Below are 57,671 nucleotides of genomic sequence, written 5' to 3'. Positions count from 1 at the left end.
GGATTCTGATGAAGAAGGAAAGACAAAATTAGTATTGCCTACCATTGATGTTATTGTGTACTCGTTGGATAGGAAGTATCATTTTAGTAAAGGGTATAGTGAGTATATGACTGAAAATAAGATAGAAGCATTGTCCTTAGATTTAAATTTAGCATTAACAATAGAATAGTATTTGAATTATGGCAAATGCAGCAGTATTAAAATATACTAAAGTTATTAAAACTACCAACTTGTCTGATATGCAGTTTGATTTGGAAGGTTTTTTAGTGAAATTTAAAATAAATGGGGTTAAATATGCTCATTCTAATAAGGATGATTTTAGAAATGAGGATCAAAATACTATTTATGCAAGTGGAGGATATTATCAGGAAGAATATTTTTTAAAGTATTTAGCGAAAGAAATTTCTGCAGAAACTTTGCAGACTAATTATCAATTGAAAAATAATAGTTTGCCATTGGCTGTTAGTGGTGATACAGTAAAAGTACAAAAACTAAAATTAGTTGAACCTTTTGCTGATTTTTGCAAGGTTGAAACATTTTCATGGACTTACGATATAGGTTCACCGATAATTGACAATGATTTCAATATTATAATTCCGGCACCTAATGCACCAGGGTATTCAGTTGCAACAAATACAGCCACAACAGATAATCACGCCGGTGTTTTTTTTGATCATAAAATAGCCCTTTTTGTTGATAGTAATCAACCTGACAAACAGCAAAGAGCTTTACTTATTGCTAAAATTGCCTTGAATATTGATAGAATCAATAGGGATATATTTAGTTTATTTACTACTTCATTAAATCCTAATTTTGCTACGTATATATCATCACAAAATGCAGAATGGACAACACTCCCTGTTTTTTCGAATCCAACTGTTCAGGATTTTCAAGAATATTTGATAAATATTTCTTCTTTTTATGAGAGTGCTTATTCTAATCAATTATTGATTCAAAGTGCATCAGATGATAAAAAAATATATTGGCTTGCAAGAGCCATGTCTGTTGATGGTTTGGCGGTTATTTCTGCTTATGATAAGTTGAAATTACTTAAACTAATTGTAAAAGATTATGTTTCTGAGTGGAATGATAATGAGCAATTGGTACTTAATATTACTGAATCAGTAACTGTATCTCAAGGAAATGAGTTTTTAGAAGGTTTATTGCAGCCTAATTATGAAGGAAAAGAAGAGATAACTCTTTTTCAGGTATTATTTGAGGCTATAGATGATAATAGATTATCCAGATATACTTTTGGAGTATTTTCATCTGAAAATAATAGAATGAAGTTTATTGTTCTATTGTATAAAATATGGAAATCATCTAAATATAATCCATTTTTTCAAGACTCATCATATACTCAACCAGCTAACAACTTTGGAATTTTTCCTGAATCACCATATATGAAACTTGAACCTGTTTCAGGAAGTTCAATTGAGAAAACGAAATATTATGATGATTTAAGTGTGCCACCGCTATTGAGTTATGACTCAGTAAGTTCTTCTACCGATAGTTATCTTAGAGTTACAGATGTAAGCTATGGTTTCGAGTTTAATGGAAGAAAAATATTAATTTACAGAACAGCTACTACAAGTACAATTAATTATTATTCTACTCAGGAAAATAATCAGTATGTAAATACATTTACTTCTTTATATGGTTCTTATAGTTTATATCAACCTATCAGCATTTTAGGTTTTAAGCCCGATTTAGGATTAGTAGAAACACTAAAAGATCCTGAAACCGGTATAAATTTAGGAGAATGTATACCAGTATTTTTAGTACTGTATATGGAAGATTACAGTAAATTAAAAAAGATTGATTTTGGTGTAATGCTTGCTGCCGAATTAGCATTAAACTTTACTGGAATAGGTGGCTTGTCTAACTTAAGATATATAAGCTATCTTTCTAAAATGAGAGGGGTTGTAATGGGGACGGCAGGTGCATCAGATGCAGTTTTGGCTTGGAGTGCAGTTACCGGAATAAATAGTTTAGTTCAATTTTCAGCAGGAACAGCTTTAGCGATTAGTAATTATACTGCTCAAACTACGACAGACCCAGATATACAAGAATTTTGCAATAGATTGAATGTTTTGTTAGGCATCGTTACCATCGCATCATTATCTGCAAACCCTGCAATGAAAAGGAAAGTATTTGATGCATCTAATGAAGTGATCTCTGAAATTTCTAGATTAAATAATCTGGTGCCACCAAAGCCTCATGGACTTCCACAAGATGTAGTTGATGCAATTTTATCATTAAATAGTAATAGGCAATATTCAATTACATTTATGACTAATAAAATAAATAATATACCTAATTCCAATAATTTACCTAGTTTGTTTAATTCGTTAAACCAGGATAAAAAGTGCCTGTTTTATAGTCATTTCTATAAATCTCCTGAAATAGATTTAAAAGCCTTAGCGTTGAATGAAGGATCATTGTTTAATATTTGGGATAATTTAGATGATTTGAAAAAATTTGGATATGATATTAATTTTTTGAGATGTGTCCGTAGAGTGAATTTATCTCCAAGGATTGAAAACCATCTTATGAAATTAGATATTGTAATCAAACCTACAGGGGGGTACCATATAACTGGTGGGCATCACTTGCCTAGTGTAATGTCAAATCTTCCAAATGGATATAATATTCAGTTGGATAATGTTTCAAATTTGCTTTTAGGATTTAAGAGAGCAAAAGTAACAGTAGTTTTACCAGGAGGAGGTACAAAAGTAAAAGGGGTTTCTACTTTATTTCCAGATTTTTGGACCGCTACGAGAGTGAAAGAAGAAGTTGGTTTTGCTTTGTGGAAAATTGGTAACCCAAATACGCCAGGACATCATGTAGCGTGGTTTTCTAATGGGGTTAGAGTTAAGATAATTTTAAGACAAAATCCAGTTACAAACGGAGTGATGTTAGATAATATATTAGTTTTTGAGTTTTAATAGATAAAAAGATTGTTATGAGTGGAATACATAGAAATTATAATTTGGAATTTTATAATAAAGTGGTAAATGGATGCATTGATAAAGATGTAAGATTAATTGATAGTAATAGTAACAATTATATTGATTTGATGTACTATTTAGTTCAAATACAATATTTAGATAATATTTATGAAGTTTATTTACCAGAAATAAATAGGGCATTGGCAGGAGAAACAGTATTGGATTCAATCTGTTCAGGTACAATAGATGCAAGTTTGGATCAAGTAAATACAACTTTGGAATGGAATGGAGTATTAACAGTTATCCCAACTAATGATTTTAAATCAATATTACTAGAATATGCTGAATTTTTACAGCAACCTCCTCTTAATGGAACAAGAACATAATGAATAATGTCAAGAAGAGAGCAATTCAGATTAAATTTATTGTATGAAAATATTAACAGATTATAAAATACAATTAGTAAACAGAATTAATTTTGGTAAACAAATATTTACAATCAATGATGATCTTACAGCTTGTCTCAATGAATTTTATACTGAGGGAAAAGCGAGTGATTTATTAAGTTTTATTAATGAAGCTATTGATACAAATGGATTAGAAATACAATTTCCAACACCGAGTCTTTATTTAATAATTATCAAAAGTCCAAATGTAAATGTTTACGCAGATATTGGTTCATGGGAATCAAATAATAACATAATATCTGATTATACATTGCCTATAACTCATTTTAAAGTAATTGTTGAAACTTGGAGAGATTATCTGATGCAATAATAAACACATGAATCAATTTATTATTGATAAATATGAAATAAAGTTTGAAATCCTTTTAGTAGATGGTAGAAAAGAAATTCAGATAACATCAGACGTTATCCCATATTTCAGGGGTTATTTTATCAAAAAATATCCAGAGTTCCTTTTAGAAGAGGTTTTACCTGAGATAAATAAGGCAGTAGCTGGACAATCGTTTGATGAGGATGGGGGAGGTGTTTATCATTTTCTCAGAATAGGCGAAACAACTTCTCATTTTTATACTGATGAAGGTGATGAATTTCCAATTCCAACCAGTGATTTAAAGGAGATTTTATTATCATATATTGAGTGGATTACAGAAAATAATTTAGAAAATAACATATAACAATTCTGTAGTTCAAAGTAATATTTTCCGAACCTTTGATTTTGGTCTTAAAATGTTCAAGATAAATAGAAAATGAACGAATAATAATGTTTTTGAAATAGTAAACAAGAATAATATATGCCTAATATAGTTCCCACAGCAAGATATTACCCACGATTATCGGAGGTAATTACTGTAGATGATTTGCCTGAATTTTTGTCGTTTGTACAAAACGGGTTAAATGAAATTTTCGATAAAATACATTATAAAAACCTGCAATACTCTAAAAGCTATAGAGGGGATTCGGCCTTTTATAGCTTGGATATTGTAAGCAGTAGTAAATTGGCCATTCCATTACCATTTGATTTGGCATTGGTGTTAAATCCGGATATAACCGGTGGTGATTCGAACATATCATCGTTCCCGATATCGCTTGAATATCAGTGGGAGATATTAGCGTTTTTGAAGAATTTTAATCTGGATAATTTTTCTTTTGCTGTGGAAGAGTTTTACAGAGTAGGACTGCAGGTTTTCCGTATAAGCGATGACCAGGTATTAGCACATATACTGAATAATTTTGTTGAACCCGCAGATGAAAATACATCCAAATTTCAACAACTTTTTGATGATTTAAATACAGTTCTTGATTTAAATACTCCACTGGAATTACCAACTGATCCCAATGTACAATCAGTAATTTCAACAATTGAAGGACATCCTGATGTTAATGATTCAATTTCGGGTGTTATGTTTGGGGCATACATTCTTGACTCCGATGCGGGAGTAATGAAGACTAAGCTTCAAGGATTCTTCAATATAGTTGTACCTGATGGTATTGAAGATTATATAAAGAAATTAATTACTCCGAAGGCTAAAGCTACTTTGGCTTTGAGTGCCGGAATTGAATTTCCTTATAATGTTTTGAGGCCCATAAACTCAGATGGTTCCGACTATGGTTCCAGTGCTAAATCAACCTTTGTTTTTGCGGAAGCACAACTGTATGTTGATACTGAAGCCGGAATGGGATATCAATTGGAATTGGGAGGAACTTTGTACCCGCAATTCAATGCGATTGGGAATACTGGTATTATGCTAGAGATTGATAGCTTAAAACTTGATTTGAGTAAAAATTCCAACATTATAGAGGCTGATTTGGATGGTAGACCGAATGATTTTATTGGGGTTTATGCCAGAGCAGTATCTGTTACCTTACCAGCAAGATGGTTTCACGATGATACAGAAACATCTGGAAATACACAAGCGACTTTACGGCTTGGAGCATATGACTTACTTGTAGGATCAGGTGGTTTGTCTGGAACCATTTTATTAGAAACTGTACCAGTTGTAACCAGCGGGGGAACATTTGAATATTTTAATGATAAGTTTAGTTTTAACTATCCTATTAAAATGTTCGAAAAGAATGATATAACGGGAATTGTAAGCGAAAAAGGGATAGTGAACTATCAAGAATTGAAAGATTATTTACAGGTGTTAAATGCTTCTAATTCCCCCTATGGATTTAAATTTCCTTTATCGTTAACAACTACATCGAATGTGAGTTCTCCAATAAGTCCTTCGACAGTTTATGTATTTAATACTGCTCAGGATTATCAGTTGTTCCTATCCAACTTGATAGAAAACAAACTTTGGAAGAAAATAGGAGGTGACAATGGATTCAAAATAGGTTTCAGCAAATTTGATATTAGTTTTAAACAGAATAAGGTTCTGTCATCAAACATTAGGGCAGCTTTAGAAATACCTAAGTTTAAATATCCATCGGGGCAATATGCTGGGCAAACAGTTAGAATAGATATCGAAGGACATTTACATGATGATGGCAGTTTTAATTTGGCTGCATCGCCAAGTTCACCATATGATATAAAACTCCCTGATGTTCTTACTTATAGTGTGAAAACAGTCGAATTAGGAAAAGATAATTCTGAGAATGCTTTTTACATAGGAACTTCAGGAACATTAAAATTTGACAGCGTACCCATATTAGAGGATTTGGAGGCTATTGAGATTGACAGACTTCGTATTTACAGTGATGGCTCGATAGAAATTAAAGGAGGATCAATACACCTAATTAAACCTATCGTACTGCCTTTAGGACCAGTTGAAATAACAGTAACGGCAATACATTATGGATCACACCAAAAAGAAGTAAATGGTGTGATGCGTAAGTTTAATTACTTTGGTTTTGACGGTGGCGTGAGCATAGACCCGTTAGGAATTGAAGTAAGAGGTGATGGAGTTAAACTTTATTACTGCTCTGATAACTTAGATGATAAGCCTGACCCTTATTTACACATACAAACTCTCTATATTGATTTAACCATACCAGCGAGTAGCCCAGTTGCTATTATTAATGGATGGTTGTCTATTCCAGAGCCAGGTACTTCTCCTGAATATGCAGGAGGTATAAAAATTAAACTTCCGAAAGCAAAAATATCCGGAAGTGCAGATATGAAGCTTATGCCGAAATATCCGGCATTTATTATAGATGCGGAAGTAGAATTCCCGGCACCTATTCCTTTAGGTTCTTTTGCCATTTATGGTTTTAGAGGATTGCTAGGATATCGTTATGTTGCTGAGAAAGAAGCGATAGGACTAGTGTCGGGCGTAAACAGTTGGTATGAGTATTACAAGGCTCCGCCAAGAGGAATTCACGTACGCAAGTTTAGCGGGCCAAATCAGACAAGACAAAGTGGTACACCATTTTCAATTGGTGCAGGAGCCTCATTGGGGACATCTTATGATAATGGAACTACGCTGAACATTAAGGCGATGGTGTTATTGTCTGTACCATCATTATTTATGATTGATGGAAGGGCATCTATTATTTCTGCCCGATTGGGACTTGAAGAGACTAAAGACCCTCCATTTTTTGCCTTTGTAGCGATGGGTGACAACTCTTTAGAGTTTGGTTTTGGTGCTGACTTTAAAATGCCAACCAGTAATGGTGCTATTCTTAGTTTGTATGCTGATGTGCAAGCAGGTTTCTTCTTTAATGATTCATCCAAATGGTACATTAACATTGGTACACGAACCAATCCTGTTACAGCTCGCATATTGGATTTGATTGACCTTCAAAGCTACTTAATGCTTTCTGCAAAAGGAATAGAAGCCGGAGCACGAGGAGAGTTTATTTTCAATAAAACGTATGGTCCAGTTAGTGTAAACGCTTGGGCTTATGTTGAGGTAGGAGGAAGATTAAGTTTTGAAAGACCTCAAATTGGAGGATATATAGCGGCAGGCGTAGGTGCAGAAATTAATATTAGAATTCTTCATTTATACATAGGCATTGACTTACTGTTTGGTGCCGAATCGCCGACGCCATTCCTTATTTATGGTAAATTCCGCCTATGTGTAAGAGTTAAAATATGCTTTATTAAAATTAAGTTCTGCGGAGAGGTGGAAATTTCATGGGACTTCAATAAAACTGTTGACAGAAGACCAGTTAACCCATTGATAAGTGCTGCAAGTGGAAAACCTATAAAAGACATTGTTTTAGGGGTTAATATGTTAACAAATGAGACCTTCTCGTTAACGTACTTAACAAATGGAATGTTGAATAATAATGGTACGCCAATTTCATTGAACGCTAATGGAATACCGGTTATAGATAATCTGCAAGTTTTGCCAGATAAAATTAGAGAAAGAATAATTCCGCTGGATACTTACATTGATATTAAAACTGAAAAAGGGTTATTGCCAGGTTCTATTGGAGGACTTATTGGAGGAGTAAACAATGCGCCGTCACGTTATACAGATTTAGTACCTCCAGATAAAGTTGTTAGAGGAAAGGAATTACGACAAGTTAAACATCAATATAAAATTGAAGAGTTAAGCGTTAAAGCATGGAATGATGCGGCATGGGTTGACTATAACCCATATAAAGCATTATATCCAAACGATACATCGCCAGTTTTAAATACTATGAAAATTGGTCAATGGCAAAAAACAGACAAACAATATAACACTATCCGTTTGTTAGCTACAACTCCATTTTCGTATACAGAACAAGGAGAGCCAGGCTGGTATATACCGGAACAATATGGTTTAACATCAGGGTCACTTTTTTGTGAGACTCAGGAATTAGAACCAAAATGTGCTGACTTTATTTCAAAGCCTTTAGGTCAACAGTATTATTGTTATGATGTGAATCACCGGTTTTTCTCTAATAACGTCTCATTTTTATTGATGAATAATAGGGATACGGATTATGCCGTTGTTACTGATGAAAGCAATGTTTTTAATATTTCTAAATCGCTTTCTATTCCTAACAGGACAAAATTAGAAATACTATTGCCAGAGTCTTCGGTAGAAGTAACTTTGAGATTGACAAGTTTTGGTGAAGGAGTGGTAATAAGATACTATTCATCGCTAATTAATGATGCGGTTTTTGAAGTAACTTATGGGCATCCTGAAACGGGGGAATTGAATGAAGCTTATGAGGTTTATAAGACTGCCAGTGAATTAAATGTGCCTATTGTATTAAATACTAGTGAATTTTCGAATTGGAGCGCCATAAGTAAAATTGAAATTCTTCCAAAATCCCCTAATCAGGCGCTTGTTTTAGCTTTACAAGAGCAGATAGCTGCAATTGAGGAAAATAACATGCAGATTTTGTTAGGAGCGGTTACGGGTGAATATCAAAGTACTGATAGTCTTGAAGCTCAGTTATCTACTTTGATTGGTATGGGATGTGGAATTGTGAATCAAGTTCCAATTGATCCAGTATGCTCCAAAGATTTGGTTCTTTGCCAGTTATATAATGATATTTCAAGCATTTATAATAATTGTTTTCCTGATCCAGCAGATATTCATTTTTCTGATTTTTCAGGTCAAGTTGATTGCACTGAAAATATTTTGAATCTGATTAAAAGTTTTAATGCTTTACACCCTGAATATGGTGTTCTAAATGCTTTAGAAACTAAAATTGATGTTCTTGAGGATTTTACGACCGGTCCAGCAAACTTGGGAACTTATACTGACACTTGGCTGGCTGTGCAGTCGATTCTTGGGTATTTGGAATTGAATGGTGATTGTAATTGCAAGGAGCCTAATATTCGAAAATGTTATACTCTATTGCATAAAGTGTGTTGGTTATCTTTGGAAGATTATGAGTTTAATATTAATATTCCACCTCTAGGAGCAATAAGGGAAGATTCAATGGCTACTGTAGCCGGAATTACTCAATTTATACAACCAATCTGGAGACCCGATACAAGTTATATTGTTCATTTTAAATTGAAAGACATTGTTGATAATGGAGCTACAGCTGGAGGAGAGTATTCCTATACTTATGGTTTTAGCACGGCCGGGCCTGTTGGATTCTTTCATAAACATGAAAATTCGATATACGGTTTGGTTAAGGTGGATTCATCTACTTATTTGAATGAGACTACCGGAGCAATTATACAAAACGGTGTTCAAACAGGGTTACAGGAAGCGTCACCTGAGAAGTATCCTTTAACATCATTAAGACAGTATATTGATTATAACAGATCTTACCCTAATGCGGATGGTAATTTATTAAGTGCTAAACCATTGTTTTACGACGATGAGAATAACACTAAAATATCTGTTTATTTTTCTAAGGCCTATGCCACACATTTCTTCCATAATTGGGAAGATTATACTGCGGCCGGACTTGAAGAGACTAAAGGTAGAATGAAAATAGTTATTAAGGATCCGAGAGAGGATGTTTCAATAGTAAATCCACCATCGTTAGATTCGGTTGTTGATGAAGTTGCAATACCTCAAACTATAGAAGAATGGACTACAGATAATAATCCGTTAGTACCTTTTGTTTTCAATCAGTGGATTAATTTGTTTTTAGATGATAATTGTATTGGTGAGAAGCCTGAAGTGATTGTTCCGGCATCTAAGTATCTTTCAGTTACACTGAAAAAACTGAAGCCTCAGAAATTGTATACTGCTATTGTGAACAATATGTATGACCTGAATAAAGATGGTGATTTAGGACCTATACCAGACCCTAACAATCCAGGGATTATTTTGCAGCAAAATGAAACAGCTGAGGTACACAGATTTGTATTCCAGACATCAAGATACAGAAGTTTTAAAGAGCAAATTGAAAGTTACATTCTTGATGAAGCTGAAAATAGAAGGGCAATATTTACAATTGATATGTCACTAAGCCAAGAGATGATTGAGGCGGCATACAGGGTTATTAATCAACAGAGTTTAAGCGGCTTATTTAGTGATGATGTTATTACCAGATTAAATGCAAATTATCAGCATGCCTATGACAGGTTATTTGAAGGTGTTTTAGGTTTAAAACCACTTGATGAAGCTAAAACCACGGAGTTTAACATTATCAGAAATGCAGATGATTTTAATAAAGTTATCGCGATAATAGTAAGAAACCCTGAACCGTTTAATAACCCTAAAATGACTTTGTCGGAATTAAACGGAACAATTAAAGTCATGCTGCCAGGTTCAGAAACCATAGATAATTCTTATTCTGTGTTGTTTTCTAAAGATTGCTCTCAAGCAATCATAATGAACCAAAATTTAGTGATAGATGAAGGGACATTAAGAATTGGTTTCGTTTATAAAACCTGGAATGGTATCAATCATATTGTCTCAGGTTCAGAAACTGTTGAAATTTTACTTTAACTTATTTAGAAGATATTAATTATGTCATTTGTACAAGAATATACAGCATCATCTCAGATTATTAATTATAGTGAAGAGTTTTTTGAAGGAGGTACGTCATTTATTTATTCAGTGGGTAAGGATGGGAGCGATTCTCCAACAATTTTGAAAACAGATATTAAAGGTAATACTATCTGGCAAAGAAGATATTATCTTAATATTGGGGGTGGACCCTTTGCCTTTCGGAAAATTATTCAAATTCAAGATCAGGGAGTTATAAGTTACTTGCTTAGTTATAATGATGGAGTAAATGAGTCTTTGGTCTCAATTGATAAAGACGGGAATATTAATTATAGTAAACTATTGTCTACTGATAACCCTAGTGGGGATTGTTTTTTGGTTAATTCTAAAATTAATAGCGATTATTATTATGTTTATCCGGGACGTTATGAAGGCTATAGTTTAGAATTACCACAAATTATTATTTTAAGATTCAGTTATGATGGGAATTTACTTAATCAGACTTATTTCTCAACAGGAAGTGCTGATGATTTTGAGATCCGCAATGTAGTTAGTCACGAGAATGGAGTAACCGTTTTGGCTGACCATAAAGCCGGTAAGGCACACATAATTGAGTTTGATTATTATGGTTCATATGTATATCTACACAAGGAGATCTATTTAGGAGATTTTGAAAATTCGGATTTGATAAGCCATGATATTGTAGCAGTAAGCACTTCTTTAGTTGAGCCTAACAAGAATAAATATGTCATTTCCGGGTATCATACTGTCGATAGTAAAATCTTCGTTTTAGCGATTGATTGTGGAGGAGATTCTTATTATTACAAACTTGAAGATAGTGCTGACAGTAAGTCAAGTTTATGCTACTACAATAATAATCTGTTCGTAAGTATTACTAATCCGTCAAATTCGAGAGTTGATAAGTTTAATACTTTTTTGTTTGATAGTTTTTCTCTCCTATGGTCAAGGCAATATTTTTATTCAGGACCTGAGGGTATAAGAAGAATTGTTTATAACGAGATTAGTGATAATGTAGTTAGTACGTCAATGAACAACAACTTGTTATTCTATGATGATACTGACTTAAAAAATTGTATTTCTCAAGAATTAGTTTATGAATTAGCACCTAGTTCTGTTATGTATTTAACAGATGGTGACCCATATCTGCAAGGTATAAATATAAGTATCAGCGACGTAGAAAATGCGTTTCAAGACGTTTTTTCCTCTGGAGATGTAATCTGTGGTGGGCCGCCAATAATTAATTTGTCTGAAGCAACTTCTTTGCAATCTCCTAATTTTTATGCTCAAGCTGTTGGATCAACCGGCAGTGATAGTACAAAAGGGTTTCAGTTAAGATGGTTACTGAAAGGAGCGTTGGGGAAACACCTTCCAAAGGGAAATTATGCGACGAATACTTTTAATTTTAATAAACCGAATGATTTTGTAAAGATTTATAGGGCACCTTATGTTGATTTGAGTGTTACTTTGGATTTTTCTATCGCTCCTAATTTAGTTATTGATAGTCGAAGAAGATGGATGTATGCTGTAGGTGGGAATACATTTTATGTGTTTTTTAGAGACATACAAATGTATCAAACGGCCAGAGCAAATTATAATCCCAATACACATCCTACAGAATTTATCACAGCGTACGGAGAAGGATTAATTGAGATAGAAAACAAAACGAAACTGAGTTTTTCCGTATCTCCAAAATTTCAAATTTTATCTGAAAACAGTACTGTAAAAGTTGAATTGCTTTCAGTTGAAAAGAATTTAATATCTGCTGATAAATATACATCATTCAGGGGTGGATACTATACCAATGATCTTAACGATAAAAAATTAGTAAGTGAGAATATAAGAAGTATTAGGTTCTCGGGTTATGATGCAGTAATTAGTAAAGTTTATTTTGAGTTTTACTATAATTTCATAGAGGACTCCAACTATAACAAAACTTGGGAAGACCTTGGTAAATATGCTTTAACTAAAAATACAAATATAGCGCATATTAGACTTGAACCAGAAGTAGGGTTGGTTCATAGTAAATGGCTTCGTTATAATGATGAAGCTTATGTGAACACAGATAATTATAAGGATAAATGGAATGGTATTTCTGTTGAAGAACAAGAAAGAATTTCATTCGTTGTTGATAAATATATAGAATTAAGCGACTTAGAAATCAACCCAACTGCAACAGAAAGTTTTCCATTTATTGACCAAACTGTTGGACCAGTTGAAGGTTTTACTCCTGATCCAGATTATGATCCCTCTCAACCCAGTTCAAATCAATTTGAAATTTCAAATTTGCAATTATTGCAAATATCATCATTAGATTACCATGTTGCGCGTATGTTGGGATTGGGAATCCTTGATTATAAAGAAGAGCTATTTGAAGGGAAATATATTTATTTAGCTGAATATATTACCTATGGGGATTTAGAAGATGGTTTAGGTGCCAGAGAAGTGCAACATGTTTATTGTACATTACCTACAACTATTGATGATGAACGGTTGTCGTTACCTCTTGATATTAAAGAAGTTAAACCAGGAGTTTATTACGGACATGGGACAGAAGCGCCACAATTGTTAACAGATCCTGAAGGCTATACCCATGATGGGCGTACCCGTTTTTTAACATTATACCACGAGCCACTACATGATGAAGCTCCAAATGAACCTTTTTTTGCTAATGGTCATGAATTTGATTCATCTGCCTATACTGAGCCAGTATATGCAGGTCTAGAGTATAAGTTGAGTAGTGATTTTATATGGAGAAAACCGGAACTTCCTTATGATAAAAAATATTTTAATATAGATACTACGGTTATACAAGGAGATAATAATGAAACTGTACCGATTCTTATACCAGAAGAAGGTAATCCTTTGTTCATTCACAGAGAAAAGCAAGCTGGAGAACATACATATAGCTCATATGGGATTAATTGGTTTAGCAGAGCTACATCCAGTAGTTTGAATTTTAATATTGAAACTGTTTTTCCAGTTGTAAATACGCTACAACCGCCTACAAACATAAATGCGCTTTTAATAAGAAAAGAGAACCCTCTGTTTTTGACGTCTCTTTATGAACAACAGAGATTAAATTCTATTGTATCTAATGACAAAACATTAATCCGTTTAACTTTTGATTATAATCATACTCAAGAGTTGATAGATTATCATAAAACAATAAATGGCCAAACAATAAGCGGTTATTATGAATTGGATAACAGTGATGAGGTTTTTGCGGATGAAATAGAAGTCTTTTTTAGAAATGAGATGCCTAATGTCATTTCCGGAAAAATTCATTCTGTAATTGAAGATCCGGCAAATGAACTACTAAGTATAGTCACGACAGAACCTTTTGTAATAACAAGCAGTACAACGCTAATCAATGGTAATCCAAACACTGAAACAATTGAGCCGGTCATTCCTAATGGTTTGAACAGCAATTTTGTAGGCAGTGTTATGAGGATTGATGAAAAGGAGTTTATAGTTCATGAAGTGGTGCAAGGAGCTAATCAATATCCAGAGTTTAAGGTTTTTAAAAGAGCCATAAATGGTGCACAATTTGGATTTGCTGATGTTTCAAATGAAGATTTAGAATCACCAGAAAACAATAAGTTATTTATTGTTGTTGAGAACATGTTGTCTGAAGGATCATGGAATTCACCTGCTCCAATTAGTTTGACGATAGGAATTGACCCTCAAATTAATTCAATTCATAGTGAGGAAATATTTGTTCAGACGCCGGACGCTTTAACAGTTGAAGGGCATGTTCAAAAGTTTCGAGGACTTTTTAGAACTGCAACTATTACTAAGCACTTGGAGACGGTTGAGGTTTATGAAGATGAGAATGACACGTCGCCAACTATTTTAGTTAATCAACATCAAGGGATATATAAAATTGAATTTGGAAATTTCACTCTGAATCAGCATTATCAGCATTCAGAGCTAGATCATTCCGTTGAGTGGTACAATGGCGTTATTAGACTACACATGATAGGGCAAGATAGTAAGCGCCGTAAAGAGTTTAAGGTAATAAAAACAGAAAATATTGGTGTATCGGGTCAAAATTTAATTGTTTATATTATTGATCCTGAGTTTTCCGATGAAAATCCTAATAATGGACAAACAGGTTATATTAAGACAGGGAATCAGAGTGTAGCTTATTATCCGGGTTACAAAGCATATTTTCATTATGATGAAAATAATGGTTTGACAGAACAAGCTATTTTACCAACTGAAGGTGAAGGGGAGCGTTATTCTATTTTTGGTTTACGAAGTCATAGAGTTAATAATAACCTGCATTCAAAAATATCTACGCCGGTATTAATGTTTGCTAAAGAAATCGAAGAGCCATTAAGACCTGAGTTGCCTAAAGGAGGCAAGTATGCTACTCGACCAGATTTTTACGGTAAATCTACTTATACTTTTAGAACTGCATTTGCCAATGACCATAAACCATATTCAATACAGTTTAACAGAACGAGTGATATTCAGATTTTAAGTGCTATATACAATCAGCCAACAATTGATACTATAGTTGATACTATTTTTAAAAATGGGGAGGAGACTTTCTATGTTAACAGGTGGGAAGACTTTTTAGGTTTTGAATATGAAGATGGTTTGTTTAAACCATTTGATTTAGACGGGGAGATGGTTAGATTACCATTACCTAACAACACAAGATTTATTGCAAGTATCAATTCATTTATTGACGAGCATAATAGTTTTTATAATAACCTGCCAAATGTAGTATCTCAACTGACTGAAATTTCAAGTCTAAATCAAATAGTTGTACCAGGAGTGCCAGGTAGAAACGGAGAGTTACTGTTGAAGGATTTTATTAAAAATGTTATTCATAATTGCTTTGTGCCATTAACAGAAGTTCCGGTTATATACAGATATGTTAAAAACGAGTCTGACGGTTACGTACCTATTCCTAAAAAACAAGTTATTAGAGACAGAAACGGGAATTTATTGCCGGTGACACACCCTGAATTTGACATGGCACCTATGATGGTTAAGCTTACTCCTAATCAAGGAGCGAGTCCAACAGTTGGAACTGATGAAGTACAATTTACCGATTATGGACTTGATGGTGCCTCGAATGCAAAGTATTTTTATACTGTACGGGAGTTTGATCTGCAAATGAAAACCGGAGAGTATAGCCCTATTTTAGGACCAATAAGCTTAGTGAATACTTTGCCACCAACAGCTCCGGAAATTTTGAAGGTCACTCCAATACTTGCAAATAGAGTACTGGAGATTACACCAAAAATTCAATTCGAAATTAATGCTTATAAAAACATTCAGAATGTTAAAAAGGTTAATATCTACAGGGCATCAAATAGGGTAGATTCATTATCGATACGTACAATGCAATTAGTTAAAGTAATTGATGTTGAAGTAGCATCTTTTGACGAAACCGGTCGTTGGAGTTTTACTGATGATTTTACTGATTTACCTGAAATTCCATATGGTGATCCATTGTTCTACAGTTTAACTGTATCCCGACAAATCAAATATATTGATAAAGATGGAAGTACTATTATTGATTATGCTCCGTCTGAAGCTTCAAAAGTAGTGTTGACAAACATTGTTGAGAATTACAGTCCGGAATCGCCGGTAATGGAATATTATTCCGAACCGTTAGGGACTGAAGATGTTGATTTGAATTGTATAACCTTAAGTTGGAACAAGACCACCTATAAAGGAAAATATCATTTATATAAAATGAATTCAGGAGGGAATTGGGTTAAAATACATGAAATAAATTCAAACGAGAATACAGTTTATGTACAATTAGAGGATACAGAATTGAATAATCCTTCATTGAGGGTTATCTCTGATGATGGTTCAAAGATGTACCACCATTTTAAAGTAATAGCAGAAAACACATCCGGCATGTTAAGTTCTAAAGAAAATATCCTGACAATTTACAATGAAGTAACTTGGAATGATGTAGGAGGAATAGGTACTATGATTGTTGGAAGAACATTTAGAGTAAGATAAGACCAATTGTTAAAGGAAAAAAGATATAATTATGGCTACAACCAGAGAGAATTTAAAAGGATATTTTAATACAGATGATAGACCAACGGAGTCTCAGTTTTTTGAGTTAATAGATAGTTCAGTGCATTTAGATGAGGATAAAGCCACCACTGAACTTACACAAGGAGGAGCTGATAATACGAAATATGTTACACCTCTTACCGCGAAAATTTCGGTGCAAACTTTTGCACCAGTAAAAACTGTTAATGGGATAAATCCTGATTCAAACGGTAATGTTGTTGTTGCAAACGTTAGCGGAACGGCATCTACAATAACCGGAGCTATTGCTAAAACCCAAGTAACAGGATTGGTCACTGATTTGAACAATAAACAAGATTTATTAGTTAGCGGTAGTAACATTAAAACGGTTAATGGTATTTCTATTTTGGGGAGTGGAAATGTTGGATTTACCAATTTTATTGCGGCACCTTCTTCTTCATTTAATTTGCAAGATTCTACAGTTGAACAAAATGCATTTCCCTCCGGATGCGACGAAATTATATTATCATCAAATAAAACATATCTTTTTAAAGGAAAGTATATGATTACTGCTGGTACAGTTTCTCATTTAACATCAATGGGGTGGTTAACTAGTGGAGGACTTAATATTACATCGATGGAGTATGTTGCAAATTCATTTCTTGGGTCAGCAAGTAATGAAACTACTGCCACTCAGTATTCAACTCAGATTAGTAGTACTGCATTTAAAAAAGTAATTGTATCAACAAGTTCCAGTGCTGCATTGACAGTTGAATTTGAGGGGGTGATACGTTGTACAACTGGAGGTAAATTAGTTCCCCAAATTTCTTTTTCTGTAGCTCCCGGAGGCACAAATATTATGAAATTAGGAAGTTATATTCAACTTACTGAGATTGGTGATAATTCTGTTCAAGCAGTAGGGGCCGTTAGTTAATTTAATAGAAGAGTAAATTATGGAGACAAAATTTGGGTTCACAAAAATGTCAATATCAGAATTTGAAAATTATATTTCAAATCTACGTATTGGACGAACAGTGTTGACTATACAACAACATCATACCTACAGCCCTTCTTACATTCACTTTAAAGGGAATAATCATTTTGAATTGCAAAAAGGAATGAAAGAATACCATGTTAATCATAATGGTTGGATGGATATTGGACAACATTTTACCACTTTTCCTGATGGTACAATTATGACAGGAAGAAACATCGAGAATTCGCCTGCCTGTATAGTCGGAAATAATGCAAACTCTGTTTGCATTGAGAACCTTGGTAATTTTGATAAAGGAGCAGATGAGATGAATCAATTGCAAAAAGATGCTATTGTGAAAATGACGGCAGCATTGTGCAAGAAGTTTAATTTGGCAGCCAATACCGATAAAATTGTTTACCATCATTGGTTTGACTTGTCTTCAGGTGCGAGGAATAATGGTACAAAGAATAATAAATCTTGTCCCGGGACTAACTTTTTTGGGGGTAACAAGGTTGAAGATTGTAAAAATATTTTTTTACCACTTGTACATAGTTTACTCAATACGGACTCTCCTAATCCATTAACTGTACCTATAGTTAAGTATGTTAGTGTAACGGCCAATTCACTTAATGTAAGAGAAGGGGCGGGTAATAATTTTTCGATTGTATCTGATAGGAATCCTGTGGAGCAGGGTGGAATTTTAAGGGTTTTTGGGGAGAAGGACGGATGGTTAAAAATATCATCTTCAGCAGAACACTGGGTATATGGTAGGTTTACAAATATTGTAAAACATGTTATAGTAAGCGCAGATGTATTAAATGTGAGAACAGGACCATCAAAAGATTTTCCTAAAACTGCTTCGCTACACAAAGGACAGGAAGTTTTCATTACTGATGAAATAAACGGGTGGTGTAAAATCAGTATGGAAGACAGATGGGTGAAAATGAGTTATTTAGATTTCAAAACAAACTAAGATATTAATTATGGCAAATTTAGAGTGGTTTCCAATAAACCCGCTTTTGAAAGAAAACGGGGCATTTTATTCTTTATCGTTTGAAAAAGAAGCAGATTTATTAAAACCTGTAGCATTGACAGATGCGGATAGTCCTTTTTCACAAGCAGAAGTATTTCAGCGGTCACTTAATTTACAAACAGCAGCAGATCTAGGAGTTGTTGTTGGTAATGCCAACGCTAATTTTAAATCGTTTTGCTTCAGTTATGAAGCTATGATGTTTACTGATAAAATTGTTTCTAACCCAATAGGTGGGAAAATTTACGGTACACGTTGGGGGGCAGGTTTAAGAGTTATCCTTAATGTTACCGACTTAAAAACATCAGCCGATTTTAAATTTGGGGCTTTAGCTGCTTCTGCAGAACTAGGCTTGGCCAAGGTCGAATATAGAATAAATACGATTGGATTTAATAATCCTGCAATTTTTAAACTTTTACCGGGCCCTGGAGAATTTAACTTTGATACCTACACTAAAATTCTGGATGCTGCCGATAAAGTTAAAAAATACATGTCTGAAAATCCCGATAAGTTAACTCCGCAGCCTTTTCAGGTTTACATGTCAACTGAAGTGAATAATGATGCATACGTGACCTCTCGATCAGTAATTTTTGCTGCTCGTTGTGTGAGTAATCGCGATACACTTGCAGAAGCTTTTTCTAAGTCTAACGGCAAATATAATGCAGATTTAATTAGAGGGTTTTATGCCAAAATAGGTATTGTTGATGAAAATTCTAAGCCATCAAGAGAGGACAGAAGAGAGGCAGATGATTATTTAGAGGCTTAGTAGTAATTTAATTTATTTAATTGTTTGTGAGAATAGGTATTTATGTTGGCGGGTTAGGACAGTCTTTTCATGATGACACTGTTGAGAAGTATGCATTGCGTATAAAAAATGAATTGAATTATACTCATACGGGAGAATCTTTTGATATAAAAACTGAAAAAGTTGCTTATACAGATGAGAAGGAAAGTACAGTTGTGAGTATTTTTAAAAAAAATGAGAATGACAATGCGGAAGAAGAAGGTGCAATTGTTTACAAATTATATGATTTTAAATATAATGATATTTTAACAGAAAAATTTAAGGAGAGGAATATCCTAATAAAAAATCTTATTCTTTTTTGGTTAGTTGTAAAAAAGTTTCCCCAAATTGTTTTGCGTCTTTTTAAGTATAATAGTTTCAGCAGGCCTTACCTTACTTTTTATGCTTTTTTTATTTTGTTTATAATATCATTAGCCATTTTATTTTTTATACCGGCTAGTTTAGATATTGCAACAAATTTGAGTGCTTCGAGTGAATTTAAAAATCTAATGTCTGTTTTTAGATTAGATGTTATAATTGATAGCATTAATTCGTTTTTGGTAAAGATTAATTCGCCAACTGTAAAAGATCTATTTAAAGCGGGAGTTCCAATTACCGCTTTGATACTATTAATTGTACCGGAATCTAAAACAATTATAACTTCATTGGCTACTGAATTTGTTTGTGTAGACCAGTATATTGAAAATGGTGATCGTAGTCAAATTATCCTAGGGAATTTAGATTTGCTTGTTGAATATATTGCAGAAAACGAGCCTAATTCAAAAATTCATTTTCATTGCTATAGTTTTGGAAGTATCGTTGTAAAGGATTTATTGTTTCCGGTTGGTACCATACCTTCACCCAATTTAATAAACCTTAGTAAACTACTTGTTACTGTAGGTACTCCGTATGAATTCGTTAATGCATATTATCCGAGTTATTATGCAGATAGATGCAATGTGATGGAAGATAGAATGAAGTGGTTTAATATTTATTCACTGTCAGATGCTTTAGCAACTAATTTTAGAAAAGATTCAAAAAAAGGTGATGCTGAATTTGGAATAGGTGGTTTAAAGATAGTTCCGATTAATTTGAATTATGAAGTTTCGGCCAGTAAAAATATGAACATCTTTAACTTTTTTACACTTTATGGTATCCGTGTACATAAGTACTATTGGGATATTTCTACTCAGGGGCAAAGCTGTGTAAGATTATTAATGAGCAAGATGAAAGAAAATGATTTCATCTAAGTGGTATTTACCAAAATGAATGGTTTTTATTGATTTTAATTTTATTTTATGAATATAAGAGGTCTTCACGATAGGATTAGCACAGGTTTAGGAACATTAAAAAATAAAGTTGAAATTGAAAGTGCAAATAATGAACACAGTTTAAATATTTTACTTGAAACAACTTTTCTAAATGTACTTAACGTATTATTTGACTACAATCTTGTTAATGCAAATTTATTGTCCAGAAATTTCCCTGGGATTGATGGATTAGATGCTGAAAACAGAATCTTTGTTCAGATAACTTCAACATTTTCAAACGAAAAAATAGAATCTACTGTAGATCAGATCATTGATAAAAATCTATATCATGATTTTGATAAACTTTTCTTTGTTTTCCTAAAAGGAAAGAAAAAAATAAGTAAAGCTTTTAAGGATAAAATTGATAGTAAAATACAAGGTAGATTCGTTCTTGATTTTGAATTCAATTTAATTGATACAAACGATGTTTACAGAATATTAGCCAATGAGCAAAATATTGACAAATCTTTAGGGGTAAAGAAAATTCTTGACAGCGTATTGTATAACATACCACAGAGTAAAGTTCCGGGTTTTGATTTTGTAGGAGTTTCTTTTGATGAAGAAGAGTTTGAAAATGTAGCTGAATTAATAGAGACAATAATTAAATCGGGCATAAATGTAGTAGTCAATTCAAAAAAAATCTATGAATATTTTAAAAATGAAAGACCTAGATATTTTGATTATTTAATAATGTTGTTTCCAAATCAAAGTCTTGATTTTTTAACTAAATACATTTTTGTCGTATCAAACCATTATATCAAAAAAAATATTGATTCTGAAAAGCCTGAGTGCAGTATTTTTTTGAATTGTATTGAAAAGAGTGTTAAACCTCAATTGGTTTCGTTTACCACTTTTCCAAACAAAATAAAAAATAAGAATTTTAAAAATCCTAAAACTCTCAATGTTTCTAATTTAAAGAAAATTGAAGAAGTAATCCAGGATTTATTCGCTGAAAAACCTTCTTTGAATTATAGTTTTAGTGAAATTAAAGATGTTTTAGTAAAGCTATTTCCAATGTTTACATTAGAAGTAATTGCAGATGAAAAAAGCTATTGTTTATACAATTTTAAGAAATCTGGATCAAATAGTGACTTAAATTTAAACTACCTCATTTTTGGACACGAATACAGAAGAAACGAAGTTATTGAGGAGTTTAATAAAAAATATAAAAATAAATTCTTAAAGAATTTAACTGTATTACTTCCAAAGGATTACAATCAATCTACAAACTTGAGGATAAAGTTTATTAGAGATAAATTTGTTAATTCTGATGTTTTCTATCTCGATGAATATTTATTTGATTATAGCTTATCAAGGATTGAGCAGACAGAGTTATTGAGTAATGAAGTATTTATAAGTCCGTTTTTTGAAATTAAAGAAAACATTGAAAAATTAGATGATATTTTTGATTGGTTAAAGAATGATTCTCATTCTCCAGTTGCCTTTATTATTGGTTCCGGTGGAGATGGAAAGACAACGGTTTGTCAAAAAATTCACGATGAGATAATTCATGATTTTGAAAAAAGCATTGTTATTTTTCTTGATGCGCAGTCATATATAAATGAAATTAAGCACAGGGAGCGAGTTGACAATTGGAAGTTTGATTTGCATTCCATTTTTGAAATTTGCAATTCTAAGGCAGGGGATATTGATCTTACAACATTTAAATCAAATTTTGCACTGGGGAACATAACTGTAATTATAGATGGTATTGATGAGATTATTTCTACCCTCCCTAATTTTAGTTTGAAAGATTTTGTTGAAGATTTTAATGTTTTGAAGGAGCTTATAGGGAGAGGGAAATTAATAATTAATTGCAGAGATATTTATATAAACGAACTTCTCAATACTGATGTGGATTTTAGTAATAAGCACAAGGTTTTCAAGTTATTAAAATTTAATGTCGAGCTGGCTAAAAAGTTTTTCGAAAAACATTTTACGATTGAAGGAGAAATTAATGTAAAAAAGGTTAATGAATGTATAAAAATTCTAAATGAGTTTTATGAGGATATCAATGGAGATGTTTACGTTTATTCTCCATTTGTACTGGAGATAATTGTATTAATAGTTGAAAATAATTTTGATTATGAAGAAATCGAATATGTTTTCAATTCTGAAATTTTGCTCAGAAATAATAGTAGCGATTATCTTATATATAAAATTTGTCAACGTGAAATTGCAAAAAAGGAAAACCATGGTTTTATAATTCCTGTAGATGATTATATTAAATTACTCAGTCTTGCGGCAGTTGAGAAAAATGGGGTATTCAATGATGACGATTTTATCAGTTTTCTTAGAAAAATTAAAGTCGATTTAAGTTCTGAAAAAGTGAAGAATAGTCTAAGGGACAATCCTTTTTTTTGCTTGGATAAGAATGGTAGTTATGTTTTTAGATTTGATTTTTATAATTCTGCTTTTAAGTATAATGCTATATATTCAAAAATTGTTGATGAAAGCGGTTATTCTCTTTCAGACTCATTAATTAATACTTTATCTAATGAGTTTAAGTTTAATTCTATAATTTTTAGAGGATTAAAAAATAAAATTAAGGATAGCGATAAAGGTTTTGAATTCTATCTTGACAGAATAAAAAAAATAGTATTAGAGATTGAAAATTATAAAGCAAATGAGAATAATTACGGTACAATATTTTTAAAAAAACTTGCTATAAGTAATTTAGTAGTTTTTCTAATTTCAATAAGCGATAATAAATTTTCAAATTCCAAGATACTTAAATATCTATTTGAAGACACCGAACAATCCAGGGATGAATTAGCTGTTATTAATGGTTTTTATTTTATCGATGTTCCGATAATATCTAAAATTACTTTTGATTTTTCTAATATGTATTTTATTAATTGTCACATAGACAATTACCCACAGTTTCTTGATTGTAGTTTTCTTGATACTACCTTTTTTGACAGGAGTTGTGATATTAGTAATATCTATTCAAAGGGACTTGATTTGAAGAAAATTACATTTTCAAAAAATAATTTTGATGATAAAATATTGTCGAGTGATAATTCTTTATATAAAATTATTTCTATCAAAGAAAGCGGTGGAGAGTCGATGCTAAACTATTTCAAAAAGTATTTCAAGTCTTTTACAAAAGGGAATAAACTTAATTATAGCATACCTATAAATTCATTGTTCGTTGATAAAAATTTCAGTTTGGAAATGAATGAAATTAATAATATACTATATGAGAATGGTATTATTTCAAGTTTCACCAAAGAAGAAATTACGATGAATAGTTCATGCAAAAATAAAGTAAGCAAATTTTTAAATCAAAATATCACATTTGCAGAACTTAACAGAAGCATTAAGAAAATTGAAAATTTAATTATTGATGGAGGAAAAGAGAATATATAATTGCCATACGCATACTTTTACTATAGATCATGTACCAAATGAATTTGGTAAAAAGCTATTGCCTTTTTTATATCGTATTTTCACGATGAAATTTATAAAATGGTATTATAAAAATTTTACATCGAGAGGGAGCGAAAGATATAAAAAATGGAGACACCAATTTAAAACTATTCGCTATGGATTTATTGATATTTTAAAATGGACCATTATTTTACAATGGGTTAATGTTATTGTTTTCATTATAATACGTTGGGTATTTAGTATTTTGACTAATTTTTTTAGGGTTGATTTTTTATTCAGCAAGACTACTCAAGAGGCTATAAAAAGATTTAGAACTTTGGGAAGATACTCTTTGTATAAAGAACAAAGTAAAATTTTTGATTTACTTGAAAAGACATATGAACCAGGGACTCGTTTTGTAGTCTTATCAATGGACATGGATTATATGGGTGCAGGAAAGGCTGTTAAGCCATATTTAGAGCAGTTGAATGAATTGAAAATAATGAAAGTAAATAATAAAGATTCAATTCTTCCATTCTTATTTCTGGATCCAAGAAGATTAAAAGCTACTAAAGAATTATCAGGAAATGATAATTATGAAATTCATGCGAAAGAATTGCTTTCCAATATGAAATTTGATGGTATTAAATTATATCCGGCGTTGGGATATTATCCTTTTGATAAAGAGCTCATGTCAATGTATGAATTTGCTCAGGAGAATCAAATCCCGATAATTAGTCACTGCATTGCCGGAACCGTATATTATAGGGGAACAAAGCAAAAGGAATGGGATAATCATCCAATTTTAAAGTATACCAGAAAAAAAGACGAGCCTCAAATTCCAATTCCGTTGCCACAAACCAGTAACTATCGTTTTACAACTAACTTTACTCATCCATTGAATTATCATTGTTTGTTGAATAAGGATTTACTGAAGGAGTATATTGGATATGAACTTGATTTGAGTAATCTTAAAATTTGTATTGCTCATTTTGGAGGAGAAGAAGAATGGGCAAAGTACATGGCTGATAGTTGGAACAATTATAATAAAAATATTAACCATGAATGTAAAGAAGATTATTTAAAGAAAAACAATACTCTTACTCATGGTAACCAAAGAACAATATGGTGGAATGCAAGTTGGCTATCTATTATATACGATTTGATGGTGACCTATGAGAATGTTTATGCTGATGTGAGTTTTATTCTTTTTAATCAAGAACTTTTTCCAATGTTAAAATATTTATTGGAAGATGAAAAAGTTAAAAACAAAATATTATTTGGTACTGATTATTATGTAGTTTCGCAGAAAAATACAGAAAAAGAATTGTATCATAATCTTCGAGGGTATTTAGGAAAAGAACTTTTTGATTTGATTAGTCATGATAATCCGAAGAACTTTTTGAGTACAAAGATGAAGCAATATTAGTTTGATATGAATAGATTTTATTATAAAGGAACTAACGAAAAGTTGATAAGATGTCTTGCGATTGCGGAACGAATTCTTAATGGGGCATTGTTTTATTCAAAAATTGAATCAGTAGAAAGTTTTTCTGGGACTTCGGTGAGTTCATCTAAAATAGCGAGTGACTTGAAATCATTTAGAGAAACGGTAACTGTTGAAGGGTATTGGAATATATTTGGTCTAGCAAATGCTAAAACGGGAAGTTCGGAATTGATAAAAATTAATACAGCAAAACTAAGAAGGAGTGAAGGTAGTATTGTAAATACTATTATTCATGAGTATGTACATGCTGTTGACTACAAGGATGGTATTTTAGACTATACTCACAGTGATAATATTAACAGAGGTGAAGAGAATAAAACAGCACCTTGGCTAATAGGAAAAATAGCTGAAGATATGATGTAAATTTAAGAAGGTTCCAAATTATTATCGATTCTACCCGGTAAAGTGTGTAAGTATAAAAATTAAAGCCCTGTTATTTTCAAACTTACACACTTTTTGGGATAGTGGTATAGCGACATTATAGTGACTTTTTTAATGAATTATTTTTATCTGTATTGTTTTTTTGAATTAGTTTTTCTCTTAATGCAGACATATCGGTACTAATTTTTTGATCCAAAATTTTTGCATAATGTTGTGTTGTTTTCAAATTTTTATGACCAAGCATTTTACTTACACTTTCAATCGGAACACCATTAGTTAAAGTTACACTTGTTGCAAACGTGTGACGGGCCGAATGAGAAGTAAGTTCTTTATTTATTTCGCAAATGGTTGCTATTTCCTTTAAGTATTCATTCATTTTCTGATTACTAGGTACCGGTAACAAAACTTCCTCGCTTATACATTGTGGATGATCAGTGTATTTTTGAACTATTTCTTCAGCTATTGGTAGTAAAGGTATTTTTGATAATGTTTCAGTCTTTTGCCTATGAGTGGAAATCCATTTTGTTCCGTCGATACCCACGATGAGGTTATTATGTGTTAATTGTTTTACATCAATATATGCTAATCCTGTATAGCAACTGAAAAGGAAGATGTCCTTAACCTGATTCAATCGAATTGTATTAAAGGTTTTGTCATAAATACGTTTAATTTCTTCCTCCGTTAAATATACTCTTTCAACTTCTTGAATTTTACATTTGAAGTTCATAAAAGGATCACTTTGTAACCATCCGTTAGCAACACAGATTCGAATTATTTTTCCAAAATTTTTAATGTATTTTATTGTTGAATTATTATTGCAATTGCGAACAGTTCTCAAATAAAATTCGAAATCTGTTATGAAGGACAGATTAATATCTTTGATATTAATGTCTGAAATTGAAAATTTCCATTTCATAAAGTTTATCGTATGCTGTAGTGTAGTTTCATATCTTTTATGAGTACTCAAAGAATATTCTTTTCCTATAAGGGCTTCCATTCGTTTATTATGGTCTTTGAATATTGTTATTAACATGTGGCCTTTTTCTTCAATTCCTAAGATTTTATTCTTCATAGTTGCGGCCGTAACCCTATCATCATTCTGAAGAATTTCTTTTTGAGCGTCATAAACTTTACCTTTTAAAATATCGAGATAACTGTTTATTGAACGGGATTCTTCTGAATTGCCTTTCATTTTACCTGCAGATACGGACCATTTGCTTGATTCTACAAATCGTTTAGTAGCGATCTCGATACGTATTCCGTCAACTGTGACTCTTAGATAAATTGGAACCAGCCCCTTTGCGGTGGTTTTAGCTCTCTTTACATAAAAGAGAATAGAAATTTTTGCATTCATAGTGGTAACCTTTTAGATGAAACAAATTAGTTAATTGCGTTGTTTTTTTCAAGATGTTCATTCTCTGAACTGCTTGTATTTACGGGTGCTCGGAAGAAATTCGGTGACCTTTTTTGAATTAATTTTCGGGTACCCGAATTTGCCCCCTCACGAATGCGATTTAATGAATAATCTGAAAGGTTGTAAAATGCAAAAAGCCTGTAAATCATACGATTTACAGGCTTTTGTTGCTAAATAAAGTTAATCTTGTGGAGTCGGAGAGAATCGAACTCTCGTCCAAACAAGCAATCGAAGAGCTTTCTACACGCTTAGTTTCCGCTTGAATTTTCGACAAAAAGCAAGGCCGGAAACCGCCACTTTTCGCTTAGCTTTATAGGTGTCAGAACGGATTTAAAGCATTACCGTTCCTAGGTTTACTTTTACGGTTCCCCTAATCCGAACGCCATAAACCAAGGCTTTCGAGGAGAATCTAGCTTTCCTACCTGGTAGGAACTAGGCAAATCTTACTATGATTCAGATTAAGCAGCTAAAGCGTAATTATTTTCGCCGTGTAAAGTTGTGAGACCTTTTATTTACGAGAATTGTCCCAGTTCTCGACGTGCTTACCATCCAATTCCACTCGCTGTCAAAACCAGTCGACCCCAGATGCAGTTGCAAATTTAGTTACAAATTTCACAATACAAAGTTAAAGTAATCAAAATTCAATTAAAAATTATTGCACCACTATTCTTTAAATAGTACATTTGGGCGAGAATAAATAAAAACAGACAAAACAAACCTATAAAAATTTAATAATTATCACGTTTTGTGATATTTTATTAGATATTATTCAAAGATTGCAGAATGATGAGATTCGGAATTATTAAAGAAAGAAAAAACCCGCCCGACAGACGTGTGGTTTTTACCCCTTCAGAATTGATTAAGTTAAAAGAACAGTTTCCGTTGGCTGAAATCAAAGTGGAATCGTCAGACATTCGTATTTTTTCGGATGATGAATATCGTAAATTAGGATTTGAAGTTACCGATGATCTTTCTGATTGTGACGTATTGATTGGGGTAAAAGAGGTTCCGATTGATGCTTTGCTTCCCGGTAAAAAGTATTTTTTCTTTTCTCATACGATAAAAAAACAGCCTTATAATAAAAAACTGCTTATTGCCTGCTTGGAAAAAAACATCCGATTAATCGATCATGAAACCATCGTGAATGAAGACAATCACCGTTTAATCGGTTTTGGCCGATATGCCGGAATTGTTGGTGCCTATAACGGTTTCAGGGCTTTCGGAATCAAATATGAGCTGTTCAATTTGCCCAAAGCGGAAACATTGGCTGATAAAACGGCATTGGTGGAGCGCTTGCGACGTCCCATGTTGCCGCCAATCAAAATTGTTTTAACCGGACACGGAAAGGTGGGTATGGGGGCCAAAGAAATTTTGGATGCCATGAAAATCAAACAGGTTTCCGTTGAAGATTATTTAACAAAAACATACGACAAACCGGTCTATACCCAAATCGATGTTTTGGACTATAACAAGCGCAAAGACGGAAAGCCTGCCGAAAGAGAGCATTTTTATGCAAATCCGCAAGAGTATGTGTCCGATTTTGAGCGTTTTACTAAGGTGTCCGACTTGTTCATCGCGGGTCATTTCTACGGGAATGGTGCGCCGGTTATCTTAACAAGAACAATGTTAAACGCTTCAGATAATAAAATTAAGGTGGTAGCTGATATTTCCTGTGATGTTGGCGGGCCTATCGAATGTACATTGCGTTCCTCAACAATTGCAGAGCCGTTTTACGGTTATTACCCAAGTGAAGGGAAGGAAGTGGATGTGAACCATCCCGGCGCTGTTGTGGTAATGGCGGTTGATAATTTACCATGCGAATTGCCAAAAGATGCCAGTGAAGGTTTTGGGGAGATGTTCCTGAAACACGTCATTCCGGCTTTTTACAACAATGATAAAGACGGTATTCTGGAACGCGCCAAAATCACCGAAAACGGAAAACTTACCAAAAGATTCAGTTATCTGCAAGATTATGTGGATGGTGAATAATATAAAATGAATAAAAAAAGTCCCGATCTGATCGGGACTTTTTTTTGTGTCATTTTGCAGTTTAGAATATTCACACACGAAATAATGTAAGTTAGGAGTGCTCTTTTTATTTAAATGACATTCTTTTGAAGCAGCCTCTTAATTGTATCCGTTATTCCAATCAATTTTTCTGGAGAAGTACATCACTAATCCCAAAATGATGAACAATCCGATGCTTCCCACCAACAGCGCGTAGTTTTCCAATTGTATGATCACATAAATGAAGGCATACAAACCGCTCAATGCCATTCCGATGAATACAGGGAATTTTTTTGTTTTCAGAATGGAAACAGAATAAAGGACAATCATCCCAATTACCGCAAGTGAAGCAATCAGGTAAGCCAGCGAAAAACTAGAATGTTCCGTAATGGAAATCAACAGCGTGTAAAACATGATCAGTGCCAATCCTAACATAGTGTACTGGAAAATGTGAATGTTTATTTTGTTCACGGTCTGAATTAAAAAGAATATCAGAAAGGTAAGTCCAATTACAAGAAAGCCGTATTTTGATGCGCGTTCATTCTGTTGGTATTCGTCTACGGTTTCAATCAGTTTAACACCAAAGGAATATTCATTCAGATTCGGAATTTTTGAAGCATATTGCTGTGAAAAAGAACGATTGATGTCCAATATTTTCCAATCGGCGTGAAATCCTTTTTTGCTGATGGATTTGGTGGTGTCGTTGGCTGCAAACATGCCTTCAAAACTCGGTGAATCCCAATCCGAATTCAGATTAATTTGCGTGGTTTTTCCAATCGGGATGAATTTCACACTGTTGCTTCCGTTGTATTTCATGTTAAAGCTGAAATCGAGCTTGCCATTCGGAACCAATGTTTTGTAATTGAACGTTCCGGTTTCCAGCGTACCGAAAAATTTATCTTGCTCGTCTTTAGATTCGAAGTTGAAATTCTGACTGTTCAGTTTGATGTTTAAATCACTTTTGATGCTTTTCAGATTGGTTGTTTTTACCACTAAAACTGCTTTGTCCCACAGTAAATCGTCTTCTTTTAAACCCAGTTTTTCAAAATTAGGTTTTCCAAAATACCCATCAAATTTCATATCAGCCGTAAAAACGACATTGTTGTAGATGCCTCGTTTTAAAGAAGTGTTCTTTTTTATATCCGAGGTATTATTGATTTTTTCCGGGAAGAAATAAGCATACTGAACAGTCATGTTCATTTGAATGCTGGACTGTTTTGTTTTGGGATCCAATACGGCGGTTTCCGTATAGCTTTTGTAAGGAACCTTTAATATCGGTCCGTAGAAAAAAATATCCTGGCCCCATAATTGGGTAACTTCATTAACGACTTCTTTTTTTCGTTCGGATCGTTCAACGATCAGTTCATTTACGAAAGCTAGAGGAATAAGTAATACCAGTGTCAGTATGCCTACCATCATCATTTTAGCGGTAGTCGACTGAAGAAAAGATCCTTTGTTTTGATTTGTGTTTTGATTTTCCACAATGTTTTGATTTTGATTTTCCATGATTTTTGGTTATTTAGTTTTTAAAGTACTTTGTTTTTCAAAGTTGAAGAATAAAAAAATAGAGTGTCTCTTTTGAACCTTGCGTTAGCGAAGGGGAGGAGTAATCAATTTTTCAAGTGCTTCAATATGTTCCTGAAAAGCCTTTCGGCCTTCCTTGGTTGCTTTATAACTCGTGTTTGGTTTTTTTCCGATGAATTGCTTTTCCACAACGATGTAGTTTTCGCTTTCAAGTGCTTTGGCGTGACTGGCCAGATTCCCGTCGGTTACGCCTAATAATTCTTTAAGCGTACTGAAATCTGCCGATTCATTGACCATCAATACAGACATGATTCCGAGTCGGATACGATGATCAAATGCCTTGTTTATATTTTGGATAATGTTTTTCACGGTTATTTTCTGTCGTATTTAAAGTGCATAACCGATCCGTAAATGATATGACAAACCCCAAATCCTAAAACCCAAAAATACAAACCATAACCCGAAAATTCAACAGCAAATAATCCTATGATAATTTCTGTTATCCCTAAATAACGAACATCTCTAAGTGTGTATTTACTTGCGTTTACGCAGGCCAATCCGTAAAAAATCAGTGTGATTGGAACGACCAAACCGTAATATCCGTTTCGCAATAACAATACTGCAAAAATTCCTCCGGTAACCAACGGAATAAAAAAGTTAATTAATAATCTTTTTGAGGATGCGTTCCATATTTTTTCACCAACTTTTTTGGCTTTATTAGCCGTCATTATATATGCAGTCAGTAAAGAGGCTGTAAGAACAATCAAAGCCGTCAGTATAATCAACTTGAATGTTTTGCTTTCAAGTGTTATATAGTAATCCGTATGGTTCTCTATCAGAAAATAGGCTACCACTGCACCAATTATGGCATAAACACCAGCCAGTATTCCTGATAAACCACTCAAAGAAATAAATTGGGTCGATTTGTTCATCAAATCTTTTATCTCTTTTAAGTCCTGTAAATAATTTTGAGTATCCATATAAAGTACTTTGAAAAACAAAGTTAGTTTAATTTTTGTTTCGGACAAATTTTTTGGGATATTTTTTCTGATGAAATCATCGGAGGATTTTGTTTTAAAGGAGTCGGAAAAATATCAGAATGGCATATCAACTTAAATGACAAAGGTTTCATCTCAGAAGGCCTCTTTTGGATGTTTTTTGAATAACATCAGATTTTGAGCTTGCAGTTTATTATTACACGGGCATAGTAATCCGTGTCAGGTCGGCAAAAGCACAAAAGAGCAAAACCACTAAAAAAGGATACTTTATTAGTGGTTTTGTGTTTTTATTAGAATTTGTTTATGGTTTGTCTGATGGCAACCAACTTGGTCATTAATCCCTCAAATAAATCCAGGTGAAGCATATTGGCACCGTCACTTTTAGCATTGGCAGGATCAAAATGGGTTTCGATAAAGATTCCGTCCACACCTACTGCGATTCCTGCTTTGGCGATGGTTTCAATCATTTCGGGGCGACCTCCGGTTACTCCAACCATCTGATTTGGCTGTTGTAACGAGTGGGTAACATCCAAAACGGTGGTAGCAAATTGCTGCATCGTCGGAATGCCTCTGTAATCCACAATCATGTCCTGATACCCGAACATGGTTCCTCTGTCGGTAACCATTACGTTATGGTTGTTACAGTCAATCACTTTCTGAACCGCATGTTTCATGCTTTCCGGACTCATGAATTGCCCTTTTTTCAGGTTTACGGTTTTTCCTGTATTTGCGGCAGCCACAACCAAATCGGTCTGGCGCACCAAAAAAGCAGGGATCTGAAGTACATCCACATATTCGGCAGCCATTGCGGCATCTTCATTTGTGTGAATATCGGTTACGGTTGGTACGCCGAATTCCTTTGAAACTTTCTCAAGAATTCTTAAGGCTTTTTCATCACCAATACCCGTGAAACTGTCAATTCTGGAACGGTTTGCTTTCTTGAATGACCCTTTGAAAACAAAGGGGATTCCAAGTTTATCGGTTACGGAAACCGTTTTCTCGGCAATCCGCATTGCCATTTCTTCGCCTTCAATGGCGCAAGGGCCGGCCAGTAAAAAGAAATTTCCGCTGTCTGTATGTTTGATTTGTGGGATGTTCTGTAAATTCATGGTTGTGTATAAAAAGTGTTGCAAAGATATAATAAAAAAACCTTCTAATGAAGTAGTTAGAAGGGTGTAAATCTTATAAAATTCTTAAAATTATCAGGATTTTTTCGGTAGATTTTTAATCTGGAAACCTATCGGGCACATAATTTTACCTCTTTCATAAATGTTGAAATACAAACGAACGGGCTTTGTCTGACCGGTCCACCTCACTTCGTAAACAGACAGTAAACCACCGCCAATTGTATTGTGTTTAGTAGGGAAAGGACAGCAGGTGTCTACCTTGGTATAGTTTAAAGTTTCTCCTTTAGGGCCTGTCATCCCATTGAAGAAATAACCAATATACACACTTTCACTTTTATCCTGAATGACACCAATGTTAATCGGATAATCCTCATTGTAGCCATATTTTTTGGAATCGGCGTATTCTTTTAAAATATAGGCGTTATCCTTAACAGCCGGCTTAATGGCGCTATTGTCAATGTTTTGAATGGTTGATTTCGTGCTTATGCAAGCCGTCACACCAAAAAAAAGCAGATTTAATAAAAATATTTTTTTAAACATGGCTATTTTGATTTTATAAAATAAGCTACAATTCCCGAAGTTACGACCCCCATTGAAAGAGCCCCAAAAATTCCCTGCATGATATAACTTTTTAAGTTGAAATACATTTCTGCATCTTCTCGTTTCATTTTGTTATGTTCAACAGCGTATGCAATCACATTTTTAAAGTAATCGGGTGTTATTATTGTACTGGTTACATATTGCGCAAGAGGACTTAATATTGCGATAAAAAAGGAAAGGTATACTCCGCTTACAAATCCTTGTTTCCATGTCATCTGATTGTTGAAAAAGTTTTTCTTTTTATCTCTTAAGGCAAAATAATAAATCGCAATAGCAACAATCGCAAACAGATTGGTATAGATAGGGTGTTTTTCAATATATTGATCATGAAGTCCTACTGATTTTTCTAAAAACATCCAAGCTAATGATGCAATGAAAAATATAAAAGCCCACTTGATCTCAATAGTAAAGTTTTTCATAAATGATATTTTAACGAATCAAAATTAGCGGTTTATTTTATTGAAACGAAAAATATATGATGTTTGTTACACAAAATATTTATTCAATAATTACTTTTGCCGAATAAAGAAATTACTATGTATTCATTTTTCGGAACCTGGCCTTGGTATATTTCAGGGTTTTTAATCGGAGCGGTAATGCTCACACTCATTTTCTTCGGAAAATCTTTCGGAATGTCATCCAATTTAAGAACGCTTTGTACCATGGCGGGTGCAGGTAAGAATGTTGATTTTTTCAAATTTGACTGGCGTGAACAAAAATGGAATCTGGCCGTTGTTTTCGGAGCGATTTTAGGCGGATTCGTCGCGGTTCATTTTTTAAGTGACGGTAGCGGAGTACAGATAAATCCAAAGACGATTGAACAGTTGGCAACCTTGAACATTGAAGCGCCAAACGGTAAATTGGGACCAGAATCGCTGTTTGGATGGGATGCGTTAAAGACGCCGAAAACCATCGCCATTCTTTTCTTTGGCGGATTGTTAATCGGTTTCGGAACGCGTTATGCAGGCGGTTGTACGTCGGGTCACGCCATTTCCGGATTAAGTAATCTTCAGAAACCGTCATTAATTGCCGTAATCGGATTCTTTATCGGCGGATTGATCATGGCGCATGTGCTTTTACCAATAATTTTTAAATAGAAATCATGAAATTCATCAACTTAATAAAATTTGTTTTAGTAGGTTTCGTGTTCGGAATCGTATTGACAAAAGCCGAAGCCGTTTCATGGTACCGAATTTATGAAATGTTCCAGTTTCAGTCGTTTCACATGTACGGAATTATCGGTGTGGCAGTTTTTACCGGCGTCATCGGTGTTCAGATCATCAAAAGAAAGCATCTTAAAAACATCAAAGGACATCCCATTGAAATTGAAGATAAGGAAAGAGGATTTGTCCGCTATATAGTTGGCGGAACTTTATTCGGATTGGGATGGGGATTGGTTGGTTCTTGTCCGGGACCTATTTTCATTCTTCTTGGAGCCGGTTTCTACGGAATTGTGATTGTTCTTGCGGGAGCATTGCTGGGAACATATCTTTACGGAGTCCTTAAAAACAAACTGCCTCATTAATTTTTATGTAAGATTATTACCTTATTTAGAGCCTTTTTAAATTGTAAGGAAAGTTATAATTATATGGATGTTTTTATATATTTGTTATAAATCATTTAAAAAACACACATATTATGAAAAAAATTACTCTTTTATTTGTTTCTGCCTTAGCATTAGGCATGGTTTTCACATCTTGTAACAAGGACGATGATTCATCAAGCTCATCAAGTGCGAGTATTGAAGGAAAATGGAAGTATTCAAAAGAAGGAGCAATTGTTTCCGGTCAAGAAGTTTTGACAGATTATCTTAACGAGGCTCCACAATGCGGAAATGATTATATTGAAATTCTAGCCGGAGGTACTGCTAAAGATGTTTATTATTATAATGATGGTGGATGTCTTTCGGATGTTGGAACAGGAACTTGGTCAAAATCAGGTAATATTATGACAGTGACATTTGATGGAGTGGCTGAAAATGCTGAAATCCTAACTTTAGATTCAACAACTTTAAAAGTTAAGTATACAGATAACGGTATGGAAATGGTTAATGTTTACACAAGAATGTAAATAGATTAAAAATAAAAAAAGTCCCGAAAATTTCGGGACTTTTTTTATTGTATTTCGGCACTCAAATCGGCTTCGAATAATCTGTCGCACAAGGTTTTGGTTTTTATGGATTCGGAGTTCTGATTAATAAAGTAATGTTAATTGGGATTTGTAAGGAAAGTTTCCGATGAATTTTTGTAATATTTTACTGTTATTTATAGTGATTTTAAATTGTAGGAAAATTTATTCAATTAGTCGTGTTTTAATATATTTGCAGGAAATTATTTAAAAATTAACACAATGAAAAAAGTAAGTATTTTATTTGTTTCTGCCTTAGCTTTAGGTATGACTTTTACATCTTGTAATAAAGATGATGGTGATAATTCAAGTGCACCCGTTGCTTCAGTTGAAGGGAAATGGAATTTTAACAAATTTAGTGTAACTCAAAACGGGGTAACTTCTCCGGAAGACAATTATCCGAACAATCAAGAAGGATGTAGTAAAGATTTCATTGAACTAAAAGCCGATGGTATTTACAATGAAGGTGATTATGTTGATTCAGCATGCACCTTGGAACAGACTCCAGGAACTTGGACAAAAGACAATAATTCAATATCTCTTTCCGTAGATGGAGAAACCCAGGCGTTTGAAATTGTAAGTTTGTCTACTACAGAATTGAAAGTTAAAGCTACATTTACTGAACAAGGGACGACTTTTACATTAAATGTGTCTTTTACAAAAGCATAATTTTTTGTCATACAAGAGTATAATAAAAAAAGCCCCGAAATTTTTCGGGGCTTTCTTTTGTATTGTTTTTTTATTGTATTTCTGCACTCAAATCGGCTTGAAGTAGTTTACTGCATAACGGTTCCAATTCTTTGTAGGATCCTGTTTTTACGGCACATTTTCCGGTATAATGAACCAAAAGCGCACATTGTTCAGCTTGTAACGGTTCATGATCACATACATACATTAATGTATCTATTACATGGTCAAAAGTGTTCACGTCATCATTGAACAGAATGATTTCGTAGTTAGAAGCTAGTAATTCTTCTACTGATACTTGTTCTTTAATTTTTTCTTTTACGTTCATAATCAAATGATTAGTATAAAATAAAGTGCTAATTTACGTATTTTAAAGAAACCCAGTTATTCTTTTGGAACTTTTTAACATAGGTCAGCCCTTTTTCAGTGCAACTTGTATCGATAACCGGAATGTCTGCTTCATAAAATCCGCTCAACAATAAAATTCCGTTTTTGTTTAAACAATTTACATACGCTTGCATGTCGTTCAAAAGGATATTTCTGTTGATGTTGGCAATGATAAGGTCATATTTCTGACCCTGATTTAACAGTGAAGCATCGCCTTCATAAACCGTAATGTGTCTGCAGTTGTTGCGTTCCGCATTTTCAATGGAATTCAGATAGCACCAGTTGTCAATGTCAATTGCATCAATCGGTTGAGCGCCTTTCATTTCTGCTAAAATGGCTAAAATGGCAGTTCCGCAACCCATGTCCAATGTTTTTAGGTTGGTAACATCCATTTCCAGAAGATGCTGAATCATCATGTGAGTGGTTTCGTGATGACCGGTCCCAAAACTCATTTTCGGTTCAATGACAATATCGTATTTTGCATCGGTTTTTTCATGAAAAGGCGCGCGAACATGACAAATGCCGTCCACATCAATCGGATCGAAATTTTTCTCCCATTCCTCATTCCAGTTCACTTGTTCAATTTCTTCAAACGTATACTCGATTTTGAATTCATCCGAATGTAAAATCTGAATATCATCCAGAATATGTTCGTTCCAAAGCGCTTTCTGAACAAATGCCGAAACCCCTTTTTCCGTTTCCATAAAACTTTCAAAGGCTGTTTCTCCCAATTCGGCTACTAAAATTTCAGAACCCAATTCTTTAGGTTCCACCGTAAAATGGTATCCGATATATGTGTTTTCCATGCTGTTTTTTTTTGCAAAGGTAGTAATTCCAATCTGCCGACAATACGATGCAACTTTAGTTTCCGGATGATTTTTGCAATATGATTTTTTTGGAGCGATAGGTTCGGGCTTTCCGGTAATCCGTTTTCCCGCCATCCGCTGTATCTTTTGCTCCTCTCGTTCTTTTAACGAGAGGAGCAAAAGGATGCCGCTACTGTCGGGGCTGAAGAGGGAAGGTCTCTTGTGTTTGGGAGAAAAAAAGAGAATAGAGGAAAAGAAAATAGAAGCAAGAGACAAGAAGCAAGAGACAAGAAGCGAAATGATAATTGTCAGTTGATGTTCTTCGAAATCTGATTAAGTTTGTGTCAGTATATATTGTGTTATGATTTCTGCTGGTAAAGTACGTTTTTTAGGTCAACTTTATATTTCTTAAAATTCGTTAAAAACAGTTAACAAAACATTGCTTTTAAGTATCTTCGCAACAATTTGTAAAAACCGCTTCCGTCATGGATAAAAAAATATTTTCCTTCCTTTTTTCAACTCGTTTAATGGCTGTTTTGTTTATCGTTTTTGCAGTAGCAATGGCAGCCGGAACCTTTATCGAAAGTGAATACAATACCGATACTGCCCGAATTTTAGTCTACAATGCCAGATGGTTCGAAGTGATTATGGTGTTCTTCGTGATTAATTTTATCGGGAACATCAAACGATACAACCTGCTTCAAAAGGGTAAATGGGCATCTTTGTTACTGCATTTGTCTTTTATTTTAATCATTGCCGGAGCTTTTATCACGCGTTACATCAGTTTTGAAGGGATGATGCCTATCCGTGAAGGTGAAGTTTCCAACCAGATATTTTCAGACAAAGTATATCTGAATGTTTTTGTCGACGGACAATATAACGGAGAGATGAAGCGCCGTACATTCGAAAAGCAATTGCTGATGTCACCAATCACCAATAACGATTTTTCAATCAGTGAAAGTTTTGCCGACATCCCTTTTGAAATCGAATATAAGGATTTCATAATGGGGGCAAAAGAAGTCATCAAAGAGGATGAAAACGGTATTTTCTTTTTAAAATTGGTAGAATCCGGAGACGGAACACGTCACGAGCATTTTCTTAAGGAAGGCGAAGTGCAAAATATCCATAATGTACTTTTTGCATTTAATAAATTTACACCGGGAGCCATAAACATCACTAAAATTGCTGAAGCCTATACCATTCAGGCTCCTTTTGAAGGTAACTTTATGCGAATGGCAGATAAGATGCAGGGTAAAGTCGAAAAAGACAAAATTCAGGCACTTATGTTGCGTTCGCTTTATAACATGGGCGGTTCACAATTCGTAATTCCGCAGCCGGCCATCAAAGGAAAAATTGTTCAGGAATCCAACGGCGATTATAAAGACCAGAAAACGGATGATGCTTTGGTAGTGACCGTAAAAAACGAAGGTAAAGAAAAAGAAGTGACGCTTTTGGGTTCCAAAGGGAAAATGGGTGTTCCGCAGTCGTTTAAATTGGGGAATCTTGAATATACTTTTATGTACGGCAGTAAGGTTTATGAAACGCCTTTCAAGGTTAAACTGAACGACTTCATTGCATCAAAGTATCCGGGAACCGATAAAAGCTATTCGGCTTTTGAAAGTAAAGTAACAGTTGAGGATACCGAACAGAAAAATAAATTTGATGCCAGAATTTTCATGAACAATATTTTAGATTATCGCGGATACCGCTTCTTCCAGGCATCATTTGATCCAGATGAAAAAGGAACCGTACTTTCCGTAAATCACGATTTCTGGGGAACTTGGGTAACCTACATCGGTTACTTCCTTTTGTTTGCCGGGATGCTCGGAATCTTGTTTGTTAAGGATTCCCGTTTTGGTGATCTGAAAAGAAAACTGGAAAAGGTAAAAGCTAAAAAAGCGGCTTTAACAACGGTTATCATGTTGTTTTTCAGCATGGGAATGATGGCACAACATCAGCAGCAACACGAACAACCGATGATGCCAACTGAAAAGCAAATTGATTCCTTAATTTCAAGGTATAAAGTTTCAGAAGAACATGCATCCAAATTCGGACGGTTAATCGTGCAGGATCAGGGCGGCCGTATGAAACCTTTGAACACGTTTTCATCGGAATTGTTGCGAAAAGTAAGCAAAAGCGATTCCTATAAAGGAATGAATTCCGATCAGGTTTTCCTTTCGATGACACAATTTCCACAGGTTTGGTATAATGTTCCGATTATCTTCATCAAAAAAGGGAACGACAGTATTCACAATATGATTGGTGCTGAAAAAGGTGCCAAGTACGTTTCGCTGATGAAATTCTTTGATGAAAAAGGGAATTATAAATTATCGCCTTATCTGGATGAAGCCTACAAAGCCCCTGTGCCCAATCAGTTTCAGAAAGATTTCATGGAAACCGATAAAAAGGTAAATCTGTTATATTCAGCCTTGAGTGGACAAATTTTAAAGGTGTTCCCGATTCCGTTTGACAAAAACAACAAATGGGTTTCGCATCTGGAACTGAATGAAGCCGGATTAACCGGAATCGATTCGTTGTTTACCAAAAACGTAATTCCGTTGTATTTAAGTTCTTTGGACGAAGTACCAACAAAGAAAGATTATAAAGCCGCGGAAACTTTCCTTGACGGATTAATAAAATTCCAGAAGAAATACGGAAAAGAAGTCTATCCGAGCGAGGAGAAAATCAACTCGGAAATCCTGTACAACAAGTACGATATCTTCAAGAAACTGTATTCGTGGTACATGATTGCGGGCGTTCTGATGTTCTTGTTCGTAATCGTAAAAATTTTCAATTCAGGGAAAATCATAAACACGTTGGTTAAAGTCAGCCATGTATTTATTGGTTTGTTTTTTATAATGCATACCGTCGGACTAATTGCCCGTTGGTACATTTCCGGACATGCTCCGTGGAGTGATGCTTACGAATCGATGATTTATGTGGGATGGGCAACAATGCTTTTCGGCTTGGTTTTCGGAAGAAAATCGGAATTGACTGTGTCTTCAACCGCTTTCGTGGCTGCCATGATTTTAATGATTGCGCATTGGAACTGGATGGATCCTGCCATTGCCAATTTGCAACCGGTTCTGAATTCATATTGGTTAATGATTCACGTAGCGGTGATTGTTGCAAGTTACGGACCGTTTACACTGGGAATGATTCTGGGAATAGTTTCGCTGTTACTGATGTTGTTAACCAACGAGAAGAACAAAAAGAAAATGGAACTCAACATAAGAGAAATTACCATTATCAATGAAATGGCTTTGACAGTTGGTCTGGTAATGTTAACCATCGGTAACTTCCTGGGAGGACAATGGGCTAACGAGAGTTGGGGACGTTATTGGGGTTGGGATCCGAAAGAGACTTGGGCACTGATCAGTATCATGGTGTATGCTTTTGTAATTCACATGCGATTCGTACCGGCATTGAGAGGAAAGTGGGTGTACAACCTAATGAGTGTTTTCGCTTTTTACTCGATTATGATGACTTATTTTGGTGTGAATTTCTATTTGACCGGACTGCATTCGTATGCAAAAGGAGATAAAGTGGTAACACCGAATTTCGTTTATGTTTCCGTTGCCTTGGTGACACTGCTCGGAATCGCTTCTTACTTTAAGTATAAAAAATATTATAAAAAATAACAGTAAAACCCATAATCGAAAGATTGTGGGTTTTTTGTTTAACAAAAATTTACAGTAGAAAAGTATATTAAAACTTACAATTTGACTAATTTTATAAAAAATACAAAATAATGAAAAACCTTATTATAGCCATCGCCTTAGTGTTTATTGCGGGTTGTCAAGGGCAAAACCAAAATAAAAAAACAATGGAAACAGCAGAAAACAAACAAACAGTGAAACAAAGTATCTATCAGTTTAAGGTAAAAGACATCGAAGGAAAAGAATTTGATTTCGCTACCTTAAAAGGAAAGAAAGTTATGGTGGTGAATACCGCTTCCGAATGCGGATTAACACCACAATACGAACAGTTGCAAAAAGTATATTCAGAATACAAGGACAAGGATTTTGTAATTATCGGTTTTCCAGCCAATAATTTCGGGGCACAGGAACCGGGAAGCAATCAGGAAATCAAAGCATTCTGCACTAAGAATTACGGAGTTACTTTTCCGATGATGGAGAAAATTTCGGTTAAAGGGGAAGATATGCATCCGATTTATCATTTTTTAACCGAAAAGTCCAAAAACGGATTGGAAGACAGTCATGTAGAATGGAATTTTCAGAAATTTTTAATTAACGAAAACGGCGAACTGGAAAACGTAATCAGTCCGAGAGTTTTACCCAATGACAAAGAAATAATTGATTGGATAAAAGGATAGTGAGAAGTATTCAGTAATTAGCGAATCAAAATATAAAATCCCAAAATTGAATAGTCAGTTTTGGGATTTTTTTTTGAAGTATTCAGAAATAGCTTCGTTGTGCCTTCGTGTCTTTGTGGCAGAGAAAAAACTATAAAATTAATTGTACGAAAACCGAATCCAGCCAACGGTCAAATTTATAACCTGTTTCTTTAAGCTGACCCGCTACTTTGAAACCCAATCGTTCGTGAAAAGAAATGCTTCCCTTGTTTTCTGAATCGATAACACCAATCATCGTGTGCAGTTTTTGCAGTTTTGCTATTTCGATCAGTTCTTTCAGAAGGGTAGAACCAATGCCGTTTCCGGTATAATCCCTATGGACATAGACCGAATGTTCAACAGTAAATTTATAAGCTTCCCTAAATCGGAACCGACCGTAAGTTCCGAAACCAACAATCATTTCATCTTTTTCTGCAACGATAAACGGGAAATTGTTATCCTTTTTTTCTTTAAAGATGGCTATTTGCTGCCCTAATGTTCTTGGCTCATAATCATAAATTGAAGTCGAATTCAAAATTTCATGATTGATGATTTTTAAAACAGAAGGCATGTCTTCAACGGTTGCCTGACGGATACTAATGCTCATTTTACTTTATTTTTCCTATCAAAATTAGTGAATAAAAAATACAAGTCAAAGGGATTCAGGGAATAAGAAGTGTAAGAATTCCTATCTGTGGATACGGTATTAATAATTTATTAAAAAAACGTAACTTTATTTATGATTTTTCAGTTTTTGTGTAGTTGTCTGTACCTGATTGATTTGGTGAAAAATTTCCTAATCGCATAAAGAAGCATTTGGTTGTTTAGGGTTATAATGACTTAAAATCACTATATTTATTTTTAATACAAAATGGAGTTGAATGAATTTTAAAAAAATTTCAAAAATAGTACTCATTCTATACTTTTTGAATCTATTCCTGTACAGCTTATTTTCAATAGTAAGCATTGAGGAAATGACAGAGGTTTTTTGGTTCATAAGAATTCCTATTTTACTGATTCTCTATTTTATAACCTCACAAAAAAGAAGCATACTTTACATTGCCGCACTGTTATTGTATCAGCTGGCATCCGTATTTTTTTATTTTGGGACGCCGGCCACATTTATTTACGGCACTTTTTCATCAATGCTTTTTAAGTTGTGCCTGGTGCTGTTGATTCTTGGTTTGGTAACCAGAAGAAATTTCAAAGCAATAAGTATTGCTTTCATTCCTTTTTTTGTAATCTATCTGTATATTATTGAATTTGTGGTAAGCCATTTGGGTGACAGTTATTATATATGGATTTTAAATGCGTTTTTCACATCATTTATCGGAGGTGTCGCCATTATTAATTATGTACACAATCCGGGTCACAAAAACTACTGGTTATTAATTAGTTCCATTTTATTTATTGTTCAAATCGCCGCATTTTTTATCAATAAATTTTACATTAAAAACGAAGGTATTTATCAGATGGTGATTTTGTCCTACGGAATTTCACATTACACATTCTACAGATTTATGATCATGAAGGAAGAGGAACAATTGCATTCCTGAGAGCGGAACTTTGTGTTTTTACAACATCCTAATATTTGTATCTTTGTGACTTAGCGACTTTAAAAATGACTTACCCAAAAATACCTTTAGCCCAAAGTATACTTGAAATCTGTAAAGCTAAAGACCTTCTTGATATTGTAATCTCGCCGGGTTCCAGAAATGCTCCTTTAACTATTGGTTTCGCAAGTAATCCGGAATTTAACTGTTACAGTATAGCCGATGAACGTTGCGCCGCTTTCTTTGCATTGGGGATGGCACAGCAAAAACAAAAACCGGTTGCGCTTGTTTGTACTTCAGGTTCTGCAGTTCTGAATTACTACCCGGCCATAGCAGAAGCTTTCTACAGCCAGATTCCGCTGGTCGTTATTTCAGCCGACCGTCCGAAAAGTAAAATAGATATCGGTGACGGACAAACCATCCGCCAGAAAAACGTGTTTGAGAATCATATCCTCTTCAACGCCAATTTGCATGAAGACGCTTCTGATGAAAACGATCTTAAAATTAATGAAGCGATTAACGTTGCTGTAGCTCAAAAAGGTCCGGTTCACATCAATGCGCCTTTTGAAGAACCTTTGTATGAAACGGTCAGCGAACTTTCAGTAAAACCGACGATTGTTGATTTTCCGACAGAAGAACCTTTGCTGCCAAACCTCGATAGCTTCGTAAACCAATGGAATTCTTCGAAAAAGAAACTGATTTTAATCGGAGTTAATAATCCAAATGAAATTGATCAGGCTATTTTAAATCAATTGGCAAACGACCCGTCTGTGGTGGTTATGACCGAAGTGACATCGAACGTGCATCATCCGAATTTCATCTCAAATATCGATACCATAATCACGCCATTTACGGAAGAAGATTTTAAGGAATTCCAACCTGAAATTCTCATATCCATAGGAGGAATGGTGGTTTCGAAACGTATCAAAGCGTTTTTACGGAAATACAAACCAAACCAGCATTGGCATATCGATTCATTCAGGGCTTATGATACTTTTGATTGTCTGACGCAACATTTTGAAGTGAGTCCGAATCAGTTTTTTACCGAATTTCTTCCGAAAACCAATGTGACTGAAAGTAATTATCTGCAAAATACGTTAGCTTTAAAAGCGTTCCGAAAAGATAAGCACAGTGATTACCTGAAGACCATTCCGTTTTCGGATATGAAGGTTTTTGAAACGATTCTGCCGATGTTACCGGAAAATAGTCAGTTACAGATCAGCAACAGTTCGCCTATCCGATATGCACAATTATTTCCTGTTCACCCTAGTATCGAGGTGTTTTGCAACCGGGGAACAAGTGGTATCGACGGAAGTACGTCGACCGCAATAGGCGCCGCTTTGGCATCGGAAAAACCCACAATTATGATTACGGGTGATGTGAGTTTCTTTTACGACAGCAACGCGCTTTGGAACAATTACATTCCGACAAATTTCAAAATCATTCTGATTAATAATAGTGGTGGAGGAATTTTCAGGATTCTTCCCGGACATCAGGAAACTCCTGTTTTCAATACTTTTTTTGAAACTGCACATACATTAACCGCGGAACATCTGGCGAAAATGTATGGATTTGATTATTTCAGAAGTAATACTGAATCGGAACTGCTATCAGAAATGAGTTCGTTTTTAACTGCCGAAAAACCGGCGATAATGGAAGTGTTCACACCAACGGAAGTCAATAATAAAATACTGTTAGAGTATTTTAAAAGTCTGACATTTTAGGAAAAATATTGAAAAGGCTTTGAAACTTTGTACCTTTGCCACTTTGAAACTGAGATTATGATCGAAATAGGAAAATACAATACGCTTACAATATTAAGAGATACGAAGGTTGGTTTGTTTTTAGGTAACCCTGAACTTGACCCGGAAGGTACTCACGATATACTGTTGCCAAACAAATACGTACCCGCCGATTTTAAAATTGGCGATGAAATCACCGTTTTTGTATACCTCGATCATGAAGAACGACCGGTTGCCACTACCTTGGAGCCTTATATTTTTCTGAATGAATTTTCATTGCTTCGAGTGAATTATATCAACGAGTTCGGAGCCTTTATGAACTGGGGTATGGAGAAGGATTTGTTTGTTCCGTTTAAAGAACAGGCGCGTCCGATGGAGCAGGGGAAACGTTATCTTGTGTACATGTATAAGGACGAAAAAACCAATCGTCTGGTGGCATCAAGTAAATTGAATCAGTTTCTTACCAATGACGATATTACTGTTGAAGTAGGCGAGGAAGTGGATTTAATCGTTTCACACATTACCGATTTGGGTATCAATGTTATCATCAACGAAAAGCACAAAGGCTTGTTGTATTTAAATGAAGTTTATGATGATTTGCGTACCGGCGACCGAATTGTAGGTTTCATAAAAAACATCCGCCCCGACGGAAAAATTGATGTTTCTACCCGTAAATTGGGTTTTGAAAACATCGAACCAAGTTCACAGGTAATTTTAGATGAACTGAAAGCCAGCAGAGGTTTTCTTCGTTTAAATGATAATTCGCATCCTGAAGACATCAAAACCGTTCTAAAAATGAGTAAAAAAACGTTTAAAAAAGCCATTGGTTTGCTTTACAAACAGAAACTCATTGATATTAAAGAGGACGGAATCCATTTGTTGTAAATCAACTACTTACTGTTAAAATGTACTAAAATCTGATTTTAGTTCGTTTTTATTTTTACATTTGTATATACAATTATTGTATAGTAATGAAAAGAGACGAATTTATTAAAACGATACTAGGAGGAGCGGCTATGGCAACGTTACAACCATTTTACAACTGGACAAAGGATTTAAGCGAAGAAGATACTAAACATCCTGTTTTGTTTATAGGTCATGGTTCTCCCATGAACGGTATTGAAGATAATCAGTTTTCCCAAACCTGGAAAGCCATGGGGAAGGAAATTGTGAAACCTAAAGCGGTTTTGGTGATTTCTGCGCATTGGTTAACCAGAGGAACACATATTACCGCCATGAACAATCCGAAGACGATTCATGATTTCGGAGGTTTTCCACAGGAGCTTTTCAATGTACAATATCCCGCACCCGGAAATCCGGAATTGGCGCAGGCCACAAAACAATTGATTACTACTACCGATGTTGGCTTAGACCACGACTGGGGTTTGGACCACGGGACATGGACCGTCGTTCGTCATATGTATCCCGATGCGGACATTCCGGTATTGCAATTGAGTATCGATTACAGTAAACCACCACAGTATCATTATGATTTAGCCAAACAATTGGCAGCGCTTCGTAAAAAAGGCGTGTTGATTATCGGCAGCGGAAATATGGTGCACAATCTGAGAATGGTTGCTTGGGACAAACTAAGTGAACCGGAATACGGTTTTGACTGGGCCAACGAAATGAATACGATTTTCAAGAATAAAATCACTGACGCCAATCACAAGGCTTTAATCGATTATGAAACCTTGGATAAAGCAGCGAAATTAGCTATCCCGACTCCTGATCATTATTATCCGATGTTGTATTCATTGGCATTACAGGATAACAAAGACGATATCAGTTTCTTTAATGATAAAGCGGTTGGGGGCTCTTTAACGATGACGTCGGTTAAAATCGGTTAGACTATCTGAATATTAGGGTTGATTTTCAACAACTCCGCAATGAAATTTTCTTTGTCTTTTGGGGAAATGTAAATATCGTCAAACTTGTTATAGGTTATCATTAAGCCATGAGAGCCAAGGGCCGGTTTCAGGATGGCTGATACAAAAACAGTTTTGACATGCTCGATTTTTCGGATTTGACGAATGTCAATTTTACCGCGAATCGGGCCTGAATAATATTTCAGATTATTATCACTGATTCGGTATTTGGTGTCTGACAGTGTCCAAATTAGAAATCCGCCAATCAAACTTAAAAAGATGGGTATTCCAATCGGAATGGATTCTCCTTTTTCATTTTCAGGAATAAAGAAGGAGCTAACTATGCCGAAAACAATCAGCCACAAAAGCGATACAAAAAAAATGTTTTTTGAGGAATAATAGGTTTTCATTGGTTATTTCTGCTATCTACAATCTCATATCTGCAATCTGCTGTCTGTTATCTGAACTAATCCGCTCCATTACCTTCATTCTTGAATTTAAAAGGATAATCCCCAAAATGAGCTGCCAGTTTTTTAGTCTGATACGTTTTGTGTGTGTATTTGTTGGAAAGTGAAATAATTGTCACATTTTCTTTTCGTAAAGTCACCAAAGAAGATGTATTACCATGCCACCAACCGTTATGGAAGAAATAAGTCTGACCCGTTTCAAATTCAAGCATGCGTACGCCCAAGCCGTAATTACGCGTTCCCTTGCGTTCGTAACTGTATCCTTTGAACATTTCGGCTTTCATTTTCTTGCTAAGGAATGCGTCAGAATAGGTAGCGGTTTCAAATTTCAGTAGATCTCTCGGTGTAGAATAAATGTTTTTATCCCCATAAACCTGATCCAAAAACTCAAACGCAAGTCGTAAATAATTGTTTTTATACGACTGACTCACTTCGTCTTTCTTTTTCAGATCGTCAAAAACAAAGGTGTTTTTCATTCCCAGAGGTTCGAAAATCATCTCGTTCATCACCTTGGCATATTTTTTTCCGGACACCTTTTCGATAATTAAAGCCAATAGGGCGTAATTGGTGTTACAGTAGCCGAAACGCGTTCCCGGTTTTGACTCCAATCCGATTGGTTTCGTAGCCAGAATATCCAGCACATCCTGATTGGTAAGCGTTTGTTTTTTGTTCCAAACGCCTTTGTCATCGGTAAAATAAGCGTAATTGCGCAATCCGCTTCGGTGGTTTAACAACATGCGAACCGAAGTTTCAGCATGCGGGAAAGTCGATAGATACGTCTGAACACTTTTATCTAATGCGATTTTGCCTTCATCAACCAGTTTTAAAACACAAACGGCGGTCAGCATTTTACTTACCGAAGCAATGTGGATTGGTTTTTCGGCTGTGATCTTATCGTCTTTTTCTTTGTATGCGTAGCCGCTGTAATTTTCATAGATGATCTGACCGTTTTTGGCAACCAGTAAACCACCGCTGAAATCTTTCGGATTGTAGTGTTTGTTATAGAAATTTTCTACAAAGGTTTTGTTATCGGAAGTGTATTTCGAATTTAATTTCGGAAAACTGACTTCATATTTTTCGGCTAAAAGAACGGTGTCGTTTGGATTGTTTCCGTTTTTTCCGTTTTTGTCATTGCAGCTTAAAAATAAAAATAGTGAAAGTATAGGGATGTATCTTGAAATTCTCATTGTAATTATTGGTAAAAAGCAAATATAATTAACCCGTGCTATTTTCAAAATTCTGAAGCGAATAAAATTCTGTTAAAAATGAAAAATAAACAAAAAGTGAGATAATTATAAAATAAAAAGGCTAACCTTTTGAGTTAGCCTCATTATTTTTTTATAAAAAAAATAAATTCTAACAATTGCATCAGCTGAAAAATAGCACTGAACGCCAATTGTTTTAAAATTTCTTTGTCTTTAAGCAGAGAGTCAAAACTTCATCTCATTAATCCAACATTCGCTTCATAACCCATGGTACTTAAAATAACTTAAAAGAAATTGACTTATTTTTTTGTCAATGTATCTTTTTCTACTTCCACAGGTGCTACTTCATCAGTCTTAATGCTGTCAGTTGCAACAGTATCTACTTGCTCAGTCATCGCTGCTTCAGTTGTTTCTTCAGGTTTAACTTCAGAATTATTTTTACAACTTGTAAATAATACTACAGATAAAAGAGCGACAAAAATTACAGATTTTTTCAAAGAATAACTTTTTTAATTAATAAATCAGTGAACCAACTCCTTGTAAAAGAAGTAGTTAAATTTACGAAAAATCCAAATCAAATTCAAAAGTATTCCAAAACTTTTATGTTAAAGTTATGATGGCTTTTTTTGTTTTCGAATGATTGCCTGCAACCGCTTAATTTGTTTTATTTTTACACTTTAAATTTTAAAATATGAGTACAATTAACTGGAAAACCGTAAAGGAGTTTGAAGATATAACGTATAAAAAATGCGATGGTGTGGCACGTATCGCTTTCAACCGTCCGGATGTGCGCAATGCATTTCGTCCTAAAACAACTAAAGAACTTTTGGAAGCGTTTCACGATGCTCATGAAGATACTTCAATCGGAGTGGTTTTACTTTCTGCCGAAGGACCTTCTTCCAAAGACGGTATCTGGTCGTTTTGCAGTGGCGGCGATCAAAAAGCCAGAGGAAAACAAGGGTATGTGGGAGATGATGGTTACCATAGATTAAATATACTGGAAGTACAACGATTAATTCGTTTCATGCCAAAAGCCGTAATTGCGGTTGTCCCGGGATGGGCTGTTGGTGGCGGACACAGTTTACACGTGGTTTGCGATTTAACCTTGGCGAGTAAGGAACACGCAATTTTCAAACAAACGGATGCTGATGTAACCAGTTTCGACGGTGGTTACGGTTCGGCTTACCTTGCAAAAATGGTCGGACAGAAAAAAGCCCGCGAAATTTTCTTTTTAGGAAGAAATTATTCCGCTCAGGAGGCTTTCGATATGGGAATGGTAAACGCGGTTATTCCTCACGCAGAATTAGAAGACACGGCTTACCAATGGGCACAGGAAATCCTTGAAAAATCACCGATCTCCATCAAAATGCTGAAATTCGCCATGAATCTTACCGATGATGGTATGGTGGGGCAACAGGTTTTCGCCGGAGAAGCGACTCGTTTAGCGTATATGTCAGATGAAGCGATTGAAGGCCGAAATGCATTCCTTGAAAAACGTAAGCCTAATTTTGAGAAGAAGTATATTCCTTAATTGAGGAATAGAGAATAGAGAATAGAGTCAAGAAGCAAGAGGGAAAAGGGAAAAGGGAAAAGGGAAAAGTAAACTTTATACACAATCCTACTTATCCCTTGCTACTTATCCCTTGTAACTAAAAAAAAATAACTGTGAGTTTTACCAACGATACTATTAATATAGAAGAACTTCCCAAATTTGAGGAGGTTTCACTTCTGCCGTTGCATAAGGATTACTGGAAAATCATTCTTATAACCAATTTTGTTTTTCTTTTGGTGATGGGTATCGGTTTGGGATTCTTTTTGTTTTTTTCAGAAGAAGCAAGCGGGTATTGGCATTTCCTTTTGTTGGGAATAGTTGCTTTAATTTTACTTTCTGTAGGATTCGGAAAACTTAGTTTTAAAAAGCGTGGTTATGCTTTCAGACAGCATGATGTGCTATACAAAAGCGGCATCATTTCAGAAAACACAACGATTATTCCTTACAGTAGAATTCAGCATGTGGCTTTGCATGAGGGGTTTATTGCAAGACAGTTCGGACTGGCCTCAATACAGATTTTTACCGCTGGCGGAGGCAACAGTGATATAGAAATTCCTGGAATAGAAAAAGATAAGGCGCAGGATATTAAGCAGTTATTGATGTCAAAACTAACCACGGATGTAGCTAATACTGCTGTTGAAAATGAGTAAATCCGATTTTAATCAGCCACAACGGCAATCCTTAATTGGTGTTTTGGTAATGTTTACCGATACGCTGCAAAAGATAGGTCGTGCTCTATGGCCTATTTTAGTGATTTGGATTTTCAAATTCAACGAAATGAACAAGCTGTATCTGGCGTTGGGTTTTGTCGGAGTGGTTTCGGTAGTGGGTATTGTTGCTTATTTACAGTATCTGAATTTTACCTTCTATATCGACGACCAAAACGACGAATTCATTATTCATAAAGGAGTGCTGAATAAGTCAAAAATTGCCATTCAGCTACATAAAATTCAACAGGTAAATATCAATCAGTCGTTGGTTCAGAAAATCATCGGCGTGCATGCCTTAGATATTGATACCGCCGGAAGTACTAAAAAAGAGGTTTCCATTCGCGCCATTTCACACGATCTGGCCGTTGCTTTAAAAACAAAATTGTTAAGCGAAGCCAAAGCGGTTTCAGTAACCGGAGAATCATCGGAAGCAATTCATACCAATACTGAAAAACCGTTTATTGCAATCAGCTTTTTAAGTCTGATAAAAATCGGAATAACATCCAATTACGTTCGCAGTTTCGGTTTATTGCTGGCTTTTTTCTTCACGGTCTTCGAGAATATCCAAAACCTGGCACGCAATTCTGAAGCAATGGACAAAGTGGATGCCGAAATAGAAACCTACATCAATCAGAATATGGCGATGTATTCGATGATGATTCTTATTATTGCCGTATTTTTTCTGATTTTGGTGATTAACCTGTTTCGTACGATCATCAAATATTTCGATTTCAGAATCACAAAACAGAACCATTCGTTATTGCTTTCTTTCGGATTGCTTTCCACAAAGAACACCATCATAAAACCTGAAAAGGTGCAGATTGTTGCGTTGAGTCAGAATTGGCTGCAAAAGAAAATGAATGTGCTCAATTTCAAAATCAAACAGGCTTCCGGGAGCGAAACGGAAAAAGAGAATAAAAAATCGGCCATCGAAATTCCGGGTTGTGATGAACTTGAAAAAGATACCATTCTGAAACTACTGTTTGGACAAATTCCGCAAAAAGGAGTAATGCTGAAACCCAATTTCAGAAAGTTATTGTTTCCGACATTATTCTTTATCATCATTCCCGTCTTAGCAATTATTGGTTACGGATTTACCGCCAATGACAAAGTATTCGACTATATTTTCTTCTTGCCGGTATATCTTATTTTTGTTGGACTGCTGCTTTACTTCGGATTCCGGAATTACCGTTTGTTTGTAAATGAGCAGTATATCATCAGGCAAAGCGGCGCATGGGATATTGATAACGAAATCATCGAGCCTCATAAGATTCAGGCGATTAAAGTCAGCCAGTTCTTCTGGCACAAGCGCGCCAATATTGGAAGCGTAACCATAACAACAGCCGGAGGGGATTTGTCCTTTCATTTGGGGAATTTTACCAAGGTTAAGGAACTGGTGAATCTGTGGTTGTATCAGGTGGAAACGACTAAGGAAAATTGGATGTGAGTTAGTAGTTAGTGTTTAGTAATTAGTCGTTAATGATTAGAAGTAAGGGTAAAATGTATATGGAGAAATTGTTAGGTTTCCTTGAAAAGAAAAGTATAATCATTTTGGTTTTAAGTGTTTTTGTTTTAGGATACTGGATTGGGGTTAATTCGATGCAAGATATATATCGCTACGCTATCGTGGGAGCTGTATACGAACTTTTATGGTTTCCTTTTCTGATGTTGTTTTTTCTGTTGCCGATACTAAATTTGGTAATGCTTGTTAAAAGTAAATTTAATTTTAAAAGAACATGGCTTTATGCCTTGATTATAAATTGTCTGACGATATTTTATTTGTTTAAAATGGTCGGATAGTAGAATAATAGTATGAAAAAATGGATACAAGCCGCAAGGCTCAGAACGTTACCGCTGTCGGTTTCGGGAATAATTATAGGAAGTGCTTACGCTTATTTTCAGGGATTTGAAAATTGGGCAATCGTTATTTTTGCACTGCTTACCACTTTAGGATTTCAGGTGCTTTCCAATTTCGCTAACGATTACGGTGATGGAGTAAAAGGAACGGATAACGAGCACAGAGTCGGTCCGCAACGCGCCATTCAAAGCGGAGCCATTACCGCGCCACAAATGAAAACAGCAATCATAATTACTTCCGCATTATCGCTGATTTCTGCTGTAACACTTATTTATATTTCCTTCGGGAAAGAAAATTTCGGCTATTCGCTGTTGTTTTTCGTTTTAGGAATTGCTTCCATAATCGCCGCCATAAAATACACGGTTGGGAAAGGAGCTTACGGTTACAGTGGCTTCGGAGATGTTTTCGTGTTTATTTTCTTCGGATTGGTAAGTGTTTTGGGTTCGAATTTCCTTTTCACAAAACAATTTGATACGGTTCTGGTTTTACCGGCAGTCGCCATCGGATTATTGAGTGTAGCCGTTCTAAACCTGAACAACATGCGCGATATCGAAAATGACCGAAATTCTGGCAAAAACACCATTGTTGTAAAAATGGGATTGCAGACCGCAAAATATTACCATTACAGCATAGTTGTTCTCGCGATATTGGCTACAGTTGTCTTCTCTTTTTTAACAGAAATAAGTTATTTCGGAGTATTATTCATAGCCATTCTGATGTTCCGCCACTTAAAAACAGTTCAGAAAGCAAAAACGTACACCGATTTCGATCCTGAACTAAAAAAAGTAGCTTTAGGAACCTTTGCCTTGGCAATAATTCTTTCATTAACTTTGACAATCTTCTACTAATCTAAAAAATACGATCCATGAAAATTACATTTTACGGTCATGCCTGCGTCGGAATTGAAGTTAGCGGCAAACACATTTTAGTCGATCCGTTCATCACAGGAAATCCAAACGCTTCTAATATCGATATCAATACTTTAAAAGCGGATTATATCCTGGTTACACACGCACATCAGGATCACGTTCTGGATGTCGAAGCCATTGCCAAACGAACCGATGCCATCGTGGTTTCCAATTATGAAATCGCCATGCACTTCGGACACAAAGGCTTAAGTTACCACCCAATGAACCACGGCGGAAGCTGGAAATTCGATTTCGGAACCGTAAAATACGTTAACGCCATTCACACAAGTTCCTTTGCAGAAGGCAGTTACGGCGGACAACCGGGCGGATTCGTAATCGAAGGCGAACACAAAAATATTTACATCGCAGGCGACACGGCTTTAACGATGGACATGAAACTCATCCCGATGCGCACCAAATTGGATCTAGCGATTTTGCCTATCGGAAATAATTTCACTATGAATGTCGACGACGCCATCATCGCCTCCGATTTTCTGGAATGCGACAAGATTCTGGGTTACCATTATGATACCTTCGGATTCATTGTAATAAACCACGAGGAAGCGATTAAGAAATTCTTCGACAAAGGAAAAGACTTAATGTTATTGGAAATAGGCGGTTCAATAGATTTATAATTTTTTGGAGAGTCCCGATAGTTATCGGGAGGTTCGTTTTTTTTTGGAGCGAATGGCTTGGGCATTTTTGGAGGCCATGTTCCCGCTTTCCGTTCTACTTCGTGCCACTCCAATCGGGGCTAAAGGATAAACCATTTTCATATCAGTAAAGTTTTGTAATGATTAAAGCTAGTTATCAGAAATACGTACTCAATTTCAAACGTCCTTCAGGAACGTCACGCGGTGTTTTAACCGAAAAAGAAACCTGGTTCATCCTTCTTGAAAAAGACGGTAAAAAAGGAATAGGCGAGTGCGGCATTCTGCGAACGCTGAGTATCGATGACCGACCGGATTATGAAGACAAATTAAAATGGGTTTGCCAAAACATCCATTTAGGGAAAGAAAAACTCTGGGAAGCCATGATGGAATTTCCCTCCATCCAATTCGGAATCGAACAGGCTTTTTTATCGCTCGAAGCAGAGAATCCGTTTCTGTTATTTCCATCTGAATTTACAAAAAGTGAGCAAAGTATTTTCATAAACGGTCTGGTTTGGATGGGGGATGAGGATTACATGAAACAACAAATCGACGAAAAATTAGCCAACGGATTCAAGTGCATAAAGCTCAAAATCGGTGCCATTGATTTCCAAAAAGAACTGGATTTATTACGTTTCATTCGAACCAATTTTGACGCCGAAACCATAGAAATTCGAGTGGATGCCAACGGCGCTTTTGATTTAACAGAGGCTTTAGATAAATTAAATCAATTATCTGGTTTTGAATTGCATAGTATAGAGCAACCGATTACTAAAAACAACACTGACAGGATGGCAGAGCTGTGTAAGCAGACACCTTTTCCAATCGCTTTGGATGAGGAGTTAATCGGCGTGTTTTCCTTAGAAGAAAAAGAAGCATTACTTAAAAAAATTAAACCTCAATACATCATTCTAAAACCTAGTTTAGTGGGCGGCTTCCGAGGTGCGGAAGAGTGGATTGCCTTAGCTGAAAAATACAAAATAGGTTGGTGGATCACTTCAGCCTTAGAAAGCAACATCGGATTAAATGCGATCGCACAATGGACCTTCACACTTCAAAATCCGATGCCTCAGGGTTTAGGAACCGGAGCACTGTATACCAACAATTTCGACTGTCCGCTGGAAGTCAAAAGCGGCCAACTCTGGTACGAAGAAAGAAAAAAGTGGGATACTTCTCAATTAAATTTTAAATAAATCAAAACCTATAAAACTGCTTTACGCGGTTTTTTTTATTCCTTTTATCGAAAAGTTAACGTGTTGTTAAGATTACTACAAATCATAATTCTAAATTAGAGTTCAAATTAATTATCGAATTTTATTACAATTGGTTTAAGAGTACTCAAATACCACAATGGGCACTTAAACTTCCAAAACATTATCCCTTAACGATTTTCGGGATTGAACAATTATTTTAGTTTCCATCCCGTGAAAGACATACTTATGACTAAACTGTAACAATTTTGTTATGGTCTTCAATAGCGTTCATTGTTTAATAAATACCACACCTATGGAAACATTATTACTAAAAAGAGGATTTTGGAGTAATTTGATATTATTCATGAGTCTGCTGTTTTCGACACTCATTTTTGGGCAAACCGTAACACTTGATCAAGCCGATTTGGATTATGCCCCAGGGGAAACAGTTTATATTACTGGAACCGGTTGGCAACCGAATGAAGTAATTAACTTAAGAATAGATCACCTGACGGAACCTATACCCGATCATGGAACGCCCGATCCTCACCTGCCATGGACAGTTGTAGCGGATGGTTCCGGTAATTTCGAAGCGTCATGGTTTGTTACGGAACCTGAATTGAATTCTGACCTTTTGCTTGTTGCCGATGGTTCAGAGTCTGGGTTTACTTATGAAGTGTTTTTTACGGATAGTGTCACTGTAACAGCGGCTACTGGAGGAAATAGTATACTTGCTGATAAAGCCGCTAACTCAACTTCTCCCGCTTATACGACCTTAGAAAATATAGTGATAGTTGAAGGCAATAATGGTGATTTTAATGACTCTGTCACGCAATTAGTGTTGAATGCTCCGAATGGATGGAGTTTTAAAACTTCAGGAGTTAACGCTACAGTTTCAGGCTCCAACGGAGTAGATTTTGCTATTAATGGAAGCATAACTTATACGAGTAGCACCATTACCATTCCTATCTCAGTAAGCGCCAACAATAAAAAATCAACTTTAACAATTAGCGGTGTTGCTGTTATGGCAAATGATGGAGCTGCAATAACAGGTAGTACAGTAAATATTACTCCAACTTTTACTGGTAACATAGCAAATTTAACTACTTCTACAAATCTTGGTTCTTTGTCTCAAGTGGTAGGAGCCCCTAATAAACTAGTAGTAACTTTGCCTGGTCAAAATTTTACCGATGGACCTATACTTGGAACAAGTGGCAATTCCGGAACTGTTACTGCTCAAACGGCTGGAACTGCATTCAATATTGCTAAACTAACGACAACAGACCAGTTTTTCAATATTATTTCTAGTTATAGTGGTCCTAAAACTATAAGTTATACTGGTCCAGGGACAGGTTATGGCGTGCCAACTTATACAACCTCGGTTAATTTTACAAATGGACAATCAATAACATCGCTTGCCACTACACTAAAAAAAGCCGAAACGACTACTATTACGTGCAGCGATACAACTATTACTGGGCCTGCAAGTTCCAGTCTTGTGGTTAATAAGGCAAATACTACCACAATTGTTGCATCAAATTTAAATCCTTCAACATATGGACAGTCTGTTACGTTTACAGCGACCGTGAGTGGTGTAGGTACAGCAACAGGTACGGTTGATTTCAAAGATGGTTCTACTACCATTGGCAGTGCGACATTGAATGGCTCTGGTGTTGCAACCTTTTCAACGTCTTTATTATCTGCTACAACCCACACCATAACAGCTGTATTTCTTGGAGATGGAAACTTTAATACCAGTACATCCCTTGTATTAAATCAAACAGTTGGCAAACGCGCTATTACGGTAACCGCGGATGCAAAA

The 57,671-nt window shown here is 35.0% G+C and carries 46 protein-coding genes and 1 other RNA gene (1 of these 47 running past the window's edge); 33 read left to right on the top strand and 14 right to left on the bottom strand.

All coding sequences use genetic code 11. The features are described 5' to 3' along the window. The 14 genes from FLJC2902T_RS06185 to FLJC2902T_RS06120 form a co-directional block, all read left to right on the top strand. A protein-coding gene (locus FLJC2902T_RS06185; RefSeq protein ID WP_023578925.1) for a hypothetical protein crosses the window boundary here: on the top strand, positions 1 to 169 show its final stretch. The gene continues 1,994 nt to the left of window position 1, outside the view; 169 of the gene's 2,163 nt are visible here — the last part of the coding sequence; its start codon lies beyond the left edge, outside the window; it ends in the stop codon at positions 167 to 169. A 10-nt stretch (positions 170 to 179) separates the two neighbouring features. Further along, entirely contained in the window at positions 180 to 2,948 is a 2,769-nt protein-coding gene (locus FLJC2902T_RS06180) for an EndoU domain-containing protein (protein WP_023578924.1), read from the top strand. A 17-nt stretch (positions 2,949 to 2,965) separates the two neighbouring features. After that, positions 2,966 to 3,337 carry a hypothetical protein gene (locus FLJC2902T_RS06175; protein WP_035677557.1) on the top strand — a complete coding sequence of 124 codons (372 nt, stop codon included), beginning with the start codon at positions 2,966 to 2,968 and terminating at the stop codon, positions 3,335 to 3,337. 43 nt (positions 3,338 to 3,380) lie between these two features. Then, positions 3,381 to 3,728, top strand: a complete 348-nt coding sequence (locus FLJC2902T_RS06170) for a hypothetical protein (protein WP_023578922.1) — start codon at positions 3,381 to 3,383, stop codon at positions 3,726 to 3,728. A 7-nt stretch (positions 3,729 to 3,735) separates the two neighbouring features. After that, positions 3,736 to 4,092, top strand: coding sequence for a hypothetical protein (locus FLJC2902T_RS06165; protein ID WP_023578921.1), 357 nt, complete (start codon positions 3,736 to 3,738; stop codon positions 4,090 to 4,092). 117 nt (positions 4,093 to 4,209) lie between these two features. Next, on the top strand, positions 4,210 to 10,719 hold the full coding sequence (locus tag FLJC2902T_RS06160) for a hypothetical protein (protein WP_023578920.1): 6,510 nt from the start codon (positions 4,210 to 4,212) through the stop codon (positions 10,717 to 10,719). Positions 10,720 to 10,740: 21 nt separating this feature from the next. Next, entirely contained in the window at positions 10,741 to 16,734 is a 5,994-nt protein-coding gene (locus tag FLJC2902T_RS06155) for a fibronectin type III domain-containing protein (protein WP_023578919.1), read from the top strand. Positions 16,735 to 16,765: 31 nt separating this feature from the next. Further along, positions 16,766 to 17,686, top strand: a complete 921-nt coding sequence (locus FLJC2902T_RS06150; RefSeq protein WP_023578918.1) for a hypothetical protein — start codon at positions 16,766 to 16,768, stop codon at positions 17,684 to 17,686. A gap of 46 nt (positions 17,687 to 17,732) precedes the next feature. After that, complete coding sequence (locus FLJC2902T_RS06145) at positions 17,733 to 18,701, top strand: SH3 domain-containing protein (protein WP_211233880.1); 969 nt, start codon at positions 17,733 to 17,735, stop codon at positions 18,699 to 18,701. 10 nt (positions 18,702 to 18,711) lie between these two features. Beyond that, the gene (locus tag FLJC2902T_RS06140) at positions 18,712 to 19,524 is read left to right on the top strand and encodes a hypothetical protein (protein WP_023578916.1); all 813 of its coding nucleotides are present in this window, start codon (positions 18,712 to 18,714) and stop codon (positions 19,522 to 19,524) included. A gap of 26 nt (positions 19,525 to 19,550) precedes the next feature. After that, on the top strand, positions 19,551 to 20,792 hold the full coding sequence (locus tag FLJC2902T_RS06135; protein ID WP_155958863.1) for a hypothetical protein: 1,242 nt from the start codon (positions 19,551 to 19,553) through the stop codon (positions 20,790 to 20,792). A gap of 48 nt (positions 20,793 to 20,840) precedes the next feature. Further along, entirely contained in the window at positions 20,841 to 24,224 is a 3,384-nt protein-coding gene (locus FLJC2902T_RS06130; RefSeq protein WP_023578914.1) for an SMEK domain-containing protein, read from the top strand. Next, positions 24,202 to 25,653: an amidohydrolase family protein gene (locus tag FLJC2902T_RS06125; protein WP_035677550.1), complete on the top strand. Its 1,452-nt coding sequence runs from the start codon at positions 24,202 to 24,204 to the stop codon at positions 25,651 to 25,653. The genes FLJC2902T_RS06130 and FLJC2902T_RS06125 overlap by 23 nt, the downstream gene beginning before the upstream one ends. A 6-nt stretch (positions 25,654 to 25,659) precedes the next feature. Further along, positions 25,660 to 26,094, top strand: a complete 435-nt coding sequence (locus FLJC2902T_RS06120) for a hypothetical protein (protein WP_023578912.1) — start codon at positions 25,660 to 25,662, stop codon at positions 26,092 to 26,094. A gap of 115 nt (positions 26,095 to 26,209) precedes the next feature. Here the strand turns inward: FLJC2902T_RS06120 and FLJC2902T_RS06115 are convergent, their stop codons facing one another. Further along, on the bottom strand, positions 26,210 to 27,466 hold the full coding sequence (locus tag FLJC2902T_RS06115) for a site-specific integrase (protein ID WP_035677546.1): 1,257 nt from the start codon (positions 27,464 to 27,466) through the stop codon (positions 26,210 to 26,212). Between the two features lie 246 nt (positions 27,467 to 27,712). Continuing rightward, positions 27,713 to 28,109: a transfer-messenger RNA gene (gene ssrA / locus FLJC2902T_RS16015) on the bottom strand. 203 nt (positions 28,110 to 28,312) lie between these two features. Between ssrA and FLJC2902T_RS06110 the strand changes: the two genes are divergently transcribed. Beyond that, positions 28,313 to 29,515: an NAD(P)-dependent oxidoreductase gene (locus FLJC2902T_RS06110; RefSeq protein WP_035677701.1), complete on the top strand. Its 1,203-nt coding sequence runs from the start codon at positions 28,313 to 28,315 to the stop codon at positions 29,513 to 29,515. Positions 29,516 to 29,653: 138 nt separating this feature from the next. On the opposite strand, the gene creD is transcribed toward FLJC2902T_RS06110, so the two are convergent. The 6 genes from creD to FLJC2902T_RS06080 all read right to left on the bottom strand — a co-directional run bounded on the left by creD (position 29,654) and on the right by FLJC2902T_RS06080 (position 34,201). Further along, positions 29,654 to 31,039 (bottom strand): cell envelope integrity protein CreD, encoded by a 1,386-nt coding sequence (gene creD, locus FLJC2902T_RS06105; RefSeq protein WP_023578908.1) that lies wholly within the window; start codon positions 31,037 to 31,039, stop codon positions 29,654 to 29,656. 84 nt (positions 31,040 to 31,123) lie between these two features. Beyond that, positions 31,124 to 31,426 carry a winged helix-turn-helix domain-containing protein gene (locus FLJC2902T_RS06100; protein WP_023578907.1) on the bottom strand — a complete coding sequence of 101 codons (303 nt, stop codon included), beginning with the start codon at positions 31,424 to 31,426 and terminating at the stop codon, positions 31,124 to 31,126. A 2-nt stretch (positions 31,427 to 31,428) separates the two neighbouring features. After that, complete coding sequence (locus FLJC2902T_RS06095) at positions 31,429 to 32,037, bottom strand: hypothetical protein (RefSeq protein ID WP_023578906.1); 609 nt, start codon at positions 32,035 to 32,037, stop codon at positions 31,429 to 31,431. Between the two features lie 308 nt (positions 32,038 to 32,345). After that, on the bottom strand, positions 32,346 to 33,164 hold the full coding sequence (gene kdsA / locus FLJC2902T_RS06090; protein WP_023578904.1) for a 3-deoxy-8-phosphooctulonate synthase: 819 nt from the start codon (positions 33,162 to 33,164) through the stop codon (positions 32,346 to 32,348). A 93-nt stretch (positions 33,165 to 33,257) separates the two neighbouring features. Continuing rightward, positions 33,258 to 33,722 carry a hypothetical protein gene (locus FLJC2902T_RS06085; protein ID WP_023578903.1) on the bottom strand — a complete coding sequence of 155 codons (465 nt, stop codon included), beginning with the start codon at positions 33,720 to 33,722 and terminating at the stop codon, positions 33,258 to 33,260. Positions 33,723 to 33,724: 2 nt separating this feature from the next. Beyond that, positions 33,725 to 34,201: a DUF4199 domain-containing protein gene (locus FLJC2902T_RS06080; RefSeq protein WP_023578902.1), complete on the bottom strand. Its 477-nt coding sequence runs from the start codon at positions 34,199 to 34,201 to the stop codon at positions 33,725 to 33,727. Between the two features lie 117 nt (positions 34,202 to 34,318). On the opposite strand from FLJC2902T_RS06080, the gene FLJC2902T_RS06075 reads away from it, so the two are divergent. The 4 genes from FLJC2902T_RS06075 to FLJC2902T_RS06060 all read left to right on the top strand — a co-directional run bounded on the left by FLJC2902T_RS06075 (position 34,319) and on the right by FLJC2902T_RS06060 (position 36,578). Then, positions 34,319 to 34,879, top strand: a complete 561-nt coding sequence (locus tag FLJC2902T_RS06075) for a YeeE/YedE family protein (protein WP_035677544.1) — start codon at positions 34,319 to 34,321, stop codon at positions 34,877 to 34,879. 5 nt (positions 34,880 to 34,884) lie between these two features. Next, positions 34,885 to 35,307 carry a DUF6691 family protein gene (locus FLJC2902T_RS06070; RefSeq protein WP_023578899.1) on the top strand — a complete coding sequence of 141 codons (423 nt, stop codon included), beginning with the start codon at positions 34,885 to 34,887 and terminating at the stop codon, positions 35,305 to 35,307. Positions 35,308 to 35,420: 113 nt separating this feature from the next. Beyond that, positions 35,421 to 35,852, top strand: a complete 432-nt coding sequence (locus FLJC2902T_RS06065; protein ID WP_023578898.1) for a lipocalin-like domain-containing protein — start codon at positions 35,421 to 35,423, stop codon at positions 35,850 to 35,852. Between the two features lie 279 nt (positions 35,853 to 36,131). Continuing rightward, the gene (locus FLJC2902T_RS06060; protein ID WP_023578897.1) at positions 36,132 to 36,578 is read left to right on the top strand and encodes a lipocalin-like domain-containing protein; all 447 of its coding nucleotides are present in this window, start codon (positions 36,132 to 36,134) and stop codon (positions 36,576 to 36,578) included. Between the two features lie 70 nt (positions 36,579 to 36,648). Here the strand turns inward: FLJC2902T_RS06060 and FLJC2902T_RS06055 are convergent, their stop codons facing one another. Next, positions 36,649 to 36,924 carry an ATP-dependent Clp protease adaptor ClpS gene (locus FLJC2902T_RS06055; protein ID WP_023578896.1) on the bottom strand — a complete coding sequence of 92 codons (276 nt, stop codon included), beginning with the start codon at positions 36,922 to 36,924 and terminating at the stop codon, positions 36,649 to 36,651. A gap of 28 nt (positions 36,925 to 36,952) precedes the next feature. Next, positions 36,953 to 37,789 carry a 50S ribosomal protein L11 methyltransferase gene (gene prmA, locus FLJC2902T_RS06050; RefSeq protein WP_035677694.1) on the bottom strand — a complete coding sequence of 279 codons (837 nt, stop codon included), beginning with the start codon at positions 37,787 to 37,789 and terminating at the stop codon, positions 36,953 to 36,955. Between the two features lie 485 nt (positions 37,790 to 38,274). Here prmA and ccsA point away from each other — a divergent pair, with 485 nt between their 5' ends. Both ccsA and FLJC2902T_RS06040 read left to right on the top strand, forming a co-directional pair. Beyond that, positions 38,275 to 41,430 carry a cytochrome c biogenesis protein CcsA gene (ccsA, locus tag FLJC2902T_RS06045; protein ID WP_023578893.1) on the top strand — a complete coding sequence of 1,052 codons (3,156 nt, stop codon included), beginning with the start codon at positions 38,275 to 38,277 and terminating at the stop codon, positions 41,428 to 41,430. 110 nt (positions 41,431 to 41,540) lie between these two features. Further along, positions 41,541 to 42,125: a glutathione peroxidase gene (locus FLJC2902T_RS06040; protein WP_023578892.1), complete on the top strand. Its 585-nt coding sequence runs from the start codon at positions 41,541 to 41,543 to the stop codon at positions 42,123 to 42,125. A gap of 130 nt (positions 42,126 to 42,255) precedes the next feature. Here FLJC2902T_RS06040 and FLJC2902T_RS06035 read toward each other — a convergent pair whose 3' ends face one another. Further along, positions 42,256 to 42,750, bottom strand: coding sequence for a GNAT family N-acetyltransferase (locus tag FLJC2902T_RS06035; protein ID WP_023578891.1), 495 nt, complete (start codon positions 42,748 to 42,750; stop codon positions 42,256 to 42,258). 274 nt (positions 42,751 to 43,024) lie between these two features. Here FLJC2902T_RS06035 and FLJC2902T_RS06030 point away from each other — a divergent pair, with 274 nt between their 5' ends. The 4 genes from FLJC2902T_RS06030 (at position 43,025) to ygiD (ending at position 47,288) form a co-directional block, all read left to right on the top strand. Beyond that, positions 43,025 to 43,699 carry a hypothetical protein gene (locus tag FLJC2902T_RS06030; RefSeq protein WP_023578890.1) on the top strand — a complete coding sequence of 225 codons (675 nt, stop codon included), beginning with the start codon at positions 43,025 to 43,027 and terminating at the stop codon, positions 43,697 to 43,699. A gap of 65 nt (positions 43,700 to 43,764) precedes the next feature. After that, a complete protein-coding gene (gene menD, locus FLJC2902T_RS06025) occupies positions 43,765 to 45,420 on the top strand; it encodes a 2-succinyl-5-enolpyruvyl-6-hydroxy-3-cyclohexene-1-carboxylic-acid synthase (protein ID WP_023578889.1) in 1,656 nt (551 codons plus the stop codon). 57 nt (positions 45,421 to 45,477) lie between these two features. Then, complete coding sequence (locus FLJC2902T_RS06020; RefSeq protein WP_023578888.1) at positions 45,478 to 46,323, top strand: CvfB family protein; 846 nt, start codon at positions 45,478 to 45,480, stop codon at positions 46,321 to 46,323. Between the two features lie 131 nt (positions 46,324 to 46,454). Continuing rightward, complete coding sequence (gene ygiD, locus FLJC2902T_RS06015; RefSeq protein WP_211233881.1) at positions 46,455 to 47,288, top strand: 4,5-DOPA-extradiol-dioxygenase; 834 nt, start codon at positions 46,455 to 46,457, stop codon at positions 47,286 to 47,288. On the opposite strand, the gene FLJC2902T_RS06010 is transcribed toward ygiD, so the two are convergent. From FLJC2902T_RS06010 to FLJC2902T_RS06000, 3 genes are all read right to left on the bottom strand, one after another. Continuing rightward, complete coding sequence (locus tag FLJC2902T_RS06010) at positions 47,285 to 47,716, bottom strand: PH domain-containing protein (protein ID WP_023578886.1); 432 nt, start codon at positions 47,714 to 47,716, stop codon at positions 47,285 to 47,287. The two genes, ygiD and FLJC2902T_RS06010, sit on opposite strands and share 4 nt — an antisense overlap. Before the next feature lie 56 nt (positions 47,717 to 47,772). Further along, positions 47,773 to 48,960 carry a serine hydrolase domain-containing protein gene (locus tag FLJC2902T_RS06005; RefSeq protein ID WP_023578885.1) on the bottom strand — a complete coding sequence of 396 codons (1,188 nt, stop codon included), beginning with the start codon at positions 48,958 to 48,960 and terminating at the stop codon, positions 47,773 to 47,775. Between the two features lie 317 nt (positions 48,961 to 49,277). Beyond that, complete coding sequence (locus tag FLJC2902T_RS06000) at positions 49,278 to 49,475, bottom strand: hypothetical protein (RefSeq protein WP_023578884.1); 198 nt, start codon at positions 49,473 to 49,475, stop codon at positions 49,278 to 49,280. A 194-nt stretch (positions 49,476 to 49,669) separates the two neighbouring features. Between FLJC2902T_RS06000 and FLJC2902T_RS05995 the strand changes: the two genes are divergently transcribed. The 8 genes from FLJC2902T_RS05995 to FLJC2902T_RS05960 all read left to right on the top strand — a co-directional run. Continuing rightward, complete coding sequence (locus FLJC2902T_RS05995) at positions 49,670 to 50,509, top strand: 1,4-dihydroxy-2-naphthoyl-CoA synthase (protein WP_023578883.1); 840 nt, start codon at positions 49,670 to 49,672, stop codon at positions 50,507 to 50,509. 134 nt (positions 50,510 to 50,643) lie between these two features. After that, positions 50,644 to 51,180, top strand: a complete 537-nt coding sequence (locus FLJC2902T_RS05990; RefSeq protein WP_023578882.1) for a PH domain-containing protein — start codon at positions 50,644 to 50,646, stop codon at positions 51,178 to 51,180. Then, positions 51,173 to 52,687 (top strand): PH domain-containing protein, encoded by a 1,515-nt coding sequence (locus tag FLJC2902T_RS05985; RefSeq protein ID WP_035677536.1) that lies wholly within the window; start codon positions 51,173 to 51,175, stop codon positions 52,685 to 52,687. Before FLJC2902T_RS05990 ends, FLJC2902T_RS05985 begins: the two co-directional genes overlap by 8 nt. Before the next feature lie 59 nt (positions 52,688 to 52,746). Next, positions 52,747 to 53,040 (top strand): hypothetical protein, encoded by a 294-nt coding sequence (locus FLJC2902T_RS05980; RefSeq protein WP_023578880.1) that lies wholly within the window; start codon positions 52,747 to 52,749, stop codon positions 53,038 to 53,040. 12 nt (positions 53,041 to 53,052) lie between these two features. After that, positions 53,053 to 53,946: a 1,4-dihydroxy-2-naphthoate octaprenyltransferase gene (gene menA / locus FLJC2902T_RS05975; RefSeq protein WP_023578879.1), complete on the top strand. Its 894-nt coding sequence runs from the start codon at positions 53,053 to 53,055 to the stop codon at positions 53,944 to 53,946. Positions 53,947 to 53,963: 17 nt separating this feature from the next. Then, on the top strand, positions 53,964 to 54,641 hold the full coding sequence (locus FLJC2902T_RS05970) for a metal-dependent hydrolase (protein ID WP_023578878.1): 678 nt from the start codon (positions 53,964 to 53,966) through the stop codon (positions 54,639 to 54,641). Between the two features lie 161 nt (positions 54,642 to 54,802). Beyond that, positions 54,803 to 55,849 (top strand): o-succinylbenzoate synthase, encoded by a 1,047-nt coding sequence (locus FLJC2902T_RS05965; RefSeq protein ID WP_035677687.1) that lies wholly within the window; start codon positions 54,803 to 54,805, stop codon positions 55,847 to 55,849. Between the two features lie 313 nt (positions 55,850 to 56,162). Then, positions 56,163 to 57,671 (top strand): Ig-like domain-containing protein (locus tag FLJC2902T_RS05960; protein ID WP_211233879.1); only part of this gene is annotated, 1,509 nt, incomplete at its 3' end.

The sequence above is a fragment of the Flavobacterium limnosediminis JC2902 genome (assembly GCF_000498535.1).
GTDB classification, from domain to species: domain Bacteria; phylum Bacteroidota; class Bacteroidia; order Flavobacteriales; family Flavobacteriaceae; genus Flavobacterium; species Flavobacterium limnosediminis.
Note: the sequence above shows the minus strand (reverse complement) of the source record. Positions and strands in the feature narration are given on the sequence as shown.

Bases quoted from the DNA above. Each gene is read 5' to 3' on its own strand.
- FLJC2902T_RS06180 (WP_023578924.1), top strand. From the start codon at position 180: ATGGCAAATGCAGCAGTATTAAAATATACTAAAGTTATTAAAACTACC.
- FLJC2902T_RS06175 (WP_035677557.1), top strand. From the start codon at position 2,966: ATGAGTGGAATACATAGAAATTATAATTTGGAATTTTATAATAAAGTG.
- FLJC2902T_RS06170 (WP_023578922.1), top strand. From the start codon at position 3,381: ATGAAAATATTAACAGATTATAAAATACAATTAGTAAACAGAATTAAT.
- FLJC2902T_RS06165 (WP_023578921.1), top strand. From the start codon at position 3,736: ATGAATCAATTTATTATTGATAAATATGAAATAAAGTTTGAAATCCTT.
- FLJC2902T_RS06160 (WP_023578920.1), top strand. From the start codon at position 4,210: ATGCCTAATATAGTTCCCACAGCAAGATATTACCCACGATTATCGGAG.
- FLJC2902T_RS06155 (WP_023578919.1), top strand. From the start codon at position 10,741: ATGTCATTTGTACAAGAATATACAGCATCATCTCAGATTATTAATTAT.
- FLJC2902T_RS06150 (WP_023578918.1), top strand. From the start codon at position 16,766: ATGGCTACAACCAGAGAGAATTTAAAAGGATATTTTAATACAGATGAT.
- FLJC2902T_RS06145 (WP_211233880.1), top strand. From the start codon at position 17,733: ATGTCAATATCAGAATTTGAAAATTATATTTCAAATCTACGTATTGGA.
- FLJC2902T_RS06140 (WP_023578916.1), top strand. From the start codon at position 18,712: ATGGCAAATTTAGAGTGGTTTCCAATAAACCCGCTTTTGAAAGAAAAC.
- FLJC2902T_RS06130 (WP_023578914.1), top strand. From the start codon at position 20,841: ATGAATATAAGAGGTCTTCACGATAGGATTAGCACAGGTTTAGGAACA.
- FLJC2902T_RS06125 (WP_035677550.1), top strand. From the start codon at position 24,202: ATGGAGGAAAAGAGAATATATAATTGCCATACGCATACTTTTACTATA.
- FLJC2902T_RS06120 (WP_023578912.1), top strand. From the start codon at position 25,660: ATGAATAGATTTTATTATAAAGGAACTAACGAAAAGTTGATAAGATGT.
- FLJC2902T_RS06115 (WP_035677546.1), bottom strand. From the start codon at position 27,466: ATGAATGCAAAAATTTCTATTCTCTTTTATGTAAAGAGAGCTAAAACC.
- FLJC2902T_RS06110 (WP_035677701.1), top strand. From the start codon at position 28,313: ATGAGATTCGGAATTATTAAAGAAAGAAAAAACCCGCCCGACAGACGT.
- creD (WP_023578908.1), bottom strand. From the start codon at position 31,039: ATGGAAAATCAAAATCAAAACATTGTGGAAAATCAAAACACAAATCAA.
- FLJC2902T_RS06095 (WP_023578906.1), bottom strand. From the start codon at position 32,037: ATGGATACTCAAAATTATTTACAGGACTTAAAAGAGATAAAAGATTTG.
- kdsA (WP_023578904.1), bottom strand. From the start codon at position 33,164: ATGAATTTACAGAACATCCCACAAATCAAACATACAGACAGCGGAAAT.
- FLJC2902T_RS06085 (WP_023578903.1), bottom strand. From the start codon at position 33,722: ATGTTTAAAAAAATATTTTTATTAAATCTGCTTTTTTTTGGTGTGACG.
- FLJC2902T_RS06080 (WP_023578902.1), bottom strand. From the start codon at position 34,201: ATGAAAAACTTTACTATTGAGATCAAGTGGGCTTTTATATTTTTCATT.
- FLJC2902T_RS06075 (WP_035677544.1), top strand. From the start codon at position 34,319: ATGTATTCATTTTTCGGAACCTGGCCTTGGTATATTTCAGGGTTTTTA.
- FLJC2902T_RS06070 (WP_023578899.1), top strand. From the start codon at position 34,885: ATGAAATTCATCAACTTAATAAAATTTGTTTTAGTAGGTTTCGTGTTC.
- FLJC2902T_RS06065 (WP_023578898.1), top strand. From the start codon at position 35,421: ATGAAAAAAATTACTCTTTTATTTGTTTCTGCCTTAGCATTAGGCATG.
- FLJC2902T_RS06060 (WP_023578897.1), top strand. From the start codon at position 36,132: ATGAAAAAAGTAAGTATTTTATTTGTTTCTGCCTTAGCTTTAGGTATG.
- FLJC2902T_RS06055 (WP_023578896.1), bottom strand. From the start codon at position 36,924: ATGAACGTAAAAGAAAAAATTAAAGAACAAGTATCAGTAGAAGAATTA.
- prmA (WP_035677694.1), bottom strand. From the start codon at position 37,789: ATGGAAAACACATATATCGGATACCATTTTACGGTGGAACCTAAAGAA.
- ccsA (WP_023578893.1), top strand. From the start codon at position 38,275: ATGGATAAAAAAATATTTTCCTTCCTTTTTTCAACTCGTTTAATGGCT.
- FLJC2902T_RS06040 (WP_023578892.1), top strand. From the start codon at position 41,541: ATGAAAAACCTTATTATAGCCATCGCCTTAGTGTTTATTGCGGGTTGT.
- FLJC2902T_RS06035 (WP_023578891.1), bottom strand. From the start codon at position 42,750: ATGAGCATTAGTATCCGTCAGGCAACCGTTGAAGACATGCCTTCTGTT.
- FLJC2902T_RS06030 (WP_023578890.1), top strand. From the start codon at position 43,025: ATGAATTTTAAAAAAATTTCAAAAATAGTACTCATTCTATACTTTTTG.
- menD (WP_023578889.1), top strand. From the start codon at position 43,765: ATGACTTACCCAAAAATACCTTTAGCCCAAAGTATACTTGAAATCTGT.
- FLJC2902T_RS06020 (WP_023578888.1), top strand. From the start codon at position 45,478: ATGATCGAAATAGGAAAATACAATACGCTTACAATATTAAGAGATACG.
- ygiD (WP_211233881.1), top strand. From the start codon at position 46,455: ATGGCAACGTTACAACCATTTTACAACTGGACAAAGGATTTAAGCGAA.
- FLJC2902T_RS06010 (WP_023578886.1), bottom strand. From the start codon at position 47,716: ATGAAAACCTATTATTCCTCAAAAAACATTTTTTTTGTATCGCTTTTG.
- FLJC2902T_RS06005 (WP_023578885.1), bottom strand. From the start codon at position 48,960: ATGAGAATTTCAAGATACATCCCTATACTTTCACTATTTTTATTTTTA.
- FLJC2902T_RS05995 (WP_023578883.1), top strand. From the start codon at position 49,670: ATGAGTACAATTAACTGGAAAACCGTAAAGGAGTTTGAAGATATAACG.
- FLJC2902T_RS05985 (WP_035677536.1), top strand. From the start codon at position 51,173: ATGAGTAAATCCGATTTTAATCAGCCACAACGGCAATCCTTAATTGGT.
- FLJC2902T_RS05980 (WP_023578880.1), top strand. From the start codon at position 52,747: ATGGAGAAATTGTTAGGTTTCCTTGAAAAGAAAAGTATAATCATTTTG.
- menA (WP_023578879.1), top strand. From the start codon at position 53,053: ATGAAAAAATGGATACAAGCCGCAAGGCTCAGAACGTTACCGCTGTCG.
- FLJC2902T_RS05970 (WP_023578878.1), top strand. From the start codon at position 53,964: ATGAAAATTACATTTTACGGTCATGCCTGCGTCGGAATTGAAGTTAGC.